General features: G+C 73.7%; 57 protein-coding genes, 3 tRNA genes and 2 pseudogenes (1 of these 62 running past the window's edge). 37 read left to right on the top strand and 25 right to left on the bottom strand.

Going from position 1 to position 55,580, the window contains the following annotated elements; genetic code table 11:
* The 7 genes from VGI02_RS22810 to VGI02_RS22780 all read left to right on the top strand — a co-directional run.
* Positions 1-234, top strand: the end of a protein-coding gene (locus VGI02_RS22810) for a metal-sulfur cluster assembly factor (protein WP_331631163.1). The gene continues 498 nt to the left of window position 1, outside the view; 234 of the gene's 732 nt are visible here — the last part of the coding sequence; its start codon lies off the left edge, out of view; the stop codon is at positions 232-234.
* 25 nt (positions 235-259) lie between these two features.
* Positions 260-853, top strand: coding sequence for a hypothetical protein (locus VGI02_RS22805; RefSeq protein ID WP_331631161.1), 594 nt, complete (start codon positions 260-262; stop codon positions 851-853).
* Positions 850-1,539, top strand: a complete 690-nt coding sequence (locus VGI02_RS22800) for a hypothetical protein (protein WP_331631159.1) — start codon at positions 850-852, stop codon at positions 1,537-1,539. The genes VGI02_RS22805 and VGI02_RS22800 overlap by 4 nt, the downstream gene beginning before the upstream one ends.
* The gene (locus VGI02_RS22795) at positions 1,536-1,811 is read left to right on the top strand and encodes a hypothetical protein (RefSeq protein WP_331631157.1); all 276 of its coding nucleotides are present in this window, start codon (positions 1,536-1,538) and stop codon (positions 1,809-1,811) included. The genes VGI02_RS22800 and VGI02_RS22795 overlap by 4 nt, the downstream gene beginning before the upstream one ends.
* A gap of 44 nt (positions 1,812-1,855) precedes the next feature.
* A complete protein-coding gene (locus tag VGI02_RS22790; protein ID WP_331631155.1) occupies positions 1,856-2,386 on the top strand; it encodes a bifunctional nuclease family protein in 531 nt (176 codons plus the stop codon).
* Positions 2,387-2,407: 21 nt separating this feature from the next.
* The gene (locus VGI02_RS22785; RefSeq protein ID WP_414638351.1) at positions 2,408-3,601 is read left to right on the top strand and encodes an Nramp family divalent metal transporter; all 1,194 of its coding nucleotides are present in this window, start codon (positions 2,408-2,410) and stop codon (positions 3,599-3,601) included.
* Between the two features lie 127 nt (positions 3,602-3,728).
* Positions 3,729-5,531, top strand: a complete 1,803-nt coding sequence (locus VGI02_RS22780) for a sigma-54-dependent Fis family transcriptional regulator (RefSeq protein ID WP_331631151.1) — start codon at positions 3,729-3,731, stop codon at positions 5,529-5,531.
* On the opposite strand, the gene VGI02_RS22775 is transcribed toward VGI02_RS22780, so the two are convergent.
* Positions 5,512-6,474 carry an IclR family transcriptional regulator gene (locus VGI02_RS22775; RefSeq protein ID WP_331631149.1) on the bottom strand — a complete coding sequence of 321 codons (963 nt, stop codon included), beginning with the start codon at positions 6,472-6,474 and terminating at the stop codon, positions 5,512-5,514. The two genes, VGI02_RS22780 and VGI02_RS22775, sit on opposite strands and share 20 nt — an antisense overlap.
* A 228-nt stretch (positions 6,475-6,702) precedes the next feature.
* Here VGI02_RS22775 and VGI02_RS22770 point away from each other — a divergent pair, with 228 nt between their 5' ends.
* Positions 6,703-6,882, top strand: a complete 180-nt coding sequence (locus tag VGI02_RS22770; RefSeq protein ID WP_331631147.1) for a PspC domain-containing protein — start codon at positions 6,703-6,705, stop codon at positions 6,880-6,882.
* A 13-nt stretch (positions 6,883-6,895) separates the two neighbouring features.
* Here VGI02_RS22770 and VGI02_RS22765 read toward each other — a convergent pair whose 3' ends face one another.
* On the bottom strand, positions 6,896-8,152 hold the full coding sequence (locus VGI02_RS22765; protein WP_331631145.1) for an RNA polymerase sigma factor: 1,257 nt from the start codon (positions 8,150-8,152) through the stop codon (positions 6,896-6,898).
* A complete protein-coding gene (locus VGI02_RS22760) occupies positions 8,149-8,511 on the bottom strand; it encodes a YciI family protein (RefSeq protein WP_331631185.1) in 363 nt (120 codons plus the stop codon). Before VGI02_RS22760 ends, VGI02_RS22765 begins: the two co-directional genes overlap by 4 nt.
* A 117-nt stretch (positions 8,512-8,628) precedes the next feature.
* On the opposite strand from VGI02_RS22760, the gene VGI02_RS22755 reads away from it, so the two are divergent.
* Together VGI02_RS22755 and VGI02_RS22750 are read left to right on the top strand one after the other, a co-directional pair.
* Positions 8,629-9,087, top strand: a complete 459-nt coding sequence (locus VGI02_RS22755) for a YybH family protein (RefSeq protein WP_331631143.1) — start codon at positions 8,629-8,631, stop codon at positions 9,085-9,087.
* Between the two features lie 96 nt (positions 9,088-9,183).
* The gene (locus VGI02_RS22750; RefSeq protein ID WP_331631141.1) at positions 9,184-9,498 is read left to right on the top strand and encodes a DUF3040 domain-containing protein; all 315 of its coding nucleotides are present in this window, start codon (positions 9,184-9,186) and stop codon (positions 9,496-9,498) included.
* Here the strand turns inward: VGI02_RS22750 and hrpA are convergent.
* On the bottom strand, positions 9,486-13,610 hold the full coding sequence (gene hrpA / locus VGI02_RS22745; protein ID WP_331631139.1) for an ATP-dependent RNA helicase HrpA: 4,125 nt from the start codon (positions 13,608-13,610) through the stop codon (positions 9,486-9,488). The two genes, VGI02_RS22750 and hrpA, sit on opposite strands and share 13 nt — an antisense overlap.
* A gap of 412 nt (positions 13,611-14,022) precedes the next feature.
* On the opposite strand from hrpA, the gene VGI02_RS22740 reads away from it, so the two are divergent.
* On the top strand, positions 14,023-14,439 hold the full coding sequence (locus tag VGI02_RS22740; protein WP_331631137.1) for a hypothetical protein: 417 nt from the start codon (positions 14,023-14,025) through the stop codon (positions 14,437-14,439).
* Between the two features lie 180 nt (positions 14,440-14,619).
* Complete coding sequence (locus VGI02_RS22735) at positions 14,620-15,783, top strand: 4Fe-4S dicluster domain-containing protein (RefSeq protein ID WP_331631135.1); 1,164 nt, start codon at positions 14,620-14,622, stop codon at positions 15,781-15,783.
* 17 nt (positions 15,784-15,800) lie between these two features.
* On the opposite strand, the gene VGI02_RS22730 is transcribed toward VGI02_RS22735, so the two are convergent.
* The 7 genes from VGI02_RS22730 to VGI02_RS22700 all read right to left on the bottom strand — a co-directional run bounded on the left by VGI02_RS22730 (position 15,801) and on the right by VGI02_RS22700 (position 25,478).
* Complete coding sequence (locus VGI02_RS22730; protein ID WP_331631133.1) at positions 15,801-16,286, bottom strand: CoA-binding protein; 486 nt, start codon at positions 16,284-16,286, stop codon at positions 15,801-15,803.
* Positions 16,286-17,611, bottom strand: coding sequence for an O-acetylhomoserine aminocarboxypropyltransferase/cysteine synthase family protein (locus VGI02_RS22725; RefSeq protein ID WP_331631131.1), 1,326 nt, complete (start codon positions 17,609-17,611; stop codon positions 16,286-16,288). The genes VGI02_RS22730 and VGI02_RS22725 overlap by 1 nt, the downstream gene beginning before the upstream one ends.
* Before the next feature lie 88 nt (positions 17,612-17,699).
* Positions 17,700-18,842 carry an acyl-CoA dehydrogenase family protein gene (locus tag VGI02_RS22720; RefSeq protein WP_331631129.1) on the bottom strand — a complete coding sequence of 381 codons (1,143 nt, stop codon included), beginning with the start codon at positions 18,840-18,842 and terminating at the stop codon, positions 17,700-17,702.
* A 191-nt stretch (positions 18,843-19,033) separates the two neighbouring features.
* Positions 19,034-20,998: an acetyl/propionyl/methylcrotonyl-CoA carboxylase subunit alpha gene (locus VGI02_RS22715; protein WP_331631127.1), complete on the bottom strand. Its 1,965-nt coding sequence runs from the start codon at positions 20,996-20,998 to the stop codon at positions 19,034-19,036.
* A 105-nt stretch (positions 20,999-21,103) separates the two neighbouring features.
* Complete coding sequence (locus VGI02_RS22710) at positions 21,104-22,720, bottom strand: acyl-CoA carboxylase subunit beta (RefSeq protein WP_414638350.1); 1,617 nt, start codon at positions 22,718-22,720, stop codon at positions 21,104-21,106.
* 14 nt (positions 22,721-22,734) lie between these two features.
* Complete coding sequence (locus tag VGI02_RS22705) at positions 22,735-23,958, bottom strand: acyl-CoA dehydrogenase family protein (RefSeq protein WP_331631125.1); 1,224 nt, start codon at positions 23,956-23,958, stop codon at positions 22,735-22,737.
* Positions 23,955-25,478 carry an acyl-CoA synthetase gene (locus tag VGI02_RS22700; protein ID WP_331631123.1) on the bottom strand — a complete coding sequence of 508 codons (1,524 nt, stop codon included), beginning with the start codon at positions 25,476-25,478 and terminating at the stop codon, positions 23,955-23,957. The genes VGI02_RS22705 and VGI02_RS22700 overlap by 4 nt, the downstream gene beginning before the upstream one ends.
* A gap of 79 nt (positions 25,479-25,557) precedes the next feature.
* Between VGI02_RS22700 and VGI02_RS22695 the strand changes: the two genes are divergently transcribed.
* On the top strand, positions 25,558-26,277 hold the full coding sequence (locus VGI02_RS22695; RefSeq protein ID WP_331631121.1) for a TetR/AcrR family transcriptional regulator: 720 nt from the start codon (positions 25,558-25,560) through the stop codon (positions 26,275-26,277).
* Here the strand turns inward: VGI02_RS22695 and VGI02_RS22690 are convergent.
* On the bottom strand, positions 26,228-27,655 hold the full coding sequence (locus VGI02_RS22690) for a purine-cytosine permease family protein (RefSeq protein ID WP_331631119.1): 1,428 nt from the start codon (positions 27,653-27,655) through the stop codon (positions 26,228-26,230). The two genes, VGI02_RS22695 and VGI02_RS22690, sit on opposite strands and share 50 nt — an antisense overlap.
* 44 nt (positions 27,656-27,699) lie before the next feature.
* Positions 27,700-28,176 carry a nucleoside deaminase gene (locus tag VGI02_RS22685; protein ID WP_331631117.1) on the bottom strand — a complete coding sequence of 159 codons (477 nt, stop codon included), beginning with the start codon at positions 28,174-28,176 and terminating at the stop codon, positions 27,700-27,702.
* Positions 28,177-28,284: 108 nt separating this feature from the next.
* Between VGI02_RS22685 and VGI02_RS22680 the strand changes: the two are divergent.
* The 3 genes and pseudogenes from VGI02_RS22680 to VGI02_RS22670 form a co-directional block, all read left to right on the top strand.
* Positions 28,285-28,494: pseudogene (locus VGI02_RS22680) on the top strand (DNA-formamidopyrimidine glycosylase family protein); the annotation flags it as partial.
* Entirely contained in the window at positions 28,464-29,102 is a 639-nt protein-coding gene (locus VGI02_RS22675) for an Fpg/Nei family DNA glycosylase (RefSeq protein ID WP_331631115.1), read from the top strand. The pseudogene VGI02_RS22680 and the gene VGI02_RS22675, both read left to right, overlap by 31 nt.
* 91 nt (positions 29,103-29,193) lie before the next feature.
* Positions 29,194-30,738: an acyl--CoA ligase family protein gene (locus tag VGI02_RS22670; protein ID WP_331631181.1), complete on the top strand. Its 1,545-nt coding sequence runs from the start codon at positions 29,194-29,196 to the stop codon at positions 30,736-30,738.
* On the opposite strand, the gene VGI02_RS22665 is transcribed toward VGI02_RS22670, so the two are convergent.
* Positions 30,727-31,143, bottom strand: coding sequence for a hypothetical protein (locus VGI02_RS22665; protein ID WP_331631113.1), 417 nt, complete (start codon positions 31,141-31,143; stop codon positions 30,727-30,729). The two genes, VGI02_RS22670 and VGI02_RS22665, sit on opposite strands and share 12 nt — an antisense overlap.
* 31 nt (positions 31,144-31,174) lie before the next feature.
* A complete protein-coding gene (locus VGI02_RS22660; RefSeq protein WP_331631111.1) occupies positions 31,175-31,477 on the bottom strand; it encodes a hypothetical protein in 303 nt (100 codons plus the stop codon).
* A 188-nt stretch (positions 31,478-31,665) separates the two neighbouring features.
* Between VGI02_RS22660 and VGI02_RS22655 the strand changes: the two genes are divergently transcribed.
* Positions 31,666-32,073 (top strand): hypothetical protein, encoded by a 408-nt coding sequence (locus VGI02_RS22655; protein WP_331631109.1) that lies wholly within the window; start codon positions 31,666-31,668, stop codon positions 32,071-32,073.
* A 3-nt stretch (positions 32,074-32,076) separates the two neighbouring features.
* Here the strand turns inward: VGI02_RS22655 and VGI02_RS22650 are convergent, their stop codons facing one another.
* Positions 32,077-32,364, bottom strand: coding sequence for a plasmid mobilization protein (locus VGI02_RS22650; RefSeq protein WP_331631107.1), 288 nt, complete (start codon positions 32,362-32,364; stop codon positions 32,077-32,079).
* Positions 32,365-32,479: 115 nt separating this feature from the next.
* On the bottom strand, positions 32,480-32,728 hold the full coding sequence (locus tag VGI02_RS22645; protein WP_331631105.1) for a hypothetical protein: 249 nt from the start codon (positions 32,726-32,728) through the stop codon (positions 32,480-32,482).
* 174 nt (positions 32,729-32,902) lie between these two features.
* Between VGI02_RS22645 and VGI02_RS22640 the strand changes: the two genes are divergently transcribed.
* Both VGI02_RS22640 and VGI02_RS22635 read left to right on the top strand, forming a co-directional pair.
* Positions 32,903-33,769 (top strand): helix-turn-helix domain-containing protein, encoded by an 867-nt coding sequence (locus tag VGI02_RS22640; protein ID WP_331631103.1) that lies wholly within the window; start codon positions 32,903-32,905, stop codon positions 33,767-33,769.
* A gap of 37 nt (positions 33,770-33,806) precedes the next feature.
* Positions 33,807-34,007 carry a DUF397 domain-containing protein gene (locus VGI02_RS22635; protein WP_331631102.1) on the top strand — a complete coding sequence of 67 codons (201 nt, stop codon included), beginning with the start codon at positions 33,807-33,809 and terminating at the stop codon, positions 34,005-34,007.
* Between the two features lie 69 nt (positions 34,008-34,076).
* On the opposite strand, the gene VGI02_RS22630 is transcribed toward VGI02_RS22635, so the two are convergent.
* On the bottom strand, positions 34,077-35,198 hold the full coding sequence (locus VGI02_RS22630) for an epoxide hydrolase family protein (RefSeq protein ID WP_331631100.1): 1,122 nt from the start codon (positions 35,196-35,198) through the stop codon (positions 34,077-34,079).
* A gap of 168 nt (positions 35,199-35,366) precedes the next feature.
* Positions 35,367-36,104, bottom strand: a complete 738-nt coding sequence (locus VGI02_RS22625) for a potassium channel family protein (protein WP_331631098.1) — start codon at positions 36,102-36,104, stop codon at positions 35,367-35,369.
* A gap of 162 nt (positions 36,105-36,266) precedes the next feature.
* On the opposite strand from VGI02_RS22625, the gene VGI02_RS22620 reads away from it, so the two are divergent.
* A complete protein-coding gene (locus tag VGI02_RS22620) occupies positions 36,267-36,530 on the top strand; it encodes a hypothetical protein (protein WP_331631096.1) in 264 nt (87 codons plus the stop codon).
* Between the two features lie 180 nt (positions 36,531-36,710).
* The gene (locus VGI02_RS22615) at positions 36,711-36,995 is read left to right on the top strand and encodes a hypothetical protein (RefSeq protein WP_331631094.1); all 285 of its coding nucleotides are present in this window, start codon (positions 36,711-36,713) and stop codon (positions 36,993-36,995) included.
* A gap of 6 nt (positions 36,996-37,001) precedes the next feature.
* On the opposite strand, the gene VGI02_RS22610 is transcribed toward VGI02_RS22615, so the two are convergent.
* Complete coding sequence (locus VGI02_RS22610; protein WP_331631093.1) at positions 37,002-37,607, bottom strand: TetR/AcrR family transcriptional regulator; 606 nt, start codon at positions 37,605-37,607, stop codon at positions 37,002-37,004.
* A 112-nt stretch (positions 37,608-37,719) separates the two neighbouring features.
* Here VGI02_RS22610 and VGI02_RS22605 point away from each other — a divergent pair, with 112 nt between their 5' ends.
* The 3 genes from VGI02_RS22605 (at position 37,720) to VGI02_RS22595 (ending at position 42,529) form a co-directional block, all read left to right on the top strand.
* Positions 37,720-39,276, top strand: a complete 1,557-nt coding sequence (locus VGI02_RS22605) for a carboxyl transferase domain-containing protein (RefSeq protein ID WP_414638349.1) — start codon at positions 37,720-37,722, stop codon at positions 39,274-39,276.
* A gap of 107 nt (positions 39,277-39,383) precedes the next feature.
* Positions 39,384-41,387 (top strand): acetyl/propionyl/methylcrotonyl-CoA carboxylase subunit alpha, encoded by a 2,004-nt coding sequence (locus tag VGI02_RS22600; protein WP_331631091.1) that lies wholly within the window; start codon positions 39,384-39,386, stop codon positions 41,385-41,387.
* Positions 41,384-42,529 (top strand): acyl-CoA dehydrogenase family protein, encoded by a 1,146-nt coding sequence (locus VGI02_RS22595; protein ID WP_331631089.1) that lies wholly within the window; start codon positions 41,384-41,386, stop codon positions 42,527-42,529. The genes VGI02_RS22600 and VGI02_RS22595 overlap by 4 nt, the downstream gene beginning before the upstream one ends.
* 60 nt (positions 42,530-42,589) lie before the next feature.
* On the opposite strand, the gene VGI02_RS22590 is transcribed toward VGI02_RS22595, so the two are convergent.
* Together VGI02_RS22590 and VGI02_RS22585 are read right to left on the bottom strand one after the other, a co-directional pair.
* Positions 42,590-43,204 carry a DUF4188 domain-containing protein gene (locus VGI02_RS22590; RefSeq protein ID WP_331631087.1) on the bottom strand — a complete coding sequence of 205 codons (615 nt, stop codon included), beginning with the start codon at positions 43,202-43,204 and terminating at the stop codon, positions 42,590-42,592.
* 11 nt (positions 43,205-43,215) lie between these two features.
* On the bottom strand, positions 43,216-44,190 hold the full coding sequence (locus VGI02_RS22585) for a hypothetical protein (protein ID WP_331631086.1): 975 nt from the start codon (positions 44,188-44,190) through the stop codon (positions 43,216-43,218).
* An 85-nt stretch (positions 44,191-44,275) separates the two neighbouring features.
* On the opposite strand from VGI02_RS22585, the gene VGI02_RS22580 reads away from it, so the two are divergent.
* On the top strand, positions 44,276-44,947 hold the full coding sequence (locus tag VGI02_RS22580) for a MerR family transcriptional regulator (RefSeq protein WP_331631084.1): 672 nt from the start codon (positions 44,276-44,278) through the stop codon (positions 44,945-44,947).
* Between the two features lie 11 nt (positions 44,948-44,958).
* Positions 44,959-45,870, top strand: a complete 912-nt coding sequence (locus tag VGI02_RS22575) for a TIGR03620 family F420-dependent LLM class oxidoreductase (protein ID WP_331631082.1) — start codon at positions 44,959-44,961, stop codon at positions 45,868-45,870.
* Between the two features lie 32 nt (positions 45,871-45,902).
* Here the strand turns inward: VGI02_RS22575 and VGI02_RS22570 are convergent, their stop codons facing one another.
* Positions 45,903-46,283: a VOC family protein gene (locus VGI02_RS22570; RefSeq protein WP_331631177.1), complete on the bottom strand. Its 381-nt coding sequence runs from the start codon at positions 46,281-46,283 to the stop codon at positions 45,903-45,905.
* 90 nt (positions 46,284-46,373) lie between these two features.
* Here VGI02_RS22570 and VGI02_RS22565 point away from each other — a divergent pair, with 90 nt between their 5' ends.
* On the top strand, positions 46,374-48,347 hold the full coding sequence (locus VGI02_RS22565) for an MFS transporter (protein WP_331631080.1): 1,974 nt from the start codon (positions 46,374-46,376) through the stop codon (positions 48,345-48,347).
* A 63-nt stretch (positions 48,348-48,410) separates the two neighbouring features.
* Positions 48,411-48,584, top strand: coding sequence for a CsbD family protein (locus tag VGI02_RS22560; protein ID WP_331631078.1), 174 nt, complete (start codon positions 48,411-48,413; stop codon positions 48,582-48,584).
* 69 nt (positions 48,585-48,653) lie between these two features.
* Here the strand turns inward: VGI02_RS22560 and VGI02_RS22555 are convergent, their stop codons facing one another.
* Entirely contained in the window at positions 48,654-49,511 is an 858-nt protein-coding gene (locus VGI02_RS22555) for a hypothetical protein (RefSeq protein WP_331631076.1), read from the bottom strand.
* Between the two features lie 207 nt (positions 49,512-49,718).
* On the opposite strand from VGI02_RS22555, the gene VGI02_RS22550 reads away from it, so the two are divergent.
* From VGI02_RS22550 to VGI02_RS22510, 9 genes and pseudogenes are all read left to right on the top strand, one after another.
* The gene (locus VGI02_RS22550; protein ID WP_331631074.1) at positions 49,719-50,537 is read left to right on the top strand and encodes a phosphatase PAP2 family protein; all 819 of its coding nucleotides are present in this window, start codon (positions 49,719-49,721) and stop codon (positions 50,535-50,537) included.
* A 112-nt stretch (positions 50,538-50,649) separates the two neighbouring features.
* Positions 50,650-51,789 (top strand): FAD-dependent monooxygenase, encoded by a 1,140-nt coding sequence (locus VGI02_RS22545; RefSeq protein ID WP_331631072.1) that lies wholly within the window; start codon positions 50,650-50,652, stop codon positions 51,787-51,789.
* A gap of 65 nt (positions 51,790-51,854) precedes the next feature.
* Positions 51,855-52,069: pseudogene (locus VGI02_RS29165) on the top strand (alpha/beta fold hydrolase); the annotation flags it as partial.
* Between the two features lie 129 nt (positions 52,070-52,198).
* Complete coding sequence (locus tag VGI02_RS22535; RefSeq protein WP_331631068.1) at positions 52,199-53,428, top strand: serine hydrolase domain-containing protein; 1,230 nt, start codon at positions 52,199-52,201, stop codon at positions 53,426-53,428.
* A gap of 179 nt (positions 53,429-53,607) precedes the next feature.
* Positions 53,608-53,898, top strand: coding sequence for a hypothetical protein (locus VGI02_RS22530; protein WP_331631066.1), 291 nt, complete (start codon positions 53,608-53,610; stop codon positions 53,896-53,898).
* 102 nt (positions 53,899-54,000) lie between these two features.
* Complete coding sequence (locus VGI02_RS22525) at positions 54,001-54,699, top strand: ScbR family autoregulator-binding transcription factor (RefSeq protein WP_331631064.1); 699 nt, start codon at positions 54,001-54,003, stop codon at positions 54,697-54,699.
* 106 nt (positions 54,700-54,805) lie between these two features.
* Positions 54,806-54,878: transfer RNA gene (locus tag VGI02_RS22520), tRNA-Glu, on the top strand.
* Between the two features lie 19 nt (positions 54,879-54,897).
* A tRNA-Asp gene (locus VGI02_RS22515) sits at positions 54,898-54,971 on the top strand.
* A 40-nt stretch (positions 54,972-55,011) separates the two neighbouring features.
* Positions 55,012-55,085: transfer RNA gene (locus VGI02_RS22510), tRNA-Phe, on the top strand.
* A 79-nt stretch (positions 55,086-55,164) separates the two neighbouring features.
* On the opposite strand, the gene VGI02_RS22505 is transcribed toward VGI02_RS22510, so the two are convergent.
* Complete coding sequence (locus tag VGI02_RS22505) at positions 55,165-55,410, bottom strand: tyrosine-type recombinase/integrase (protein WP_331631062.1); 246 nt, start codon at positions 55,408-55,410, stop codon at positions 55,165-55,167.
* Between the last annotated feature and the right edge of the window lie 170 nt (positions 55,411-55,580).

Raw genomic sequence — 55,580 nt, 5'->3', positions numbered from 1 at the left:
GCCCCGGCGTCGGCGGATCTGACCCGGTTGCGGACGCGGCGACGTGAGCTCGGGATCCCGTCCGAGGACACCGACCCGCTGGTCGTGGACCCGAGCGGGCGCAAGGTCGGTGTCGAGGCGCTGCCCCTGCACCTGCGCAAGGCACGCTCGTTCCAGGTCGGCGTCGAGGCCAACACGAGCATCTGCCGCGGCCAGCTCGCCGCCCGATACGGGCTCCAGCACGACGCGAGCTGACCGCACCCGTGAGAGGAGCGACACCATGTCGCGCGACGCGATCCGTCTCGATCGCGGCAACCATCCCGACCGCGGTGCGGGCTGCTGCCTGATGGAGTATGTCTCCGTGCTCGACGGGGGACGTTTCGGGCCGCTGCCGCACTGCACCCACCCGGCGCTCGCGGCGCTGGTCATGCAGGTCAACGACCGCACGTCCGACGCCGGGCGTGCGGACCTGGTGAGTCGTGCCGAGCGGCTGCGCCGCGCGGAGCGCGACGACCCGGGGCTGACCTGGCGTCTGGTCGAGGTGTGCGCGATGACGGTGCTCGCCCACTCACCGGGCGATCCGACGGCCCGCCGTCGGATCGCCCGCAGCCGCCGGGCCCGCGGACGACTGGCCCGGGTACTGCCCGACGGGCTCCGCGCCCGGCTCCCGCGGGCCGCGCTGGTCGCGGTCGGCCTCGGCGCGCTCGACGAGCTCGTCGGGGCCTTCCACGCGGTTCTCGCGGTCGCCGGCCCCGCCGGTGGCCCGGAGCGGGACCGCGTCCTCGCGGCCCTGCTCGACGATGCACTGGACGCGGTCGGCACCGACAGCGCCGTGGACACCCACCACCACCCACGAGAGGCGATGACGGCATGAGCCAGGCCACCGCGCCGCACACCGTGCGGCGGATCGGCTCGCCCGCTGCGGCGGCGCTCGCGGATCTCGCGGCGATGTTCGAGGAGCTGCAGACCGTGCTGCTCTGCTGTGAGCGGCTCGTCAGCGAGGTCCGGCCCGGCGTCGGCAAGCAGGTCGACGAGGTCGTCGTCGAGTCCCTCTGGACGACCGCGCTCATCTCCTACTCGCGCTGCTTCGCCGGCGGCGAGCGGGGCATGGGCCTGACCGAGGACGACATCGAGGGTCTCGAGCTGCAGGGCGAGAAGCTCGCCTGGCACCGGATGCTCCGCCGGCTGAAGAAGCACTTCGCCGACCCGGCCGCCAACCCCCGCGAGGAGTTCACCGTCGGGGTCGCGGTCGCCGAGGGCAAGCCCGCGGGCGTCGCGATCACGTCCAGCAGGCAGGTACCGGTCGACGAGCAGACGGTGCGCCAGACCGGCGCGCTCGTCTTCGCGCTGACCCAGCTCGTCGACACCCGGATCGCCGAGCACCAGGAGACGGTGCTCGCCGGGGCCGCGGCGCTGACGGAGAAGGAACTGGAGACCCTCGACGAGATCGAGGTGACCGGGGACGGGCGCCCGCCGCCCGGACCCGACGACGAGTCCGCGCCCGGCGGCCCCGCGGACGGTGCCTCCGGGGGCGGCGACGGTAAGGAGACGTCGTCGTGAGTCAGGAGCCCGGCAGCGAGGAGCGCTTCAACCCCTGGTCGGTGGTGCACCTCGTGTTCGATCATCTGTCCGCGCAGGGTCTGCACCCCGTGCTCGGCGAGGCGGGCGACCCCTCCGAGCCGGCCGGGGAGCTGCTCCGGTCGCTCGGGATCGCCCCGGGCGACCCCTCGTGGGCGCGGGGACAGGACCCCGAGCAGATCCAGGACCAGCTCGCCGAGATCCGGTCCCTGTTCACCCCGGTGGACTCGGAGACCGGACCCGAGGGACGCTGAGTCACTACGGTGACGGGGTGGGGACGGACGGGGAGGAGGTCGACGTGCAGGAGCTTCACCTGGTGACGCTCGTGGTCCACGCGATGACGCGTGAGCCGCTGGCGGTACTGGGCGACGCCGACGAGGACCGGTGCCTCGTCGTCTCCGTCCGGCCGCAGCAGGCCGAGGTCATGGCCCAGGGCCCGCACCCGGCACGCGACGACGACTCCCGCCTCACCCAGGACCTCGTCGCGGACGTGGCGGCGGCGCTCGGCCACACCCTGACCGGCGCGGAGATCACCGACCTCGTCGACGACCGCTTCCACGCGGTCCTGGTCCTCGACGACGGTTCCCGGGTCCGGGCCCGGCCGAGCGACGCGCTCGCCCTGGCGGTGCGTGACGCGCTGCCCATCGGGGTGGCCGACGAGGTGATGGAGCGCGCCGGGCAGTCGTGGAAGGAACTGCAGGGCGACGATCCGCACCCCCAGAGCAAGGAGGTCGACGAGATGCGCGACTTCCTCGACCAGATCACCGCGGACGATTTCGGGGGATCCGGTCCGGCCCCCGAACCGCCCGAGTCGGGACAGGATCGCTGACCCGTGTTCCGACGACCTCCGGTGGTTCTCGCCGGCCCGGCCTTCGTGGCGTCCGTCGCCTACGTCGACCCCGGGAACATCGCCACCAACAGCGTCGCCGGGGCGACCTCGGGATACGCGCTCGCCTGGGTGGTGGTGGCGGCCGGTCTGATGGCGATGCCGGTCCAGTTCGTGGCGGCGAAGGTCGGCATCGTCACCGGACGCAGCCTGCCGCGCACCTGTCGGCAGGTGATGGGGAAGCCCACCCGCGTGCTGATGTGGCTCCAGGCCGAGGTGGTCGCGATGGCCACCGACGTCGCGGAGTTCCTGGGCGCCGCGGTGGGGCTGCAGCTCTTGTTCGGGCTGGGGCTGCTGCCGTCGGGGCTGATCACCGCGGTGATCGCGTTCGGGGTGCTCGCGCTGCAACGGCACGGCCACCGGCCCTTCGAGGTCGGCATCGTCGCGTTCCTGGCGTTCGTCGTCGCAGGCGTCGGGTTCCAGCTCTTCTCGGTCGGGATCGACCCGGGGGGTGTGGCGGCGGGGCTCGTGCCGGGCCTCGACGACTCTGCCCAGCTGGTCCTCGCGGTCGGGATCGTCGGCGCGACCGTGATGCCGCACGCGATCTACGCCCACTCCGCGCTCGCCGCCGGGCGCTCCCGCGGGGTCGGCAGGCCCGGGCGGTCACGCCTGCTCCGGTTCCAGCGCACCGAGGTGATCGGCGCGCTGACGATCGCCGGGTTGGTGAACCTCGCGATGCTGCTCGTCGCGGCGCGGGTGTTCGGTGTCGGGCCCGCGGGGGAGGGCGTGGACGGTCTCGAGGCGGCCCACGCCGGGCTGGGGCAGTTCGCGGGCGGCGCCGTCGCGCTGGCGTTCGCGGCGACGCTCCTGGCCAGCGGGCTCTCCTCGGCCGCCGTCGGGACCTACTCCGGTCAGGTCGTCATGGAGGGCTTCGTCGACATCCGGCTCTCGCCGACGATCCGCCGCTCGGTGACGATGCTGCCCGCGCTGATCCTGCTGGCGGTGGGCACCAGCCCGACGACGGCGCTGGTGGGCAGCCAGGTGGTGCTCTCGTTCGGCATCCCCTTCGCGCTCTACGCCCTGCTCAAGGTGGCCCGCGACGAGCAGGTGCTCGGGACGGAGGCCATCGGGCGGGGGATGACGGCCGTGCTCGGGACCATCAGCGCCGTCGTCGTGTGCCTCAACGTCGTGCTCCTGGTGGACACCATCGCCGGCTGACACCGGACACGGACGGCCGGTGTCTCGGATCGAGACGTCCGGGGGTCGCGTCGTGGTGCCGATCACGCCTACCATCGCCGGTTGCGCGTCCTTCGAGGTCGAACGGGCGCAGCAGGCGAGGTGGCCCATGGACGCACGGACCGATCCCGGCCTCGACCGCGCCCGGGAACGGTTCCTGGGCGACGGCACGGTCGACGAGCGGGGAGTGGTTCGTCCGGAGATCGTGCTGTCCTGGGAACGGTCGCGCCGGGCCGGGGTCGACGCCGACCATCTCGCGCTGCCCTACGACCCGGACCTGGACTTCGAGGGCAGCCTGGTGCACTGCGCCCGGCCGGTCCTCGACGACCTCACCGAGCGGCTCTCCGGCATGGCGGTCGCCGTCGTGCTCTCCGACGGCGAGGGCAACGTCCTCGACCGGCGGGTCGGGGAGGGCGAACTGCGGCGCAGGCTCGACGCCATCTCGCTCGCCCCGGGCTTCAGCTACGCCGAGGAGTTCGCCGGGACGAACGGGGTCGGCACCGCGCTCGAGGGCTCGGCCCACGCCATGGTGATCGGCGCCGAGCACTTCACCGACCGGCTGCGCTCCTTCGCCTGCGCGGGCGCGCCGGTCTACCGGCCCGGCGGCTCGCTCGCCGGCGTCCTCGACGTGACCTGCCTCGCCGCCGAGGCCAACGACCTCATGCGCTTCCTCGCCCGGCAGACCGCCAAGGACATCGAGGAGGTGCTGCGCGAACGGGGGAGCGCGGGGGCCCGTGCCGTCATGGCCGCCTTCCGGTCCGCCTGCGTGCGCGCCCGGGGGCCGGTCCTCGCCCTCGCCGAGGACTTCGTCATCGCCAACCGCGCCGCGCACGAGACCCTCGACCCGGAGGACCGTGACGTCGTCGCCCGCCACGCCGCCGAGCACCGCCGCGGCGGCCCCGGCGAGGAACGGGTCCTGCTGGCCGACGGCCCGGTCCGGCTGCTGTTCACGCCGTCCCCCGCGCACCGCCCGTCGGGCGTCGTCGTCGAGGTCGTCCGCAGCACGAGCACGCTGCGCCTCGCCGGGAGCGGCGGCGGGACGGGCGGCATCCCCTCGCGCGGCCCCGCCGCGGCCCCGCCCGCACGTCCCCTCGTCGGGCTCGCCGGGACCTCCCGCTCGTGGCGCAGCACCTCGGCGGCCCTGCGGGCCGCCGCGGGCGCGGTGCGCAGCACCCTCGTGCTCGGGGAGACCGGCGTCGGCAAGGCGGCCGCGGTGCGCGCCGCGCACCGCGAGGTCCGCCCCGCCGCGCGTCACGTGGTCGTCGACGGTGAGGTGGCCACCGCGGCGGAGGAGCTCGCCACGCTGCCCGTCGAGCTCGGGACCGACCCGGCGACGGTGGTCGTACGCCGGGTCGAGGCGCTCGACGGGCGCGGTGCGGCGGCCCTCGCGCAGCTGCTGGACGCCGCGGCGCCCGACATGTGGGTGGCCGCCCTGGTCACGGGCGACGAGCTCGGGGAGGGCCGCGCGGTGCACGAGGTGCTCGGCCGGTTCGCCGGGTCGCTCGCCATCGAGCCGTTGCGCCGCCGTCCCGAGGACGTCGGCCCGCTGGTCGAGGCCCTGCTCGCGCGCCTCGCGCCCGGACGTCGGGTGCGGTGTACCCCCGAGGCGATGGCCCTGCTCGGGGGCGCCCGGTGGCCCGGCAACGTCGCCCAGGTCGAGGACGTGCTGCGTCGCGCACTGGTCGCGCGGCCCGCGGGGGACATCGGGGCGGGGGACCTGCCGGCCGAGGTCGCCGTGCACGGCACCCGCAGGCGCCTGACGCCGCTCGAGGCCGCCGAGCGCGACCTCATCGTCGGCGCCCTGATCGAGGCGCGGGGCAACCGGGTGAAGGCGGCCTCCGCGCTGGGGATGGGCCGCGCGACCCTCTACCGGCGCCTGCGGGCGTTCGGCCTCACCGACGTCGGACGCTGACCGTCCGACCCGGCCGGCGCCGGAGGGTGCCCGTGCGCTGGAGCGGTCGGAGGTCGGCCGTCGGGCGGTGATCGGTGCCGGAGCTCTCGGCGTGCTCGGCCGGGCCGAGCCCGCAGTCGTCGTCGCACCCGTCCGTGCGCCACTGCCCGCGCGCCACGGCGGCGACCTCGACCACCGCGGCCACCAGCTCGTCGCGCTGCGCGGCGAGCCTGCGCGTCGAGCAGGACACCCCGATGGCCACCGTGGACGTCCCCGACGGGGCCACCACCGGCGCGGCGACCGTCGCGAAGCCGGACGCGAACTCGCCGTCGTCGAGCGCCCAGCCGCGCTCCGCGATGTCGTCGAGCTCGTGTCCGAACCGCACCGGGCAGGTGACGGTCTGCGGGGTGAGCGCGGCGAGCGGCTCGCTGCACACCGCCTCGCGGTAGACCGGCGACGCGGCGAGGAGCACCTTCGTCAGGCCCAGCGCGTGCGCCCGCTCCGGCGGGATGTGGGTCTCGAGCCCCGGGAGGCGGGCGAGCCCCTGGTGGCCGCGGACGTCGGAGATGCTCGCGACGACGGACCCGGTGCGCCGGACCAGGTAGGCCCGCTGCCGGGTGCGGCGGTACAGCTCGGTGACGGCCTCCGCGAGGATCGCGCCGGGCGCGGGGTCCCCAGGGCTCAGGTCGGGGATGGGAGCGGGCTCGGCGCCCGCCCCGGTCGGTATCCAGGCACCCCAGGGCGGCGCCGCCCCCAGTCGGCATCGCCCGGAGGCGTCGCGGCGGGCGAACCCCGCCTCCACGAGGGTGTTGACCATGTAGCGCGCGGTGGCCGGGCTCTTTCCCAGGTGAGCGCCGATGTCGGCGGGCGACAGACCTTCCGGATGGTCCCCGAGCAGCCGCAGCGCTCGCAGGACCATCGCCGCCGTCTTCAGTGACCGCGCGCCCGACGTGTCCTCGCTCACACCATGAACAGTAGGAGTGCCGGGGCCCGGGTGCCTGTCTCGATGTGGGACAGGTGGAGGCCCTGAGACGGGCGGTTCGGGGCCTCACACCGGCCCCACCCTCGGGGGCGACCCCGAGAGGAACCGGGGTCGGGCACGGAGGGCCGTGGCCGGACGTTGGACCAGTGTCGGGAGTGACCGATTCCGACGCGGCGTCCGCCGCGTCACGAGCCTGGAGGAGGACCTGTCATGGCCGTGCTGACCCGGAACCGCGAGGACGCCTGGTTCGGGGGGGTGTGTGCAGGACTGGGGGAGTACTTCGGCGTGTCCGCCAACGTGGTGCGCCTGATCTTCGTGCTGTCCTGCCTGCTCCCCGGACCGCAGTTCATCATCTACATCGCGCTCTGGGTGATCATGCCCCGCCGCTGACGTCGCCCGGGCCTCACCCCAGCCGGGAGGCCCGGTCGAGCAGGTAGGCCCGCTCCGGGGCGGACCGGGTGAGCCGGGCCGCCTCCCGGTAGGCGGCCACGGCGGGCTCCCGCCGCCCGGCGGCCTCCTCGAGGTGCGCGCGGACCGCGGCGACCCGGTGGTGTCCGCGGAGGGCGGGATCGTCGGCGAGGGCCCCGAGCTCGACGAGCGCGGCGTCCGGTCCGCGCACCTCGCCGAGGGCGACCAGCCGGCCCAACCGCGACATCGAGTCCGGCCACAGCCCCACGAGCGTGTCGTAGAGCGCCAGGATCTGGGCCCAGTCGGTGTCCGTGGTGTCGGCGGCCTCGTCGTGGATCGCGGCGATCGCGGCCTGCACCGTGTATGGCCCCGGCACGCCGTCGCGCAGCACCGAGGTCACCAGGGTCGTCCCCTCGGCGATCATCGTGGCGTCCCACCGCGCGCGGTCCTGGTCCGCGAGCGGCACCAGGGTGCCCTCGGCGGACACGCGGGCGGCCCGGCGCGCGTCGGTGAGCAGCATCAGAGCCAGTAGGCCCTCGACCTCTCCGATCTCGCCCGCGTCGGGCGGGAGCGCGGCGAGCAGCGCCCGGGTGAGGCGGATCGCCTCCGTGGTGAGGTCGGTCCGGTGGAGCTGCTCGCCCGCGGTGGCGGTGTGGCCCTCGGTGAAGACCAGCGACAGCACCGCGAGCACGACGGGCACGCGCTCCCGGCGCTGCGCCTCGCTCGGCGGGGCGAACACCTCGCGGGGGTGGGTGAGCCCGTCGGCCAGGCGGGCCTTCGCGCGGCTGATGCGCTGGGCCACGGTCGGCTCGGGCAGCAGGAGCCCGTGGGCGATCTCCGCGGTCGTCAGGCCCCCGACCGCCCGGAGGGTCAGCGCGACCTGGCTCGGCGGCCGCAGCGCGGGATGGCAGCACAGCAGCAGCAGGGCGAGGGTGTCGTCGACGTCGGGCGCGGCCTCGTCCCGGCCCGGCGGGACCTCCCGGCGCGCGTCGTTCTCCTCGCGCCGCCGCCGCGCCGAGTCCCGCCGCCAGACCTCCACCATCCGCCGGGACGCCGCCGTGACCAGCCAGCCCGTCGGGTTGGCCGGGATCCCGTCGGCGACCCAGGCCGTGGACGCCGCGAAGAGCGCCTCCTGGAGGGCGTCCTCGCACGCGTCGAAGTCGTGGTGACGGCGCACCAGCACGCCGAGGACCGACGGGGTGACCTCCCGGAGGACGGCGACGACCGCCGCGGGCGGCGGCGCGCCGCTCACACGTCCCAGCCGGTCATGTCCAGGATCGGCCGCACCTCCACGAGCCCCCACACCGCGTCCGGCACGCGCGCCCCGATCTCCTCGGCGCGCTCCGCGGACTCCACGTCGATCAGGTAGAAGCCGGCCAGGTGCTCCTTGAGCTCGGCGAACGGGCCGTCGGCCACCACCGGGCTGCCGTCGGCGGTGGACACCCACCGCGCCAGGGACGGGTCCGCGAGCCCCTCCGAGGCGATCAGCTCCCCGGACCCGGTGAGCTCGCGGGTCAGCGCGATGTGGTCCACCCCGAACCGTGCCCGCTGGTCCGGGGTCAGGGCCTCCCAGCGCTCCGCGAACCAGGGGTTCGAGTGCAACAAGATCATGAACTTCACGGTGGGCCTCCTCGATCCGGAAGAAATCCTCGCCGGGGTGTCGAGACCCCGGACGCGGTCTCGACACCCCGCCGCGAGACACCGACACCGCATTCCCGGGAGGACGCCATGAGCACCCTGTCCGACACGACCGCCACCCTGTCCGAGACCGAGGCGATCCTCGCCGTGCTCGACGAGATGCACGCCGGGATCGGGGCGGGCGACGCGGCACGGGCGCTGGCCACCTGCGCACCCGGCACCGTCGTCTTCAACCTCGCGCCCCCGCTCGTGGCGGGTGCGGGCTCGCTCGAGGAGGCGGTCGCCGCGCTGGGCGGCTGGATCGCGACGTTCGACTCGCCGCCCGTGCTCGCGCACCGCGAGCCGACGGTGCACGTCGGCGGCGACGTCGCCTTCGTGCACACGCTGACCTCGATGACGGGGACCAAAGGCGGCGAGTTCACGCTGTGGTTCCGGTCCACCTACGGGCTGCGCCACGTCGACGGGCGCTGGCTGATCGTCCACCAGCACGAGTCGGTGCCGTTCCACATGGACGGCTCGTTCCTCGCCGCGACCGGACTGGAGCCCTAGATCGCATCGATTCACCCGGGCGCGGGGGTGGGACGGAACGCGTGCGCGGGGCATCCTTGCGGGCGGAGGACAACGACGTCGTTCCGGAGCACCGCCATGAACCCCGCCACCCCGCCCGACCCCGCGCCCCTGACGGGCCACGAGCAGTCCGTTCTCGCCGCGATCGCGTCCCACGAGCACCGCTGGGACGCGGCGTTCGCCGACGCCCTCTCGGTCGGTGACGTGCGGTCTCCCGGGCACCGCTGGCGCACGCTGCTGCTGGTGCTCGCCGTCGTCGTGCCGGTGGCCGTCGGGCCGATGGTGCTCTCGTCGGCGTGGGTGCTCGCGATCGCCGCGGTGGTCCTGCTCGTGGTCATCCCGACCACGCTGGTGGTGTGGGCGCTGCGCCAGGGTCGGGTCTACCCGAGCTGAGCCAGCGCCTTCTGGATCCGCTGCGGTGAGATCGATCCTGCGGTGCCGACGTCCTGGGCGAACCGGCTGACCCGCAACTCCTGGAGCATGGCGGCGACGGCGTCCCAGGCGTCACGGTCGAAGGTGCGCGGCTCGGCCTGCGCCGCGGCCCGCCGCGTGCGGTAGCCGGCCTCGACGTCGTGCACCTCGTCGGTCAGCTCCGCGTCCCGGCGCGGACCCGTGGGCAGTTTCTCGAGCCGCTTCCCCGCCGCGCGCAGCCAGCGCACGACGTCGGGCAGGCGCGTCACCCCGTGCCGGGAGACGAACCGGCCCCCGACCAGCGCGGACAGCTGCGCCCGAACGTCGTCGAGCGCCGCGTCGAGCATCCCGCTGCCCGGGCGCGCGGCGATCTCGTCGAGGGCCAACCGGACCGCGGTGGCCTCACCCAGCACCGCCTCGGCGCGCGTGAGGACCTCCGCCGCGCCACCGGCCAGGCGGGCGGCGACGTCGGCCCGCAGCGTCTCGAAGGCTGCCGGGGTCCACGCCGGGCCGCCGCGGGCGGTGACGAGCCCGTCGATCGCGGCCACGACGCAGTCGTCCGCGAGGTCGGCGACGTCCGCGTAGCCCGACTCCGCCATGGCCCCGCGCAGCCGCAGCACCGCCCGGTTGTCCAGCGAGCGGGCCAGCGCCTTCGCGGGGGACGTCGTCGCGCGCAGCAGCAGCCGCCGGGTGCCGGCCCGCATCGCGTCGCGGGCCTCGAGCGCGGAGTCGAACACTCCGATCCCGACGGTGCCTGCCGGGTCGGCGCGGGTTCCCTCGTCGACCAGCGCCAGGTGCGCGGTGACGGTGCCGCCCGCGCGGGACTGCTCGCGGGTGCGCGGCAGCTCGCCGACCTCGGCGAACGACGTGAGCCCCCGCCGCTCCAGCCCGTCGGCGACCTTCGCGACGGCGGCCTTCGTCTCCCGCGCGTAGCGCCGGCGCAGCGCGGTCAGGTCGGTGCCGTCCGCGATCGCGGCACCCTCGTCGTCGGTCACCCGGAACGTCAGGCGCAGGTGCGACGGGAGCCCGGCGACGTTCCACGCGTCGGTCGGCACGTCCACGCCTGCGAGGCGCTTCACGGCGTCCGAGACCACCCCGAGCAGGGGCTCCCCGTCGGCGGGCCTGCGGTCGGCCGCCAGGCGCGCGAGCAGCGCCCGGGCGGTGTCCGGGGCAGGGACGAGCGAGCGGCGCAGCGGCTTGGGCAGCGAACGGACGAGCGACGTCAGCATCTCCTCGCGCAGCCCCGGCACCTGCCAGGCGAGGTCCTCGGCCCGGACCTGCCCGAGCACCGCGAGCGGGACCGTCACGGTGACGCCGTCGTGCTCGGCGCCCGGCTCGAAGGCGTAGGACAGCGGCAGCGTCAGGCCGCCGGCCCGCCACTCGTCGGGATAGGACTCGGCGTCGGGCGCCTCGTGGGCGAGCAGCGCCCGCGGGTCGAGGTCGAGCAGGTGCGGATCACGGCGGGACTCCTTCTGCCACCAGCGGTCGAAGTGCCGCGCCGAGACCACCGACGCCGGGACCCGCTCGTCGTAGAACCGGAAGATCGTGTCCTCGTCGACGAGCAGCTCACGGCGGGCGCGGCGCTCCATCTCCGCCACCCGCTCCAGCTCGTCGGCGTTGCGGCGCACGAACGCGTGCCGGGCGGTCCAGTCGCCCTCCACCAGAGCGTGCCGGAGGAACAGCTCGCGGGAGAGCTCCGGGTCGATGCGCCCGTAGTCGACCGACCGGTCCATCGCCAGCGGCACCCCGAACAGCGTCACGCGCTCGGTGGCCACCGCGCTGCCCCGCCGCTTCGACCACCGCGGCTCGGAGTAGGTGCGGGTGACGAGGTCCCCGGCGGCCGCCTCCGCCCACGCCGGGTCGATGCCCGCCACGGTGCGGCCCCAGAGTCGGGAGGTCTCGACGAGCTCGGCGGCCATCACGAACGTCGGGGGCCGCTTGGCCAGCGACGAGCCCGGCCAGATCGCGAACCGGGCGCCCCGGCTGCCCTCGTACTCGGTGATCGGGCGCCGCTTCGGCTTCGGTTGGCCCTGCTTCGGCTTCGGGGGCTCGTGGGCCAGCCCGAGCTGGGAGAGCAGCCCGGGGAGCAGCGCCTGGTGGACGCGGTCGGCGACGTTCTTCGTGACCTCCTGACCCGGCTCGTTGCGCGAGAGCCCCAGCTCGTCGGTGAGCTGACGCAGCTGCGCGGCGAGGTCCTGCCATTCCCGGATGCGCAGGAAGTTCAGGTACTCGGCGGCGCACTGCTTGCGGAACCGGTTGCCGGAGAGCTCACGCCGCGACGTCCGGACGTGCTCCCAGAGGTGCAGCCACGACAGGAAATCCGACCGCGCGTCGGTGAACCGCGCGTGCGCCGCGTCGGCCTCGGCCGTCTTCTCGGTCGGGCGTTCCCGCGGGTCCTGGGCGGAGAGGCCCGCGGCGATCACGGTCACCTCGTGCAGGCAGCCCAGCGCGTCGGCGGCGAGGATCATCCGGGCGATCCGCGGGTCGACGGGCAGGCGTGCGAGGTTGCGGCCGATGTCGGTGAGCCGGGTGGCGTCGCCGTCGAGCTGATTCCCCGTCGCTCCGCTCGCCCGTTCGATCGCCCCGAGCTCGGTGAGCAGCCGCACGCCGTCGCGGACCGCGCGCGTCTCCGGCGGGTCGACGAAGGGGAACTCCTCGATCGGCCCGAGTTTCGCCCCCGCCATCTGCAGGATCACCGAGGCGAGGTTCGTACGCTGGATCTCGGGGTCGGTGAACTCCTGGCGGGCGTCGAAGTCGTCCTCGGTGTAGAGGCGTACGCAGATGCCGTCGGCGACGCGGCCGCAACGGCCGGCCCGCTGGGTGGCGCTGGCCTGGGAGATCTTCTCGATGGGCAGCCGCTGGACCTTGGTCCGCTGGCTGTACCGCGAGATCCGGGCGAGGCCGGGGTCGATGACGTAGCGGATGCCCGGCACCGTCAGCGACGTCTCCGCGACGTTGGTGGCGAGCACGATGCGCCGTCGGTTGGCGGGGCCCGGCTCGAACACCCGGTGCTGTTCGGCGGCGGAGAGGCGCGCGTAGAGCGGCAGGACGTCGAGCGGGTCGGTCGGGCGCTCGGGCAGCGCGTTGAGCGCGTCGGCGGTGTCCCGGATCTCGCGCTCGCCGGCGAGGAAGACGAGCACGTCGCCTCCCGGACCTTCGCGGCGCAGCTCCTCGACGGCGTCGAGGATCCCGTCGAGCTGGTCGCGGGCTTCGGCTGTCACATTCCCCGTCGCTCCGCTCGCCCCGGCCACACCCCCCGTCGCTCCGCTCGCCCCGGCATCGTCGGGGTCGACGAGCGGGCGGTACCGGACCTCCACGGGGTAGGTCCGCCCGGACACCTCGATGATCGGGGCGGGCGCACCGGCGAAGTCCGCGAAGTGCGCGGCGAACCGCTCCGGGTCGATCGTCGCCGAGGTGATGACCACCTTGAGGTCGGGACGGCGCGGGAGCAGCTGCGCGAGGTACCCGAGCAGGAAGTCGATGTTGAGGCTGCGCTCGTGGGCCTCGTCGATGATCAGGGTGTCGTAGCGGCGCAGCAGCGGATCCTGCTGGATCTCGGCGAGCAGGATGCCGTCGGTCATGAGCTTGACCAGCGTGTTCTCGCTCGCGTGGCTGGTGAAGCGGACCTGGTAGCCGATGACGTCGGACTCGGTGGTCCCCAGCTCCTCGGCCACCCGCTCGGCGACCGTGCGCGCCGCGATCCGCCGCGGCTGGGTGTGCCCGATGGTCCCGAGCACGCCGCGGCCCAGCGCCAGGGCGATCTTGGGCAGCTGCGTCGTCTTGCCCGAGCCGGTCTCTCCTGCGACCACGACGACCTGGTGCTCCGCGAGCGCCGCCGCGATGTCGTCCACCCGCTCGGAGATCGGGAGCTGCTCGGGGTAGGAGACCGCGGGCACCGACGCGCGTCGGCGCTCGAGCCGCTGCTCGGCCTTCTCGACGTCGGCCGCGATCCGCTCCAGCGTCCCGGCCCGCTTCGCCTCGTCGGCGATCTTCCGGGTGCCGTCGAGCCGACGGGCCAGCCGGTGCGCGTCGGCCCCGCCGAGGGCGCGGACACGGGTGGTCAGCTCGCGCTGATCGATGGTGGGTGTGGTCACTCCGGTCCCGGGGTCGAGAGGTGGTCCTCGTGGGTCAGCGCGAGCGCACGGCCCGACATTCCATTGTCCCCTGACGCGCGACCCGGTTCCGCGGGGCAGGTGCGGCTCGCGGGGGAGCGCGCTCCGGACTCCTCGAAGATCACCGGGCACATACGGGTCTCGCGGCCTGCCCGCCGACCCGGTAGGTACCCGATGATCATGCGTAGTCGTCAGACGGCCGGTCCGTTGATCATGCCGCGGTCGTCGGATCGAGGACCCGCTTGCGACGGGGGCCTCGTCGACCACGGCGCGCCGGATGGACAGGTGATCCCCAGCGCTCCCACAGGTGGCGGGACGGACGACGTCATATTGTCCTTTCAACTGTGGGATGCACCGGGTATCCGATGATCCACCACCACCGAGAGGACCCCGAATGGCTCACTCGACCGGCGCCCTGCCCGTCGTCCGTACGTCCGACCCGATCCTGACGACGCTGCGCGTGCTGGCGGTTCTGACCGTCCTGAACCTGCTGGTCCAGTTCCTGACGGCAGGCGAGCTGGTCACCCGGGGCGGCAGCGAGGCGGTGGAGCCGATCCATTCCGCCGGGGCCATCGTCCTGCACGTGCTGTCCGGGCTCGCCGCGATCGCGGCCCTCGCGTACTGGCGGCTGCGTGGCGCGCCGGTGTGGCCGGGGATCCTCGCCGCGGTGGTCTTCGTCCTGTCGTTCGTGCAGGCGTACTTCGGCAGTGGGCGAACCCTCTACATCCACGTCCCGGGCGCGATGATCCTGACGATCGGCGCGGTGGTCGTCGCCGTCTGGGCCTTCCTGCCCGGCGCCCGGGGCCGGTGACGGTTAGCGATCATTAGCTCGGGGCAACAATCTGGTGTGACCGGGGAAACAGTGCGCCCACGGGGCCTCGTGCGTCGGATCTCCCTCCGGGCCTCGCACGAGGTGCTCCGCCTCGCCGAGCCGCTCATGGGACGCCTCGTGCATCCGGATCGGTTGCCGTGGCTCGGCCGGCTCCCCGCGGTGCCGGCGTCGGCAGTCCCCCGGCTGCGCTCCCCGGCGCGGCCGTGGACGGCGGTCGTCCCGGCGCCCCCGGAGGAGCTGCGGACCCAACCGGGGATCGGCCGGGTCCCGGCGAGCGAGGACGAGGCGGCCCGCGACCGCCCGTTGCACTCCTTCTTCGCGCTGCACGCCGACGCCGTCGCCGCGGTGGTCGGGCACCTGTGGCCGGCGCTCGTCTCCGTCTCGCCGCGCCTGGTGCGGTCGACGAGGCAGCTCGTCGCGTCCCGGGCCGAACCGAGCGGGCCGACGACCGCCGAGGACCCGGCGGCGCTGGTCGGGTCTCTGCGTGAGGAGGCGGCCGCGCTGGGGGTCTCGGCGCTCGGCGTCACGACCTACGACCCGCGCTACCAGTTCGCCGAGTACACCGACGGGTCCGGCACCGATCCCGCGGGCGACCGCGTCATCGTCTGCATCCTCGAGCAGAACTACGACGCGACACAGCGCATCCCGGCCGAGCGCTCCGAGCAGGCCGCACTCTCGACCTACGCGCAGCTGCAGGACCGGCTCGTCGAGCTCACCCGCTGGCTGCACGCCCGGGGTTTCTCGGCCCGCCCGGAGACCTACATCGGCGAGTCGATGTTCATCCACTACGCCGTGGCGGCGGGCCTCGGGCAGCTCGGGCTCAACGGCCAGCTGCTCACTCCGCACGCCGGCTCGCGGTGCCGGATCAACGTCATCCACACCGACGCGCCGCTGCCGCTCGACGCGCCCGTCGACTTCGGCCTCGAGGGGGTGTGCGACCGCTGCCAGGCGTGCGTGCGGCGCTGCCCCGTGGGCGCGATCCCGGCGGTGCGGCGCGAGCACCGCGGCGTCGTCAAGGCGAAGCTCAACACCAAGCGCTGCCTGCCGATCGTCACGCAGGCCGCGGGGTGCTCGGTGTGCATGAAGGTCTGCCCGGTGCAGGCGTACGGGCTGCCCGCCGTCCTGGAGGAGTACAGCCGGTCGGGCGAGATCCTCGGGACGCACACCGACGCGCTCGAGGGCTACGACTGGCCCCTCGACGGCCGCCACTACCCGCCGGGCGAGACCCCGCGGGTGCCCGACGAGGTGGTGCGTCCCGAGGGGTACGCGTTCGACCCGGACCGACGGACGCCGCCCGGGGGGTCGTACCCGGTGCTCGGGTAGGTGGGGTGCCCACCTACCTACCGGCGTCGGGAGCTGATCACCCCGGTGTTGAAGCCCGCGAGGTGCAGCCCGCCGTGGAAGCGCGCGTGCTCGACCTTGAGGCAGCGGTCCATGACGACGGTCAGCCCGGCGGCTTCGCCGCGGCGGGCCAGGTCCTCGTCGTAGAGCCCGAACTGCAGCCAGAACGTCGTCGCCCCGACGGCGATGGTGTCGTCGAGGACCTGGGGCAGGTCCTCGGGGCGGCGGAACACGTCGACGAGGTCCGGCGTGACCGGGAGGTCGGCGAGCGAGGGCCAGACCGGCTTGCCGAGGATCTCGTCGGCGTTCGGGTTGACGAAGTAGACGTCGAAGTCGGTCGAGGACAGCAGGTAGGTCGCGACGAAGTTCGACGCCCGTGCGGGGTTCGCCGAGGCACCGACCATCGCGACCGTCCTCGTCCGCCGCAGGATGTCCTGCCGCTCGAGGGCGCTCGGGCCGGTCCACGTCGTGGTGGTGGTCGTCATCACGCGTCCTTCGTCGCTGCGGTGAGGGCCTGGTCGAGGTCCCAGAGGATGTCGTCGACGTCCTCGATCCCCACGCTGATCCGGATGAGGTCGGGGCGCACGCCGCCCTCGCGCAGCTGGTCCTCGGAGAGCTGCTGGTGGGTGGTCGACGCCGGGTGCAGCACGAGGGTGCGGGCGTCGCCGATGTTGGCGAGGTGGCTGCACAGCTGCACCGATTCGATGAACCGCCGGCCCGCGTCGCGGCCGCCCTCGGCGGAGCCGTCCGGGCTGCGGACGCCGAACGCGAACACCGAGCCGGGGCCCTCCGGCAGGTAGTGCCGCGCCCGCTCGTGGTGCGGGTGGTTCGGGAGGCCGGAGTAGCGGACCCAGTCGACGCGGTCGTCGGCGTCGAGCCACTCCGCGACCCGCTGGGCGTTCGCGACGTGCGCGCGCATCCGCTGCGGCAGCGTCTCGACCCCCTGGAGCAGCAGGAACGCCGAGTGCGGCGACAGCGTGGCGCCGATGTCGCGCAGCTGCTCGGAGCGCAGCTTGGTGAGGAACCCGTACTCCTGGAAGTTCCCCCACCAGGTGAGATTGCCGTAGGACGGGATCGGCTCGGTCATCTGCGGGAAGTTGCCGTTCCCCCAGTCGAACCGGCCCGACTCGCAGATCACGCCGCCGAGCGTCGTGCCGTGGCCGCCGAGGAACTTCGTCGCCGAGTGGATGACGATGTCGGCGCCGTGCTCCATCGGCCGGCACAGGTACGGCGTGGCCGTGGTGGCGTCGATGATCAGCGGGATGCCCGCCGCGTGCGCCACCTCGGCCAGGGCGGCGACGTCGGTGACCTCGCCGGAGGGGTTCGTGACCAGCTCCGCGAACACGAACCGGGTGGTGTCGGTGATCGCGGCGCGGAAGGCCTCGGCGTCGTCACCGGCGACGAAGGTGGTGTCGACGCCGAACCGGCGCAGGGTCACGTCGAGCTGGGTGACGGTGCCGCCGTAGAGGCTGGCGGCACTGACCACGTGGTCGCCCGCGCCGGCGAGGCAGGCGAAGGTGAGGAACTCGGCGGCCTGGCCCGAGCTGGTCGCCACCGCACCGAGCGCGCCCTCGAGGCTCGCGACCCGCTCCTCGAACGCGGCGACCGTCGGGTTCGCGATCCGGCTGTAGATGTTGCCGTACTTCTGCAGCGCGAACAGGTTCGCGGCGTCCGCAGTGTCCTCGAAGACGAAGCTCGTGGACTGGTAGATCGGCACCGCCCGCGCGCCGGTGGCGCTGTCGGGCACGGCGCCCGCGTGCACGGCGCGGGTCGCGAAACCCCAGGGACGGTCCTGCTGGCCGGAATCCACGCCGCCGTTCTACCCGACCGGTGCGCTGCGCGCTCGTGAGCACTTTCTGTCGCTATCACGACCGAAAGTGCTCACGAGCCGGAGGCACCTACATCCCGTGCATCTTGGCCACGACCTGCAGCATCACCTCGTCGGCGCCGCCGCCGATCGAGGTGATCCGCATGTCGCGGAGGAACCGCGCGGTCCAGGTCTCCTCCATGTAGCCGATCCCACCGTGGTACTGCAGGCAGGTCCGGGCGACGTCCTCGCAGAGCCGGCCGATCGCGAGCTTGGCGATCGTCGCGAAGCGCGAGGTGTCCTCGCCGCGCTCGTAGGCCTCGGCGCACGCGTAGTTGTAGTGGCGGCACATGTCGACACGGGCGTAGAGCTCGGCGAGCTGGTAGCTCAGGTACTGGTTGTCGAGCAGGGGGCCGCCGAACGCAGTGCGACTCTTCAGGTAGTCGCGGGTGCGGTCCAGGGCCTGCTCGCAGGCGCCGACGCGGCCGTAGCAGGCCACCATCCGCTCGTTCTGGAACTGCGACATCTGCTGCTGGAAGCCGCGCCCGACCGTCCCGATGGTGTTCGCGACCGGCACGCGGGCGCCGTCGAACGCGAGCTCCGCGGTGTCCGAGCAGCGGTTGCCGAGCTTGTCGAGCTTGCGGGAGACGCTGACCCCGGACGTCGAGGTGGGGACGACGATCTGGCTCATCCCCCGCGCCCCGCCCTCGTCGGAGGTGCGCGCGAGCAGGCAGAGCCAGTCGGCCTGGACACCGTTGGTGATGTAGAGCTTCGAGCCGTCGATCACCCAGTCGTCGCCGTCCTGACGGGCCCGGGTGCGCAGCCCGGCGACGTCGGAGCCGGCGTCGGGCTCGGTGACGGCGATCGCGGCGACCATCTCGCCGCGGATCGCCGGCGCGAGGTAGCGCGCCTTGAGCTCCTCGGACCCGAAGCGGTGCAACGACGGCGTCGCCATGTCGGTCTGGACGGCGATCGCCATCCCGACCCCGGCCGCGTCGCACCGCCCGATCTCCTCGGCGAGCACCACGGAGAACAGGTGGTCCGCGCCGCCGCCGCCGTGGGCCTCGTCGTACTCCAGGCCCAGGTAGCCCAGGGCGCCCATCTTCGCGAACAGCTCGTGGGTGGGCATCGCGCCGTCGCGCTCCCACGCGTCGACGTGCGGGTCGATCTCGCGCTCGACGAACTCGCGCACCGACTTGCGGAACGCCTGGTGCTCCTCGGTGAACGCCACCATCACTGGTCTCCCGTCGTGTCCTGCAGGTACCGGCGGGCCGGTTCCCAGCGGTCCAGGTCGGCCCCGCTCGGGGCGTAGAAGGGGATGCGGGCCGCGACGCCGGCGAAGCGCCGCGCCAGGGCGGGCCCGACTCGCGGGCGGCGGCGAGGCGGTCGCCGTAGAAGCCGGAGCAGTTCGCGACGTGGATCGGGTCAGCCATCCGCTGATCCCAGCGTGACCAGCGTGGCGTGCGCCTCGACGAACTGGCCGACCTCGACGTGGACGCTCTCGACCACGCCGTCGGCGGCCGCGACCGCGGGGTGCTCCATCTTCATCGCCTCGAGCACGACGAGGCGCTGACCGGCGGTGACGGTGTCGCCGGGGGCCACGAGGACCTCGACGACGGTTCCGGGGACCTCCGAGACGGGGCCGCCGGCGACGAGGGCGGCGGCGGTGTCGGGCAGCCGGGGCCGGGTGCGCCAGGCCGTGCTGCACTCGCCGTCGTCGACGAAGGTCTCCGCGCCGTACCGGGCCACGCGGCAGGCGCGCTCGACGCCGTCGTCGATGACGCGCACGGCGTCGGGCCCCAGGTCGCGCAGGGTGATCGTCGTGCCGTCGAGGTCGAGCGTGGTGTCCCCCCGGGCCGCGGACAGCCGGTAGGTGACGACGCGGTCGCCGTCGGACCCCTCCAGCTCGACGCGGGCGGGTGGGGTGCCCCGCAGGAGGCGGAAGCCGGGCGGTGCGTGGGGATCGTCGGCCCGGCGGGCGGCGGCCACGGTGGCGACGACGGCGGCGACGTGGGCGCGCGGCGGTCGCTCGGGGTGGCGCAGGCCGGGGTGGCGCTCGAGGAAGTCGGTACGGGTGGCGCCGGCGAGGAAGTCGTCGTCCCGGAGGACCCGCACGAGCAGGTCGCGGTTGGTGGTGACGCCGTGGATCTCGGCGCGGGCGAGGCCGGCGGCGAGGCGTCGGGCGGCGGCGGCGCGGGTGGCCGCGTGGGCGACGACCTTGGCGATCATCGGGTCGGAGAAGGCGGACACGGTGCCGGAGGCGCCGACGGCGTCCTCCCAGCGCAGGTCCGTGCCGTGCGCGTAGCGGTGGAGCGGGCCGGGGGAGGGGCGGTCGTCGTGGGCGGGGTCCTCGGCGTACAGCCGGACCTCGATCGCGTGGCCGCGGGGGCGCAGGTCGTCCTGGACGAACGGGAGCTCGGCGCCCTCGGCGATGCTCAGCTGCAGCGCGACGAGGTCGACGCCCCAGACCTCCTCGGTGACCGGGTGCTCGACCTGCAGACGGGTGTTCATCTCGAGGAAGAAGAACCGGCCCTCGTCCCTACCGGCGTGCTCCCCTTCCTCCAAGAGGAACTCCACGGTGCCCGCGCCGACGTAGCCGAGCTTCTCGCTGAGGGCGACGGCCGTGGCACCCATGCGCGCCCGGAGGTCGTCGTCGACGACCGGCGACGGCGCCTCCTCGACGACCTTCTGCTGGCGCCGTTGGATCGAGCACTCCCGCTCGCCGAGGTGCACGACGTGGCCGTGGGCGTCGGCGAGCACCTGGATCTCGACGTGGCGCGGCGCCGTCAGGAGGCGCTCGAGGAACACGGTGTCGTCGCCGAAGGAGCGCTGCGCCTCGGCGCGGGCCGATCGGACCGCCTCGTCGAGGTCCCCGGCGCGCTCGACGCGGCGCATCCCCGTCCCGCCCCCGCCTGCGCTCGCCTTGACCAGCAGCGGGAAGCCGATGGTGTCTCCGGCGACTGCGAGGTCGGTGGACGGGGTGACGAGGGCGTCGGGCAGCGTCGGGACGCCGGCGGCGCGGGCGAGGTCCTTCGCGGTGTGCTTGACGCCCATGGCCTCGATGGCCTCGGGTGGCGGCCCGACCCAGGTGAGGCCTGCTCCGGTCACCGCCCGGGCGAAGGTGGCGTTCTCGGAGAGGAAGCCGTAGCCGGGGTGGACCGCGTCGGCGCCGGCGGCGCGGGCGGCGGCGAGGACCTGCTCGGCGTCGAGGTAGGTCTCGGCGGAGGTCGAGCCGCGCAGGGCGACGGCGCGGTCGGCGTCGGTGACGTGCGGGTCGTGGGCGTCGGGCTCGGAGTACACCGCGACCGTGCGGATGCCCTGGGCCCGGGCGGCCCGCATCACCCGGCGGGCGATCTCGCCGCGGTTGGCCACGAGCAGCGTGCTGATCACGGGCTGGCCTCCTCGACCCGATGCGTGAGCGGCCCTATCGGCGTGCTGTTCTTGGATCTGGCGTCCGATGCCAGGAAGGTGCCGTTGCTTGCACTCACCTGGCGCTCACATCCGGAACGGCGCGAAGTGCGTCGCGCCCTCGATCGGCGCGGAGTGCACCGCGCGCAGGGCCAGCGACAGCACCGTGCGCGTGTCCGCCGGGTCGATGACGCCGTCGTCCCAGACCCGCCCGGACGCGTACACCGCGTTCGACTGCGCCTGCACGGCGTCCTCGACCGCCTTCCGCGTGGCCGCGTCCGTGGCCTCGTCGTACTCCCGCCCGGCGCGCTGGGCCGAGCGGCGCTGCACCAGCGACATGACGCCCGCGAGCTGCTGGCCGCCCATCACGGCGATCCGGTGGTTGGGCCAGGTGAAGACGAAGCGCGGGTCGTAGGCGCGGCCGCTCATCCCGTAGTTCCCGGCGCCGTAGGACGCGCCGACCATGAGCGTCAGGTGAGGCACCGTCGAGTTCGACACCGCGTTGATCAGCTTCGCGCCGTCCTTGATGATCCCGCCGCGCTCGTAGGCCGAGCCGACCATGAACCCGGTGATGTTCTGGACGAACAGCAGCGGAACGGACCGCGCGTTCGCGAGCTGGATGAAGTGCGCGCCCTTCTGCGACTCCTCGGAGAACAGGATCCCGTTGTTCGCGAGCACCCCGACCGGGAAGCCGCCCAGCGAGCCGAACCCGCACACCAGCGTCGTCCCGTAGAGCGGCTTGAACTCGTCGAACCGGGACCCGTCGAGCACCCGGGCCAGCACGTCGCGGACCTCGACGGAGCGCTTGTGGTCGCTCGCCGCGCAGCCCCGCAGCTCGTGCGCGGGGTACGCCGGCTCCTCGACGACGGCCGGGGTCGGCGCCGCCGGCAGGCCCAGCGACGCCACGATCCGCCGCCCGATCCGCAGCGCGTCGTACTCGTCGGCGGCGAGGTGGTCGGCGAGCCCGGACTCGCGGGCGTGCATCTCCGCGCCGCCGAGGGTCTCGTCGTCGACGTCCTCGTTGATCGCCATCTTCACCAGCGGCGGCCCGCCCAGGTAGACCGTGGCCTGCCCGCGGACGAACACCGTGTACTCGCTCATCCCCGGCATGTACGCGCCGCCCGCGGTGGACGAACCGAACACGAGCGAGATCGTCGGGATGCCCGCCGCGGACAGCCGCGTCATCTCCCGGAACGTCCGCCCGCCGGGCACGAACAGGTCGGCCTGGCGCGGCAGGTCGGCGCCGCCGGACTCGACGAGCGCGACGACGGGCAGGCGGTTCCGGTCGGCGATCTCCAGCGCGCGCAGCTGCTTGGTGACCCCGATCGGCGTGATCGAGCCGCCCTTCACCGTCGGCTCGTTCGCGACGACCATGCAGTCGACCCCGCTCACGGGCCCGATCCCGCAGATCAGGCCCGCCCCCGGCGTCGTCAGGTCCGGCTCGTGGGCGCCCGCCAGGGCGGCGATCTCGAGGAACGGGGCGTCGGGGTCGAGCAGCAGGTCGACCCGCTCGCGGGCGGTCAGCTTGCCGCGCTCGTGGTGCCGGTCGACGTACTTCGCGCCGCCGGCGGCGAGCACGGTGTCGACCACGGCGTCGACGTCGGCCAGCGCGGCGACCATCGCGTCGCGGTCGGCGGTGAAGGTCCCCGAACGCGTGTCGAGATGTGAGCGGATGTGGTCGCCCAGGCGACCACATTCGTTCACTTGGGCGGAGCCCCTCATCCGTCGAGCCCGAGCCGGCTCGCCACGACCTCGTCCATGATCTCGTTCGTCCCTCCGCCGATTCCGAGGATGCGGGCGTCGCGGTAGTGGCGCTCCACCTCGACGCCGTGCAGGTAGCCCGCCCCGCCGTGCAGTTGGACGGCCTGGTCGACGACCCAGTCGCAGGCCTCGACCGCGGTGTTCTTCGCCATCGCCAGTTCGGGGACCAGGTCCCCGGAGTCGGCGCCCGCCTCGTAGCGGGCCAGCACGTCCCGCACGTACGTCCGCGCCACCACGGCCCGCCGCGCCATCTGGGCGATCCGGTGCCGGACGACCTGTCGCGACGACAGCGGCGCGCCGAACGTCTCGCGCTGCCGGGCCAGTCGATGGTGAGGTCGACGCAGCGCTGTGCGGTCGCGTACGCCTGCACCGCGAGCGAGAGCCGCTCGGTCGCGAACCGCTCCATGATCTGCCGGAACCCCGCTGCCCTCGGCGCCCACCAGGTTCGTCGCGGGCACCCGGACGTCGTCGTAGGAGATCGTCGCGGTGTCCGAGCAGTGCCAGCCCATCTTGCGCAGCCGGGTGCGCGCGACGCCGGGCCGGTCGGTCTCGACGACGAGCAGGGAGATCCCCCGGTGTCCGGGCCCACCCGTCCGCACCGCCGTCGTCACGTAGTCCGCGCGGATCCCCGAGGTGATGAAGGTCTTGGCCCCGGTGACGACGTAGTCCCCATCGGCGTGCCCAGTTGCATTGCCGTCGCGGACCGCCCGTGTGGTGATCGCCGCGACGTCGGAGCCGGTGCCGGGCTCGGTGATCCCGAGCGACCCGATGAGCTCGCCGCGCAGGGTGGGCCGCACGAACCGGTCCACCAGCTCGGCGGACCCGTGCAGCGCGATGTGCGGCGCCGCGATCCCGTGGGTGAACAGTCCCGCGCACACCCCGCTCGACCCGCCCGCGAGGATCAGCTCCTCGGCGACCAGCGCGGTGTCGAGGTGCTCGCCGTCGCCGCCCGCCGCCTTCGGGAACCCCAGCGCCAGCAGCCCCAGCTCGCCCGCACGACGGTGCAGCGCCCGCGGCAGCCCGCCCGCGTCCTCCCACTCCTCGAGCTGGGGCACGATCTCCCGTTCGGTGAACCGCCGCACCAGCGCGCGCAGCTCCCGGCGCTCGGGCGTCGCCCACGCGTCGTTCGCGCTCACCGGGGCGGCCGACGAGACGGACCCGGCCGCGTCGAGGGCGGTCACCGCGACACCGTGGCGGCCGACCCGGCGAACTGTTCGCGCAGCGTCCGCTTGAGGAGCTTGCCGGTGGCGTTGCGTGGCAGCTCCCCGACGACCTCGACCCGCCGCGGGGCCTTGAAGTGCGCGATGTGCTCGCGGGCGAAGGCGATGACGTCGTCCGCAGCGGGGGGCGCGTCGGGGTCGGCCGGGACGACGACGGCGAGCACCGACTCGCCCCACTGCGGGTCCCCGACGCCGACGACGGCGACGTCGGCGACCCCCGGGTGGCGGTGCAGCACCTGCTCGACCTCGATCGGGTAGACGTTCTCCCCACCGGTGATGATCATGTCTTTCCGGCGGTCGACGAGGGTGACGAAGCCCTGTGCGTCGCGCACCCCGAGGTCGCCGGTGTGGAACCAGCCCCCGCGCATCGCCTCGGCGGTCGCCTCGGGGCGGTTCCAGTACCCGGCGAACACCGACGGGCCCCGCAGCACCAGCTCGCCGACCTCCCCGACTTCGACGTCCTCGCCCGCCTCGTCCACCAGGCGGGCGTCGAGGTGCATGAAGGGGCGGCCGACCGAACCGGCGTGGCTCACGACGTCGGCGGCGTCGAGGAAGAGCGCCGAGGGGGAGAGCTCGGTCATCCCGAAGCCTTCGGTGAACGTCCAGCCCAGGCCGAGGAACCGTTCGATGACGGTCAGCGGGCACGGCGCACCGCCCGCGATCGCCCACCGCAGCGCGGGGAACGAGCGCTCGTCGAGGTCGGGCACCCGGGTGAGCGCCGCCCACATCGCGGGGACGAGGAACTGGGTGGTCACGCGCTCGGCCGCCATGAGGTCGAGGAAGCCGGCCGGGTCGAACGACGGCACGACCACGACGGTGCCGCCCGCGTAGAGGATCGGCAGTGCCGAGATCCCGAGCGCGCCGATGTGGAAGAGCGGGGCGGCGGCGATCGTGACGTCGGTGGAGGCCATGCCCGGGCCCGCGGAGAGCATGTTCACCGCGTTCCACAACATGTTGTCGTGGGTGAGCACCGCGCCCTTGGGTGCGCCGGTGGTGCCCGAGGTGTACATGATCACGCATGGCTCGGCGCCGCGACCCGTCGTCGGCTCGGGCTCGCGAAGGGCCGGGCCGTCGGGCTCGTCGGCCAGCTCCACGAGGACCGGGGCCGGGTCGAGCCCGGCGCACGCGGCGTCGGCGAGCGGGGCGAACGCCGTCGACCGCACGAGTGCGCGGGCCCCGGAGTCGGTGAGCACGTAGGCAACCTCCGACGCCGAGAGCCGGAAGTTGACCGGCACCGTGATCGCCCCGAGCCGGGCCGCGGCGAAGAGCCACTCGAGGTAGGCGGGCGAGTTCTCGCCGAGCAGCGCGACCCGGTCGCCGTGGCCGACACCGAGCTCGGCGAGCCGGCCGGCCCGGGCGCCCACGCGCTCGTCGAGCTCGGCGTAGGACGTCCGCGCCCCGGTCGGGCCGTCGACGAGGGCGACCGCGTCGGGGGAGCGCTCCGCACGCCGGGCCGGCCACGCCCCGATGCCCTCGTCCATGACCTGCCTCCTCGCCCGCCATCGTGACCTGGGCTACTCTGCCCGTACGTGCGGTCAGTGAGCAAGAGGGGGGTTCCGGGTGGCGGGGTACGCGCGGGGCGGTCGCCGGCCGGAGATCCTCGAGACGTTCACGCGGCACGTCGCCGAGCGCGGCTACGACCGGGCGAACTTCGGCGACGTCGCAGGAGAGCTGGGCCTCTCGAAGGGCACGATCGTCCACCACTTCGGCACCAAGGACCGGATGCTCGCCGAGGTCCAGGAGCGCTACATGCGCGCGCGGCTCGCCGAGGCCCACGAGCTGTTCGCCCGGCTGCCCGGCGCCGACGCGCGGATCGCCGCCCTCGTCCACGCCGGGGTGCGCTACTCCGCCCGCGAGCCCGACACCACCGTCGCGTTCCAGCGCGAGGTGGTGCGCCTGGTCGACCAGCCCGGCATGGAGTCCGCGCGGGCGCTGCGCGACGAGTACCGCGATCTCGTCGTCGGGGTGCTGCAGGACGGCGAGGCGACGGGCACCTTCGTGCCGGGAGACGCCCGGCTGCGGAGCCTGCAGATGTTCGGCTCGCTGCACTGGATGTGGACGTGGTTCGACCCGGCCGGGCGTCTCGAGGCCGGGGCGGTCGCGGCCGAGTTCGCCCTCACCCTGCTGCGGGGGCTCGGCGTCGACGAGGCCGCGGCCCGGGCGGCCGCGGACCCCTCCGGCACGGTGGCGGGCACGGTCGACGAGGTCGTCGGAGCCGTGCCCGCCGTGCTCAGCGCGTCGCGGTCGGGGTCGGGCGTGTCGCAGCCGACCTCCGCATGAGCCAGTAGATCACCGCCGAGACGACGAACCCGACCTCGAAGCCGATGTCGCCGATCTGCGGCACCGCCTGCGCGACGAACCCGGTGAACGCCGTCTGGTTCGAGAACAGCAGGATCGACACGACGATGCCGGCGAGCATTGCGACCGGGCCGGCGATGTTGCGGTGCGAGGTGTCGAACAGCAGGGCCTCGGTGGCCCGCTCGTCCTCCCCGCGCCGCAGGTACCAGTCGACGAACACCACCGCGAGCCACGGCGCGATCCAGTAGGCGATGATCAGCAGGAAGCCCTCGTAGGCCTGCCCGGCGTCGGCGAGACCGGTCAGCGCCACGATGAAGCCCAGCACCCCGAACACCCCGACGGCGAGCGCACGGCGCAGGGTCAGCGGGAGCCGGATGCCGAGGGCGACGAACGACATCGCGCCCGAGTAGATGTTGATGGCGTTCGCGGCGACGGCGCCGACCGCGATGCACAGCAGCGTCAGGGCGGCGAGCACCCCGGGCAGGTGCTCGGTGAACGCGGCGGTGGGCGAGGCGTTCGGGTCGGTCGCGAGGGTGGCCGACGCCGCGCCGACGGTCTCGAGGATCACGCACGGCACGAACACGCCGAGCCCGGCCGCCCAGCCGACGGCCTTCGGGCTCGCGTCGGGCGGCAGGTAGCGGGTGTAGTCGGTGGCGTAGGGGTTCCAGCCGACCGCGTAGCCGAACGTCGCGCCGACGGTCAGCAGGAAGCCGGCGACGGAGCCCGCGGGCTGGCCGTCGGTGGGCACGAACGACGGGTCGGTCTGGACCAGGATGACGATCGAGGTGATCGCGAAGACCACCGCGAGCACCGGGAGCACGACCTTCTCGAAGCCGTGGATGAGGTTGTGCCCGAGCAGCGCCACCACGATCTGCACGAGCGCGACGATCAGCAGCCCCAGCCACGCCGGCATCCCGGTGAGCGTGGAGAGGGCGAGCGCCCCAGACACGCTGTTGACCGCGAACCACCCGATGCCGCCGACGATGGCGTTCAGCCCGGCCGGCAGGGCGTTGCCGACGAAGCCGAAGCCCAGTCGCGAGAGCACCATCATCGGCACGCCGGCGCGGGGGCCCCGCGCCGAGAGCAGGCCGTGGGTCAGCGAGCCGAGCGCGGTGCCCACCACGACCCCGGCGACCGCGGCCCAGAAACCGAGGCTGAAGGCGCTGACCGCGAGGACCCCGACGAAGATCGTCGCGAACTCGAGGTTGGGCGAGCACCACGTCCAGAAGAGCTGACGGGGCTTGCCGTGCCGTTCGGCGAGCGGGATGAACTCCGCGCCCCCGGGTTCGACGGCCGCGACGCGGTCGCCGTAGACGCCGTCACGCAGGACGACGTCGGAGGGCTCGTCGACGATGGACACTCGGTTCTCCGTTTCCGGGGGATCGTTCCGTGGGGGGATGGTGCTCACTCCGGCCCGCCGATGTCCTCGAGCCAGGTGTCCGGGTGCTCCTTCGCGAACCGGCCCATGAGCTCGGCGCACTCCGGGTCGTCGAGCACCGTGACCTCGACGCCGTGCTCGGCGAGCCACGCGTGCTGCCCGCCGAACGTGGCGGCCTCCCCGACGATGAGGCGCGGAATGCGGAACTGGCGGACCAGCCCCGCGCAGAAGAAGCAGGGCGAGAGCGTGGTGACCATCGTGGTGCCGGCGTAGTCCGGACGGCGGCCCGCGGCGCGGAAGGCGGCGGTCTCCCCGTGGGTGGCGGGATCGCCGTCCTGCACCCGCCGGTTGTGGCCTGCCCCGAGCAGGGAGCCGTCGGCGGCGAAGAGCGCGGCCCCGACCGGCACACCCCCCGCGTCTGCGCCCGCGCGCGCCTGCGCCAGCGCGACGGCGAGCATCTCGTGCGGGCCCGGGATCACGGGCGTCACTGTCACCCCTGGCATGTTCCCGGAGGTGACGGCGCGGTTAAACACGAGCCGGTGACGAGTGAGCCGTCTCGCCGTGACGACGCGGGCCCGCGTGGACGCGCCGCCGCGGGGTAACACGGTGGGGTGCCCGAGCTTCCCGAGGTCGAGAACGCCCGCCAGGTGCTCGAGAAGGCCCTCGACCGCACGATCACCGACGTCGACGACTCCGACGAGTACGTCTGCCGGCCGCACCAGCCCGGGGAGATCGCGAAGGCCCTCGTCGGGGGGAAGCTCACCGCCGCGCACCGCAAGGGCAAGACGATGTGGTGCGACACCGTCACCGCCGACGGCGCCGAGGGGCCCCACCTCGGCGTGCACCTCGGGATGGGCGGGCGCCTCCGCGTCACCGGCCCGCGCGGCTCGCGGGAGGGCACCTCGCGGGCGGCCTGCCGAAGAAGGCCAACGAGCAGGCCCAGAAGCCGGAGTGGGACCGGGTCACCATCAGCTTCGACGACGGCGGGTCGCTGCGGCTCTTCGACAAGCGCCGCCTGGGCCGGGTGCGCCTCGAGCCCGACCTCGACGCGCTCGGCCCCGACGCCGCCGAGATCGGCCGCGACGAGTTCCGCACCAGGGTCGGCCGGGGCACCAGCCCGATCAAGGCGCGGCTGCTCGACCAGGCCGTGCTCTCCGGCGTCGGGAACCTGCTGGCCGACGAGACGCTGTGGCAGGCGAAGGTCGACCCGCACCGCCCGGCGGGGGAGTTCACCGTCGACGAGCTCGACGAGCTGCGCCGGGTCCTGCGTCGCGCCACACGACGGGCGATCGAGAAGGGCGGGGTGCACACCGGCGAGGTGATCCCCCACCGGCAGCGCGACGACGTGTGCCCGCGCTGCGGCGCCCCGATGGAGCGCGGCACCGTCGGGAGCCGCACGACGTGGTGGTGCAGCTCCGAACAGGCATGATCCGGGTGGTCGGCCCTACGCTCGGGGCCCGGCCCCGTCGCCCCAGCGGGAGGACATCGTGACCACCGGCCCGTTCGTCTCGACCACCCCGATGCCGGCCCCGTTCACGTTCGCCGAGCTGACGCCGACGGCGTTCCTCGACCGCTCCGAGCACGCCTTCGCCGAGCGGACCGCCATCGTGGACGGCGAGCGCCGGTTCACCTACCAGCAGTTCGCGGAGCGCTCCCGACGGCTCGCCGGGCTGCTCGGGGCGCTCGGCGCACGGCCGGGCGACCGGGTCGCGGTGCTCGCCTCCAACAGCCACGTCATGCTCGAGGCGCACCACGGCGTGCCCTTCGCGGGCGCGGTGCTGGTGCCGCTGAACACCCGGCTCTCGGCCGACGAGCTGGTGCACATCGTCGAGCACTCGGGCGCGCGGATCCTCCTCGCGACGACCGAGCTCGCCGAGCTCGCGAACACGGTCGCCGCGCGGACCGGGGCCACGCTGCTGGTGGAGGGCGCGGAGTACGAGGACCGGCTCGCCACCGCGGCGCCGAGCGTCGTCCCGGTGGTCGACGAGCGCGGCCTGCTCGCGATCAACTACACGAGCGGGACCACCGGGCGCCCGAAGGGGGTGATGTACCACCACCGCGGCGCGTACCTCCAGGCGCTGGCCATGGCCTTCCACGTGCGGCTCGCCCCGGACTCCCGCTACCTGTGGACGCTGCCGATGTTCCATTGCGACGGCTGGTGCTTCCCGTGGGCCGTGACGGCGGCCGGCGGCACGCATGTGTGCCTGCGGGCGATCGACGCGGAGGAGATCTGGCGGCTCCTGCGCACCGAGGGTGTCACCCACTTCTGCGCCGCGCCCACCGTGCTGACGATGATCGCCGGCTCGCCCGCGGGTGCGGGCGACGAGCTCGAGCGCCGCGTCACCGTGGCCACCGGGGGCGCGCCGCCGTCACCGACGCTGCTCGCGCGGATGCGCTCCCTCGGCATGGACGTCACCCATCTCTACGGGCTCACCGAGACCTACGGACCCGCCGTCGTCAACGACTGGCACCCCGAGTGGGACGACCTCTCCGACGAGGAGCGGGCCGGGCTGCAGGCCCGTCAGGGTGTCGGCAACGTCGTCGCCGCGCGGCTGCGGGTGATCGACGAGGTGAAGGGCCACGACGTCCCCGCCGACGGCGAGACGATGGGCGAGCTGGTGCTGCGCGGCAACGACGTCATGCTCGGCTACTACCGCGACCCCGCGGCGACGGCGGAGGTCGACGCCGCCGGCTGGTTCCGCACCGGGGACCTGGGTGTCGTGCACCCCGACGGCTACGTCGAGATCCGCGACCGCAGCAAGGACGTGATCATCTCCGGCGGCGAGAACATCGCCTCCGTCGAGGTCGAACGGGTCCTCGACAGCCACCCGGCCGTGATCGAGTCGGCCGTCGTGGGCGCGCCCGACGAGCGGTGGGGCGAGATCCCGGTGGCCTACGTCAGCGTGCGCGAGGAGGTGGACCCGGACACGCTCGTCGAGCACGTCCGGGTCCACCTCGCCCGCTACAAGGCCCCGAAGCGCGTGGTCTTCGGGGAGCTCCCGAAGACCTCGACCGGCAAGATCCAGAAGAACGTGCTGCGGGACCAGGAACGCTCAGGCGGGTGACTCCCGGGGCGCCGGGAGCTCCGAGGGCGCCGGGAGCTCCGAGCGCCACGGCGGCGCCGCGTCGGCCGCGGGTCGGGGCGTCGGGGCCGCGGCCGCAGCGGGGCCCGGCACCGGCACCGACACCTGCCGCAGGCGGCGCTGCGCCCGGGCGATCCGCGCCGCCAGCGCCGTCGCCTCGGCCTGCTGCCTGCGGACGGTCCGCCGCTCGCGCCACCCGACGTGCAGCGGCGATCCGACCGGCTCGATCACGGGAGCGGGCGCCGCGGACGGTGTCGGGCCGCGCATCGTCGTGACGAGCGCCGGACGGCGCAGCGACGCGGTGGTCTCGTCGGGTCGGTGGTGGCGTCCCAGGGTGAGGTCCCCCCTCGTTCCTGGCGTGCAGGTGCCAGAAGGGTTGCCGGTCACGCTGGGATCACACATGGATCACGCAACGGGGTCAGCCGGTCTGCGCCCTCTGCGGGTTCGGGAGCGGGGTCGGTGCGGGACCCGGGGTGGGCGTCCGGGAGATCCCGGGCGGTGGCGGGGGAGACACCGCGAGGTCCGGGGTCATGACGACGCCGAGGCCGATGACGACGAGGGCCACGAGTGCGACGAGCAGGAGCCGCAGCAGCACGCGCCAGAGGGCGACGACGGCCGAGGCGACCACGACGCCAAGCGCGATGAGTCCACTGTGATCCGACGTCGCAGCGACAGGCGCCGCGTCCGCGGTGGCGAGGTCGAGTGCGAGCGGGGTCGGCATGACAGCCTCCACGGGTCTTGTAATACGTAGTCAGCTTACGCATACTCGGAACCGCGTCAAGGTCCTCGGACGTGCCACGGTTGCGCGGCCGGGTCACTCAGCCGTGTGTCGGATAGGTTGAATCGCTCCGCCGCGTGACGGAGCGGGGCCGTTTCCGGCGGTGGACGGCGCGCGAGGGGGTAGCGCAGATGTGCCTGGAGAAGCCGGCCGAGCTGGTCGCGCTCTACGACGAGACGCCGCCGATGTTCACGGCGATCCGCGAGCTGTTCGGCGTTCCGGACACGCCTTCGCTGGATGTCTCCTCGGTAGACCGGCGGACGGACACAGGTGAGGATCTCGGTGTCACCGCCGTTCTCGCCTTGCACTACATCCAGTCACTCCGCTACCTCGCGAAGCCAGGCGTGCGGGCCCGCATCCTGACCATCGTGAACACCAGCGCCTGTCTGCACTCGGTCCTGTCGACCCTGGCCGACGGATGCGGGCACCGGGCAGAGGCAAACCGGATCTGGCAGGCACGGGACAGGATCGCCGTCGCCGCGAGTGCCATCGCCGCCGCGGACCTGTCCCACGGCGGGGGCAACACCTACATGCGGTGAGGGTCAGCGGCGCCGGCTCGACGACTCGTCCGAGGACGTGACGTCTTCGAGCAACGCGCGCCGGTGCTCGGCGATCCTCGTCGATGCCTTCGCCCGCTCGTCGAGGTACGCGCGATCGCGCTCGAGGACCTTCTCGATGCCCTCGCGGGCGATGTAACCGCGGGCAGCCGCGAGGGCCGCGTCCCGCACGTACGCCGACAACGTCCGTCCCGAGGCGTGGGCGACCGCCTCGAGCAGGGCACGCTCCTCGGCAGACAGACGAAAGGTCGTCGGCGCCGGAGAATCGGGCATGAAGCAGCTCCTCGGTCGCCGGCAAGCGCTCGGTTGGCCGACAAGCGTAATACGCACCACGCATACGCACCAGCCTCACTCCGAGGCGCGCGCACGTTCGTCACATGGGCCGGCGTCAGGCGGCGGTTAGCCGCCGATAGTCGTACGGAAAGCTGTGGAGCAGCTGCCACGTCATGACCAGCTGCGCGGCGCGGTGGGCGTCGTAGTGCCCTGCGCCGGCGTCCTGGCAGAGCGAGATCACCTGGGTGTGCAGGGCTGCCGTGCAGTAGCCGAACAGCCAGGCGTAGTACATCTGGCCGACGTAGCCCTCCACGTCGGCGTAGTCGTTCGCAGTGCAGAGTGCAGGTTCATCGCCGGCGGTCATCCCGACGACCCCCTCTCGGCGTCGTGGCGCGCCCTCGTGAGGCGCGACACGTCACATGCTAGGTTCCGCCTTTGCAACGTGGGTGTCTGTATCGAGCGAGGCTGTGCACAAGGGCACCTTGCTGCATGCACGTGAAGATCGAGAAATTTGCATCGCGACGCGAGGGGCTGCGAGGTGACCGGTTCGTCTGGCGCCGTCGGCCCCGTCGTCGTGCGCCGGAGGCTCGGAGCCGCGCTGAGGCGCCTGCGTGAGGACGCGAACATGCGCCTCGAGCAGGTGGCTGCCGAGCTCGAGGTCTCGCCTGCCAAGATCAGCCGGCTCGAGACGGGGCACTCCGTCGCCAAGACGTGGGACGTCCGCAACCTGCTGACGGTGTACGGCGTCGTCGATGTGGAGCGGCGTACCCAGATTCTGGGCTGGGTCGAGGAGAGCAAGGCCTTCGGGTGGTGGCACCCCCACTCCGATGTGCTCCCGGCCAACCTCGATTACTACATCTCGCTGGAAGCCGAAGCGGCTTCGGTGTCGCTCTACGCACCTTTTGTCCCAGCTCTGCTCCAGACCCGCGCGTACGCGCATGCCGTGATCGGTGACCTCTTCGCTGACGTCGACAGGATCAGTGCCTCCGACCTGGACCGGCTCGTGGACATCCGGATCGCGCGACAAGAAGCGCTCCGACGGGCGGAGAACCCCCTGGCCGCGACCGTCGTTCTCGACGAAGCGGCACTGCTGCGTCAGGTGGGAGGCGCTGACGTCATGAGAGAGCAACTCGTCGCGCTCCTCGCGGTCGATGAAGCCGTGGACTTCCGGGTCAGACCGTTGACCGCTCCGGTGCGTCGCTTTGCCTTGAGCTCCTTCTCGATATTCAATCCACGTTTGACCACGGTCGATCACACCGTGGTGAACGTGGAGGCCGCGGGCACGGACTACTACGTGGAGGAGGCTGCCGAGGTCCTGGACTTCCAAAATGCCTTTCGAACGCTCTGGAGCGAATCCCTCGGACGGGAGGACTCCTTGAATCTGATCCGTAATCTGATCCGCTGACCTGTCCCCGAACGGCTGGTGGGAGAAAGGACGCCCTGTGAGTGTCCAGATCGTGCCGAGTTATCGCAGATCGTCCTTCTGCGGGGCCGGCTCTTGTGTCGAGGTCGCCGTGCTCCCCAACGGCGACGTCGATCTGCGCGACTCCAAGAAGCCAGTGCTCCCGCCGCACCGGTTCACTGCTCAGGAGTGGTCGGACTTCGTCCTCGGAGTCAAAGCCGGAGAGTTCGACTTCGGGTGACGAGAGCGAGCGGGGTCGTGTCGCCTGGTGCCCGCGACCCCGCTCGACGTCGAGCGCCCTGGTCCGCCGCTACTCCAGACGCAGGCTCACCTCCTCGCACGCCTCGACGAGATCGCTGACCAGCAGATCCGGCGCCTGCAACGAGGCGAAGTGACCGCCGCGGTCGTGGGTCGTCCAGCGCACGACGTGGTGGGCGCGCTCGGCGATCCCCCGGATCGTGTGGTCGCCGGGGAAGCAGGCGACGGCGGTCGGGACGCCCGAGGACGGCAGCGCGCCGCCGAACGCCTCCCCGGCCTCCTTGTACGTCCGCGCCGACGAGCCCGCGGTGCCGGTCAGCCAGGTGATCGTGACGTCGGTGAGGATGGCCATCGGGTCGATCGGGGTCTGCACCGTGGCGGCCGGGTCGTAGTCGACGAACCACTCGAGGTCCCAGGCGAGCAGGCCCACCGGTGAGTCGGCCAGGGCGTGGGCCAGCGTCTGCGGGCGGGTGCTCTGGATCGCCGCGTAGCCCTGGCGCTCCCGCCACAGCGCGCCGAGCGCGAACACCTGCGCCGCGTCCTGCGCCGACAGCCCCGCCGTCGGGTCCCCCGACGTCCAGTCCACGGGGGTGAGCAGCGCGTTGACGTGCACCAACGCCACCCGCTGCGGGGCCCGGCGCGCGACGTGCGGCCCGATCAGGGCGCCCCAGTCACCGCCCTGGACGACGAACCGCTCGTACCCGGCGCGCGTCATCAGGTCCAGCAGCGTGTCGGCGTGACGGTCGAGGTCCCACCCGGTCTCGCGGGTCGGCCCGGAGAACCCGAAGCCGGGCAGCGACGGGACGACGACGTGGAACCGCTCGGTGACCGCCGGGAGGATCCCCAGGAAGTCCGCCAGCGTCGAGGGCCAGCCGTGCAGGAGCAGCAGCGGCGTGGCGTCGGGATGCGGGGACCGGGCGTGGATCGCGTGCACCGGCTGGCCGCCGATCGTCGTCGTCACCTGCGGCCACGCGTTGAGCCGCTCCTGCACCGCGGACCAGTCGAAGTCCCCGCGCCAGAGCCCGACGAGCTCGTCGAGGTACCTGCGGGTGACCCCGTACTCCCACCCCGCGCCCGCCGGCTGGTCGGGCGGGCGGACCGCGTCGAGCCGGCGTCGCAGGTCGTCGAGGTCGCTCCGGGGGACGTCGACGGTGAAGGGCCGCAGCTCGCTCATGGCGGCAGCGTCACCGATGAGGCGGACGGTTCCCGTCCTCCTCCCGCGGCGGCCCGTCCGGCCGGAGGACCTGCCGCGACCGGGACCACCGGCCGTGGCGGCGGCGGGCCCGCGCCCCGAGCCTGACCTCCCCGACCGGGAAGGACCGCCATGACCCAGCGCTCGCCCTCACGCTCGTCCGCCGGCTCGTCGGCCGGACGCACCCGCCTGATCGTGGGAGGGGTCCTCGCGGTCCTCGCGGTCGTGTTCGTCGTCGAGAACACCGCTCCGACGGCGATCCGGGTCCTCATCCCCGTCGTGACGATGCCGCTGTGGTCGGCGCTCGCCCTCATGCTCGTCGTCGGGTTCGTGGTCGGTCTGCTCGTCGCGCGCGGCCGCTGAGCCCTGCGCGCGGGCGGTGCGTTCGCGGCCGCGACGGACCGCGTCCAGCATGGCGCGCACCACGAGGCCGACGAGCACGAGGTCGAGCACCATCTGACCGACCACGAGCAGGCGGGCCGCCGTGGTCACCGCGACGATGTCGCCGAAGCCGACCGTGGCGAGCACGGTCATCGTGAAGTACAGCGCCGCCACGCGGTCGAGGGGCTGGTTGAACGAGCCCGGCCAGGAGCCGTCCACCACGACGTAGGCGGCCGAGAACAGCACGACGAACAGCGGCACGGTCATCGCGAACGCCTCGATGGCGCGCAGCGCGGGCCAGGGCGACCGGGTGATCCCGCGGATCTGCCACGCCGCGGTCACCCCCAGGGCCAGCAGGCCGAGCACGAGCTCGACGAGGGTGACGAGGTCGGGCCGGGTCCGCAGCGGGAAGACGGTGTAGAGCCAGCCGAGCAGGACGACGGTGATCGTCGAGCGGAGCACGGTGGCGATCACCCGCCCCGCCGCCCCGCCGCGCACATGGGCCATCGCCGCCTCCCTCGCCTCACCGGAGACGCTGTCGCACCACGGCATGCCGCGGCAGGGCCACAGGTCCCGCGGCGGGTGACCTCCGGGGTGCCGGCCGACCCTGCCCCGTCGCCACCGACGCGCGCCATCCTGCGCGCCCGACCAGCCGTCGCAGGAGGAGCAGTGGAGACCACCTCGATCGACGAGTCCGCGGTGCGGGTGAGCACCGACTCCCACATCGGCGCCGAGGAGGCCGCGAGGGTCCGGGCCGCCGTCGTCCGGCTCGCCCGGCTGCCCCCCCGCCCCGTCCTGTCCGCCCGGGTCCGGCTGACCCGGCACGGCGACCCGGCCGTCGTGCGCCCGGTCGTCGCCCTGGCGCGCCGAGCGCCCGGGGCGCGCGTGGGAGGCCGTCCCCGCACGACCTCGCCCCGTTCCGGCTCCCCGTGACCGTCTCGCAGGCGCTCGCGCCCGTCCTGATCCGCGCGCGAGGCGATCGAGCGGATGGACGCGCTCGGCCTGACGTCCCTCGGCAGGCTGACGATCCGTCCGGATCGTCCGTCGGGGGCTTTTCTCCGGCTGTGACACTTGGCACAGTAGGGATCTGCGAGAACGGAAGGACGGTGCGCCATGACGACGCCGAACGCGCCGGACCGGATCATCGGGTCCCAGGACGAGGCCGCCCGCGCCCGTCGCGAACAGGCGGAGGGATCGCTGCGGCGCATCTCGGGGCAGGTCACCGTGCTCGAGAACTTCGAGCAACGGCTCAACCGCCAGATCCACGACGCCCAGGCGGCGGGCCGCGACGACTACGTCCGCGAGCTCCTCCAGCGCCGCATCTCGGTGCGCTCCCAGCTCGAGGAGATGCACCGACGGCAGCAGCACGCCCGCGACGAGGTCGGCCGCCTCGGCTGACCGCCGTCAACCGACCAGCGCCGCCAGGGCCATCGCGGTGAGCACCGGCGCCGCCGTCTCCGCCGAGGTGTGCGCGGCGCTGCGCGGCGTGGAGTTCATCAGGCCGAAGGCGGCGTGGGCGGCGATGCGCACCTCGTCGGCGGTGCGCTGCGGCCCGGAGCGGCTGATCACGTCCTCCCAGACCTCCACGTACGCCCGCTGCAGCGCGCGCACGCGACGGCGGGCGTCGTCGGGCAGGCTCGCGAGGTCGCGGTCCTGCACCGAGATCAGCTCGGGGCGGTGCAGCGCGAAGTCCACGTGGAACTCCACCAGTGCCCCCAGCCGCTCGGCGGGGGCCGGATGGTTCGCCGCGAGGCGGCGTCCGCCGTCGAGCAGGTACTCGCTGATGCCCACGAGCATCTCGGTGAGCAGCGACTCCTTCGAGGGGAAGTGCCGGTAGATGGCGGGCCCGCTGACGCCCGCGGCTGCGCCGATCCCGTCGATCGACGTGCCGTGGAAGCCCTGGTCGGCGAACAGCCGCGACGCCTCCACGAGGATCTGTTCCCGACGACGGGTGGGTGCGGAGCCCGGCCCCGACCAGGTGTCGATGGTCGTCACGGTCCCCTGCTCCACGCCCGCAGCCTACGGGCCTTGCCGTCCCGTGTGAACGCCGACTAACGTGAGGTGTTAGTCATCGTTCACGTCGCGGAAGACTGAACTCGACCATCGAGACGGGGAGGTCGCGGTGACCCTGGCGGAGGCGGCGCCGGCCCGTACGGCTGGACCGGGCGGTAACGCGGCAGCGCACCAGGAGCTGGTCGACGACCTGCGCTCCACGCTCGCCCGGGTGCGCCTCGGCGGCCCGGAGCGCTCGCGCAGCCGGCACGTCGAGCGCGGCAAGCTGCTCCCGCGGGACCGGGTGGACGCCCTGCTCGACCCGTCGTCGCCGTTCCTGGAGCTCTCGCCGCTGGCGGCGTACGGGATGTACGACGACGCCGCGCCGGGCGCGGGCATCATCACCGGGGTCGGGCGGATCGCGGGCCGGACCTGCGTCGTCGTCGCCAACGACGCCACCGTCAAGGGCGGGACCTACTACCCGATGACGGTGAAGAAGCACCTGCGCGCGCAGGAGGTGGCGCTGCAGAACCGGCTGCCCTGCGTCTACCTCGTCGACTCCGGCGGGGCCTTCCTGCCCCAGCAGGACCAGGTGTTCCCCGACCGCGAGCACTTCGGTCGGATCTTCTACAACCAGGCGACGCTGTCCGCGGCCGGCATCCCGCAGATCGCCGCCGTCCTGGGCTCGTGCACCGCGGGCGGGGCGTACGTCCCGGCGATGAGCGACGAGGCGGTCATCGTCCGGAACCAGGGCACGATCTTCCTCGGCGGCCCGCCGCTGGTGAAGGCCGCGACGGGCGAGGAGGTCACGGCCGAGGAGCTCGGCGGGGGCGACCTGCACGCCCGCACCTCGGGCGTCGTCGACCACCTCGCCGACGACGACGCGCATGCCCTCTCGACGGTGCGCGACATCGTCGACACCCTGCCGCCCGATCCCGCGCCGCCGTGGGAGCGCCGGGCGGCCGAGCCTCCGGCGCAGGACCCGGCCGGGATCTACGACGTGGTGCCGGTCGACGGGCGCAGCGCCTACGACGTGCGCGAGGTGATCTCGCGCCTCGTGGACGGGTCGCGGTTCACCGAGTTCAAGCCCGAGTACGGGACGACGCTGGTCACCGGCTTCGCGCGGCTGCACGGGCACCCGGTCGGCATCGTCGCGAACAACGGCGTGCTCTTCCGCGAGTCGGCGCTCAAGGGGGCGCACTTCGTGGAGCTGTGCGACCAGCGCGGCATCCCCCTGGTGTTCCTGCAGAACATCACCGGGTTCATGGTCGGGCGCGAGTACGAGGCGGGCGGCATCGCCAAGGACGGCGCCAAGATGGTCACCGCCGTGGCGACCACCCGGGTGCCGAAGCTGACGGTGGTGATCGGCGGGTCCTACGGCGCCGGGAACTACGCGATGGCGGGCCGGGCGTACTCCCCGCGGTTCCTGTGGATGTGGCCCAACGCGCGGATCAGCGTGATGGGCGCCGAGCAGGCGGCGACGGTGCTCGGCACGGTCGGCTCGTCCGAGGCGGACACCGTGCGCGAGCAGTACGAGCACCAGGGCCACCCGTACTACTCCACGGCGCGGCTCTGGGACGACGGCGTCATCGACCCGCTCGACACCCGCACCGTGCTGGGCCTGGCCCTCTCGGCCTGCGCCCACGCCCCCCTCGACGACCCGCGCTTCGGCGTCTTCCGGATGTAGCCCGACCCCCCGTGCCGGCGTCCTGCTGAGCACGCCGATAGGGGCACTTTCCTGGCGTCCGACGCCAGGACGGCGCCGCTCACCCATCGAGGCCAGAGAGGATCTCCGTGTTCGCCAGCGTGCTGATCGCCAACCGGGGCGAGATCGCGGTCCGTATCGCGAGGACGCTGCGCGCCCGGGGCCTGCGCAGCGTGGCCGTCTACACCGACCCCGACGCCGGGTCCCCTCACGTCGGCGCGGCCGACGTCGCGGTGCACGTCGACGACTACCTCGACGGCGCCGCCATCGTCGAGGCCGGGCTGCGGGCCGGCGCGCAGGCCGTGCACCCGGGGTACGGGTTCCTCGCCGAGAACGCCGCGTTCGCCCGCGCCGTCACCGAGGCCGGCCTGACGTGGATCGGACCGCCGGCGTCGGCGATCGAGACGATGGGCGACAAGATCTCCGCGAAGGCCGCGGTCGCCCCCGCCGGGGTGCCGCTGGTGCCCGGCAGCAGCGAGAAGGGCCTCACTGACGCCGAGCTGGCCGACGCCGCCCGCGAGGTCGGCTTCCCGGTGCTGCTCAAGCCGAGCGCGGGCGGCGGCGGCAAGGGCATGCACGTCGTGCCGGACGGAGCGGCCGACTCCGAACTGATGGACGCGATCGCCGCCGCCCGCCGCGAGGCCCGCGGCTCGTTCGGCGACGACACGCTGCTGCTCGAGCGCTACGTCACCGACCCCCGCCACGTCGAGATCCAGGTGCTGGCTGACGCCCACGGCGCCGTCGTGCACCTCGGCGAGCGGGAGTGCTCGCTGCAGCGCCGTCACCAGAAGGTCGTCGAGGAGGCGCCCTCGGCGGTGCTCGACGAGAAGCAGCGCGACGCGATGGGCCGGGCCGCGGTCGACGCCGCGCAGGCCTGCGGCTACGTCGGGGCGGGCACCGTCGAGTTCGTCACGAACGCCGACGCGAGCGAGTTCTACTTCCTCGAGATGAACACCCGGCTGCAGGTCGAGCACCCGGTCACCGAGGAGGTCGTTCGCGTGCACGGCCACCGGATCGACCTCGTCGCCGAGCAGCTGCGGATCGCCGCGGGCGAGCCGCTGGGCTACGACCAGGACGACGTGACGCTCGAGGGCCACGCCGTCGAGGTCCGGCTCTACGCCGAGGACCCGGCACGCGGCTTCCTCCCGACCGGTGGCCGGATCCTGGCGCTCGAGTGGCCGGCCAACGCCAGGGTCGACGCCGGCGTCGTCGCGGGCTCCGAGGTCGGCAGCTCGTACGACCCGATGCTCGCCAAGATCATCGCCTCCGGACCCGACCGGCTCGGCGCGCTCGACCGTCTCGACGCCGCCCTCGCCGCCACCACGGTGCTGGGGGTCGCGACCAACCTCGCCTGGCTGCGCGGTCTGATCGCCGACGACGACGTCCGCGCCGGGCGCCTCGACACCGGGCTCATCGGCCGGCGCCCGGCCCCCGACCCGACCGCGCCCGCCGACGTCGTCGTCGCCGCCGCGCTCGACGGCCTGCTGCGCCTGCCCGACGGCGGGGAGGCCGGCGACCCGTTCGACCGGCTCGGCGGCTGGCGCCTCGGCGGCGAGCCCGCCCCGGCCCGCTGGACCCTCGTCCCGGTCGGGGTGGAGCGCCCGGAGCCGATCGACGTCGCGGTCCGGGGCCGCCCGGAGGACGCGACGGTCGCCATCGCGGACGGGGACCGGCGGCCGGCGTCGGCGCACCGCGACGCCGACGGCCTCGTCGTCACCCTCGACGGCCTGACGCGGCGCTACCGCACCGCCACCGGCGACGACGGCGTCTCCTGGCTCGGCCACGACGGCGCGGCCTGGGCGCTGCGGGAGCGGGAGCGGCTCGCCGCGGCGCGCACCGCGACCGGCGCGGGCGACGGCGCCGTCACCAGCCCGATGCCCGGCACGGTCACCGTCGTCGAGGTCGAGGCGGGCCAGCACGTCGAGGTCGGGCAGCGCCTCGTCGTCGTCGAGGCCATGAAGATGGAGCACGTGCTCACCGCACCCGTCGCGGGTGTGGTCACCGAACTGCCCGCCCGGGCCGGCGCCACCGTCGCGCTCGACGCGCCACTGGTCACCGTCACACCGCAGTCCGACACCGAAGCCGGGGAATGATCATGCAGCTGTCCGAGGAGCACGAGGCCCTGCGCGCCACCGTCGAGGACTTCGCGCAGAAGGAGGTCGCGCCGGTCATCGCGGGCTACTACATCCGCGAGGAGTTCCCCTACGATCTCGTCGCGACGATGGGCGAGATGGGACTGTTCGGCCTGCCGGTGCCCGAGCAGTACGGCGGGATGGGCGGCGACTACGTCGCGTTGTGCGTCGCGCTCGAGGAGCTCGGCCGGGTCGACCAGTCCGTCGCGATCACGCTCGAGGCCGGGGTGTCGCTGGGGATCATGCCGATCCAGCGGTTCGGCTCGGCCGAGCAGAAAGAGCGCTGGCTGCCGGACCTCGCCACGGGCAAGGCACTCGGCGGGTTCGGGCTGACCGAGGCCGGCGGCGGCTCAGACGCCGGCGCGACCCGCACCACCGCGCAGGTCGACGACGGTGACTGGGTGATCAACGGGTCGAAGGCGTTCATCACCAACTCCGGCACCCGGATCACCTCCCACATCACCGTCACCGCCGTGACCGACCGCACCGGGGACAAGCGCGAGATCAGCGCGATCCTCGTGCCCTCCGGCACGCCGGGCTTCACCGTGGCGCCGAGCTACTCCAAGGTCGGCTGGAACGCCTCGGACACCCACGAGCTGGCGTTCACCGACTGCCGCGTCCCCGAGGAGAACCTCGTCGGCGGGCGCGGCCGCGGCTACGCCCAGTTCCTGTCGATCCTCGACGAGGGCCGCGTCGCGATCGCGGCGCTCTCGACGGGGGCCGCCCAGGGCTGCGTCGACGAGTCGGTGCGCTACGCCCAGGAGCGTCGGGCGTTCGGGGCGGCGATCGGGAGCTACCAGGCGATCCAGTTCAAGATCGCCGAGATGGAGTCGCGGACCGTCGCCGCCCGGCTCGCGTGGCAGCACGCCGCCGAGAAGATGGCGGCCGGGGTGTCCTTCACCAAGGAGGCCGCCATCGCGAAGCTGCTGTCGAGCAACGCCGCGATGGACAACGCCCGCGACGCCACCCAGATCTTCGGCGGCTACGGGTTCATGAACGAGTACCCGGTGGCCCGCCACTACCGCGACTCGAAGATCCTCGAGATCGGCGAGGGCACCAGCGAGGTGCAGAAGATGCTCATCGCGCGCCGCCTCGGCCTCTGACCGATCGAGCGGCACTCTCGTGCACAAAGAAGCAGCGAGAGTGCCGCTCGCTCCCGGGCGCTAGGGCGTCGGCGCCGCCACCGGCGCGGTGTCCGACTCCTCGGTGCGCGTGCCCATCCGCGAGGCCGACGTGCTCCGCCGGCGCAGGTCCCGGCCGGAGCTGGCCCCGAGCAGCCCGATCTCGGGCATCGCGCCGTAGATCGTCTCCCACTGGCCCTCGGACACCCGGTAGGCCTCGTGGTAGATCCCGACCGAGTCCGGGTAGCGGCGGGTGGCCCGGTTGAACGCGCGCCAGGCCGGCAGGTGCTCGGCCTCGGCGCTGCGCGAGTAGGCGATGAGCGCTTCGTACGAGCGCCAGTACTGGATGTAGGTCGGCCCGCCGAACATCCAGCCGCCGTAGGCCTTGAGCAGCCCGAGCTCGGGGTGCGCCTCCAGCTCGCGGACCATCCTCGGCATCGCCCGGAACACGGGGAGCCAGGCGCGGACGTCGCGCCAGCGGTTGACGCGGGTGCCGATGAGCAGCACGACGAAGTCGCCCTCGATCTCGGCGCTGCGGCGGACGTAGGCGGGCGCGGTCATGACGGGCCTCCGGTGGTGGACGCGGGACGAAGGACGGGACAGGGTGCCGAGGAGGCCGATCACCGAGAGCAGGGCGTAGACGGGGACGAGTCGCACGGGCGGGCTCGTCAGGCGGGGAGGGACAGGACGGCCGGGGCGGGCCGCTCGGCGGGTGGGACGGAGCGGGCACCGCGAACGAGGACGACGGCGGCCGCAGCCACGGTCAGCACGACGAGGGTCGCGGCGGCCGCGAGCGTCGCCGCGTCCGGCGCGAGGAGCGGCTGGCCCCGCAGCGCCTGCCAGGTCAGCAGGAGGGTGAGGCCGGCCCAGGCCCCGCCGCCGACGGCGACCAGCTGCGCGCGGACCCGCTCGGAGCGCAGGACCGCGACCCGGCCCGCGAGCAGCCCGAGCCCGAGCGCGAGGAGCGGGAGCGCCTGCAGCGCGTGCAGCCCGACGAAGTGGCCGATCCGCAGGTCGCCACCGGTGGTCGACCACCCGAGCAGCGGCAGGCCCGGCCCGCCGTCGGGGACCCCGACGGCGTGCGCCCCGACCGTCGGCATGCTGCCCTCGGCCCGCGCGGCGGCGATCTGGGCGCCGGTGGGGCCGGTCATCAGGAAGGCGAGCGCCATGCCCAGCAGCGCGACCCCGAGCCCGAGGCGCACCGCCCACGCGGACGCGGTCGACATCGTGCGCTCCCGCAGGAGCACCACGCCCACCACCGCGGTGGCGACCCACAGGGTCATGATCGAGACGGCCATGACCGACCACACCGCGGCGTCGAACGGCGTGCCGACGTCGAAGTGGCTGGTCCGGCCGCGGAGGACCTGCCCGACGATGGCGACCATCTCGACGGCGGCCGTCACCGCGACGACGGTGCCCGCGACGTTCGCGAGGCGCCGCGCCCGAGGGCCCGTGACCAGCGAGATCATCCACGCGAGGGTGGGTCCGTAGAGCGCCAGCGAGATCGAGAACTTGAGCGGTTTGGCCCAGATCGGCTGGCCGAGCAGCGTGCGGGGGTCGACCAGCAGGCCGACGACGCACACCAGCGTCAGGAGGATCATCGCGCCGGTGAGCGCGAGCAGGGATCGGTTCCAGGTCCGCACGATCGTGCCCCCAAGTAGATAGTGCTGCTGTCCGATAAGCGGACAGTACTACTATCTGAGCGGGGGTGTCGAGAGGAGGAGCCCGATGAGGGTCGGCGAGCTGAGCCGGCGCAGCGGCGTGAGCGTGGCGTCGATCAAGTACTACCTACGGGAGGGCCTGCTCCCGCCGGGCGAGCGCAGCAGCCCCAACCAGGCCTCCTACGACGAGGGGCACGTCCACCGGCTGCGGATGGTGCGGGCGCTCATCGACGTCGGCGGGCTCTCGGTGGCCGCGACCCGGGCGGTGCTCGCCGCGGTCGACGACCCGCAGGTGCCGCTGCACGAGGCGCTCGGGCGGGCCTCGGCCACGACGCCCCCGCCGTGGGGCGCCTCCGGCGACGCCGACGACGAGGCCCGCGCGGGCGCGCAGCGCGCCCTCGCCGACCTGGTCCGCGAGCGCGGCTGGCACGTCTCGCCGAAGAACCCGGCGTGGGACACGGCCGTCGAGGTCCTCGCGACCTACACCCGGCTCGGCGACGAGGACCTCGCCCGCCAGCTCGAGCTGTACGCCGAGGTCATGGAGGACGTCGCGCGGCGCGAGGTCGCGGTGGTCGTGGACCGCGGCGATCGGGCGCGCACCGTCGAGGGCGCGGTCGTGGGGACCGTCCTGGGCGACACCCTGTTGGCTGCCCTGCGCCGCCTCGCCCAGGAGCACTGCTCGGCCCAGCTGCTCGAGGGAGCGGGCCTCGAGCGCGCGGAGGACCGGGCCCGCGGCTAGCGTCGCCGATCATGACGAGCAACGAGGGTCGGCCGGCCATCGACTTCCCCAGCCGCATCGGCGTCTGGTGGACCAGCGACGCCTGGACGATCGGCGCAGCCTGCGAGGTCGCCCGGGACCTCGAGCGCATGGGCTACGGGTCGCTCTTCTACGGCGAGGCCTACGGCAAGGAGACGCTCACGCAGGCCGGGGCGTTCCTCAATGCGACCGAGCGGCTCGTCGTCGGGACCGGGATCGCCAACATCCACGCGCGCGACCCGATCGCCGCCGAGTCCGGCGCCCGTACCCTGACCGCGCTGCACCCCGGCCGGTTCGTGCTCGGGCTCGGCATCAGCCACGGACCCCTCGTCGAGCGGGGCCGCGGCGGCACCTACACCAAGCCGTTGGCGACGACGCGCGACTACCTGCAGCGCATGGACGCCGTCCCCGAGCAGGTCGAGCCGGGGGTCCGCCCGGTCCGGCTGCTCGCCGCGCTCGGGCCGAAGATGATCGAGCTCTCCGGATCGGCCGCCGACGGCGCGCACCCCTACCTCGTCCTGCCGGCACAGACTGCGGTCACCCGCGAGGCGCTCGGCCCGGACAAGTGGGTCGTCTCGGAGCAGGCCGTCGCGCTCACCGGGGTGAACGGGTCGACCGAGGAGGACGCGCTGCGCCGCGCCCACGCCCACCTGGAGATCTACTCGGGGCTGCCGAACTACCGGAACTCCTGGCTGCGCCAGGGCTTCGACGAGTCCGACCTGGTCCGTGGCGGATCCGACCGACTGGCGCGGGCCGTCGTCGGGATCGGGGACGCGAAGACCGCCGCCGAGAGCCTGCGGGCCCACCTCGAGGCCGGGGCCGACCACGTCCTCGTGCAGGCGCTCGGGGACTCGCCGCTCGACGACCCGCGCCCGGCCCTGGAGGCCCTGGCCGCCGCCATGTGAACGATTGTGGTCGCCGGAGCGGCCAATTCCGTTCACGTGGACCGGAGGTCCTTGCGGATCGGGTGGTCCGGCGGGACCTCGACGAGCACGATCGCCCGGCCGTCCGGATCGGCGATCCAGCACTCGCGCAGCCCCCAGGGCTCGGTGCGGCTCTCGCGGATGACCGTCACCCCGGCCCCGCGGAGCTCGTGCTCGGCCGCGGCGACGTCACGGACCTGCACCCAGAGCGCGTCGGTCCCGACCGGGCCCTCGGCCGAACGTCCGGAGACCTCCAGGTAGCCGGTCCCGAGGAAGTAGACGACGCCGCCGGGGAACTCGCGGGAGATCGCGAGGCCCAGGGTGCCGCCGTAGAACGCCCACGCGGTCTCGGGGTCGCGGGGGCGGATGAGGATCCTGCTGCTGAGCACCTCCACGCCGGGGTGCACCTCCTCGGACATGATCGGGCGGGGTCCGCCGGGCGACGGGCATGCTTGGAGACCGGCGGCGGGGGCATCCTGGCGTCCGTGACCGCCGCCGACCACACCGAGAGTCCCGCGCGTCCGCCCGACGAGCCCGACCCGAACCGCTGGCGCGCGCTCGTCGTCTGCCTCGTCGCGGGGTTCATGACGCTGCTCGACGTCAGCATCGTCAACGTCGCGCTGCCGTCGATGCAGCGCGGGCTCGGCGCGTCGTCGGTGGAGCTGTCCTGGGTGGTCTCGGGCTACGCGCTCACCTTCGGTCTGGTCCTAGTGTCCTCCGGCCGCCTCGGCGACGACCGCGGCCGCAAGAAGATGTTCCTCATCGCGCTCGCGCTGTTCACGCTGACCAGCGCGGTCGCCGGCCTGTCGGTGGACCCGACGATGCTCGTGGTCGCCCGCCTCCTGCAGGGCGCGGCCGGCGGCATGATGAACCCGCAGATCATCGGGGTCATCCAGCAGCTCTTCTCCGGCCGCGAGCGCGGGCGCGCCTTCGGGCTCTTCGGCGCGGCCATCGGGATCTCGACGGCCGTCGGCCCGCTCACCGGCGGCCTGCTGCTGCAGTGGGGCGGGGACCTCGAGGGCTGGCGCTACGTCTTCTACGTCAACGTGCCCATCGGCATCGTCGCGCTGCTGCTGGGGGTGCGCCTGCTCCCGCGGGACACCGCCGTGTCGAAGGGCGATCGCCGGCCGCTGGACCTCGTCGGCGCCGTCCTGCTCGGCGCCGCCGTCGTCGCGTTGATGCTGCCGCTGGTGCTCTCCGAGCAGAACCCGTCCGGGGCGCCCTGGTGGCTGGTGGGTGTCGCGGTGCTGCTCCTGCTGCTCTTCGTGGCCTGGGAGCGGCGGGCACGGCGCGCCCACGGGCACCCCCTGGTGAACTTCGGCCTCCTGCGCACCCGCAGCTACGCGCTGGGGACGACGCTCGGGCTGGTCTACTTCGCGGGCTTCACCTCGATCTTCTTCGTGCTCACCCTGTTCCTGCAGCAGGGCCGCGGGTTCACCCCGCTCGAGGCCGGGCTCGCCCTGACGCCGTTCGCGCTCGGCTCCGCGGTGTCCTCGGCGCTCGGCGGCCGGTGGGTCTCCCGGTTCGGCAAGCCCCAGGTGGTGCTCGGGCTGCTGGCGGTCGTCATCGGGCTCGTGGCCACCGACATCGTGCTGCGGCTGGACCCGGGCAGCGTCGGCTGGGCGATCGCCGGGCCGCTGCTCGTCGCGGGGATCGGCAGCGGCTTCGTCATCGCGCCCAACCAGACACTGGCCCTCGAGGAGGTCCCCGCCCGGGAGGGCGGTACCGCGGCCGGGGTGCTGCAGACCGGGCAGCGCGTCGGCTCCGCGGTCGGCATCTCCGCCGTCGGCGCGGTGTTCTTCGGGTCGCTGACGTCGAGCCACGGCGACTGGTCGTCGTCGATCAGCTCCGGCCTCGTCGTGACGGTCGGCCTCGTCGTGCTCGCCCTCGTGGTGGGCGCCGCCGACCTGGTCGCCGACCGGATCGCCCGCCGGCGGCGCGCGACGGCGGGTCCCGACGACGCGGCTCCCGACGGCGCTGCTCCCGACGGCGCTGCTCCCGCCGGCGCTGCTCCCGCCGGCGCGGCTCCCGACGGCGCTGCTCCCGACGACGGGGCAGCAGGCGAGGCCACTCCCGACGACGCGGCTCTCGACGACGGGGGTGCCGACCGGCCGCGCGTCGACGGCGACGGCCAGCGCGGCAACGGCCACGACGGCCGGGCCCCCGTCGGGGTCCCCGAGGTCACCGGGCGGGTGGTGCGGGCCGAGGACGGGGCGATCGTCGCGGGCGCCGTGCTCACGCTCGTCGACGAGTCGGGCCACCAGGCCGCACGCACCGACGCCGCGGCCGACGGCACCTTCCGCATCGAGGCCGCCGCCCCCGGCTCCTACCAGCTCGTCGCCCGCGCCCCGGGCCGCCGTCCGGAAGTGGGACGGGTGACGCTGCGTCGCCGACCCAGCGTGTGCGACATCGTCCTGAAGGCGGGCACTACCGAGCGCCTGCTCCCGGCTGTCGATTGAGTCACACGCCTCCGGGGTACCACCGACGAGGACCAACCGTGACAAGCCACGAGGAGCCGCCGCGTGTCCGCTGACGACAAGTTCGACAACAAGGCCCAGGAGCTCAAGGGCAAGGTCAAGGAAGCCCTGGGCGACGCGACGGACAACCACGAGTGGAAGGCCGAGGGCAAAAAGGACCAGACCGTCGGCAACCTCAAGAACGCGGGCGAGAAGATCAAGGACGCTTTCAAGCCCTGACCTCGTCGCCCGGGCGACCGTCCGGGCCGTGCCCACGGGGTGCGGCCCGGACGTGTGTCCCTCGGCGGCTCACACCCGCTTGAGCGGTGGGCGCGCCACACCGTCGTCACCGGCCAATGAAGCCTGCGCGGGCGAGCGCGCTAGCACCACGACCCCGCCCAGGGCGAGCACCAGCCCCGCCACGAACGCGAACACCCACCCGCTGCGGATGCCGTCGCCGAGCAGGACGAGCCCCAGCAGTCCCGGCGCGAGCGTCTCGGTGACCGCGAGCACGGCCACCACGGGCCCGACCGCGCCGCGGGACAGCGCGACCGTGTAGAGCCCCAGCCCGAGCCCCGCGTAGCCGAGCAGGGCCCACGCCACCGGGTCGCTGATCACCGTGTGCGCGACCTCGCCGACCGGCCCGTCGAGGTCGACCAGTCGGACCGCGACCGCCGTGCCGCCGAAGCTCAGCCCCGCCAGGAACGCGATGGGCACCGCCCGCCGGCTGCGCAGCGCGGTGACCGTCCCGACGACCGCGAGGACCACGAGCACGCTCAGCAGGGCGATCGTCGCGCCCACCCCGGCGTGCGGGAGCTCCTCGGTCCGGGCGCTGCCCACCAGCAGGCCCAGCCCGACGATGTTCGCCCCGGCCGCCAGCAGGTCGACCCGCCGCAGCTCGGTGTCGAACACCCAGTGCGACGCGATCACCGTGATCGCGACCTGCCCGGAGACGATCGCCTGCACCGCCACGATCGGCATGTAGCGCAGCGCGAGCACCGTCAGGACCCAGCCGGCGATGTCCAGGAGCAGCCCGCCGAGGTAGAGCGGGCTGGTGATCACCCCGGCGGCGCGGGTGGCCCGGCGGGTGGCCATCGCCTCGAGCATGGCCGCGCCGGCGTTGGCCGCCGCGGCGACGAGGGCCGCGACGAGGCCGAGGAACAGCACTGCCCCTCCTGGTCCGCGTCGCCGAGCCGCGGCGCCGCATCCGGGTCCCTGCCCGGCGACCTCGGGGCCGCCCGGGCAGAGTGTGCCCAGACATCCCGTCCGCCGCCCGTCGTCGGGGGTCGACGACACGCCGACGGGATACCCGCCCGCCGTATCCCGCAGGGCTCCGCGGACCGGGGCCGAGGGTCCGGACGGATGAGGGGAAGGGTGGAGGTGGCCGTGACGGCCGGGTGGTGGGTCGTGACCGCGACGGCCGTGGTGGCGCTGCTGCTGCTCCTCGGCGCCCTGGCGTGCCTGACCCGACGCGGGTCGATGCCGGGTCGGTCGGCGACGACGCTGCCGGCGGCGCTCGGCGTCGCGGGAATGCTGGTGGCGCTCGCGGCCGGGGTGTTCGCCCTCGTCGCCGACGACGAGGCCCTCGACCGCACCGACCAGCCCGTCCTGGGGTGGCTGGTCGCGCACCGCACCCCGGGATGGACCGGCGTCGCGGAGGCCGCGTCGCTCTACGGCGGCACCGTCGGCACGGGGGGCCTGGCGGTGGTGTCCGCGCTCGTGCTGTGGCTGCGTGGGCGTCGGGGCCGGGCCGTCGTGTGGATCGGCGCGGTGCTCGTGGGATCACTCACCATCCGCGGCCTCAAGGGCCTGGTCGAGCGCCCCCGGCCCCCGCTCGTCACCCGCCTGACTGTGGAGACCTCGACGTCACTGCCCTCCGGTCACTCCCTGATGGCCGTCCTGGGGCTCGGGCTGACCGTGATCGCGGTCCTCGCCCTCGTCCCCGGTGACGGTGCGCACCGTCACCGGCGGGCGGCCGTGCGGGCCGCGACGGTGCTGGGCGGGGCCGTCCTCGCCCTCGGGATCGGGCTCTCCCGGGCCTACCTGGGCGTGCACTGGACGACGGACGTCCTGGCCGGGTGGTTGCTGGGTGGGGCGCTGCTGGCGCTCGCCGTCGGAACGGCCGCCGTCGTGGAGGGCCGGACGCCGGAGATCCATTCCTCGGAAGGAGTACCTGCCTCGCCGCTACGCTGACGCACTGCCGAGGATCTCGCTTCCCGAGCGGCCATAGCGTCACTCGAATGCGCTGTCTAGGGTTTTCGGTGCAGCGTCGTCTGCTGCCGCTCGAGGGGAAACGGGGGTCCACGTGGAGCACGTTCCGCTCCTGGTCCTCGGTGTGGGGATCGACGGTCTCGCCGCGGCGCTGTGCCTCGCCCACCAGGGTTTCCCCGTCCAGCTGCTGGAGCGCGGGCCGGATCCGGAGTCGCTCGACGACGCCGGGTCGTCGGGCTCGATGGTCGTACGGCCCTCCGCCGCGCGGGTCCTGCAGGGGCTCGGGCTGCTCGATGCGCTGCGGCCGCAGGCGCTGGAGGTGCAGCGCTACTGCCACCTCGATGCCGCGAGCGGCCAGCCGCTGCGCAAGGTCGAGCTCGGCGACGTCGCCCGGGCCCGCTTCGGCTACCCGTGCCTCATCGTGGCCCGCCGCGACGTGCGTCGGGCCCTCGCCCGCGCCTGCGCCGCCGACGAGATGATCGGGGTGCATTACGAGCGCCGCCCCACCGCCGTCGAGGACATCGGCGACGCCGCCCTGGTGACCGTCGAGGACGGCGAGCAGTGGCGCGCGGAGGCCCTCGTCGGGGCCGACGGGGCCTCCAGCCGGGTCCGGGGGCTGTTGGAGGCCGGGGCCGGGGCGCTCTCGCCGACCTTCGTCGTGCGCCGGACCATGGTGGCCTCCAGCGCGGGGGAGCCCGCGAGCCCGGAGCTGCGGGTGTGGTCGGGCCCGCAGCTGCAGGCGATGCGCCTGCCGGCGCCCCACGGCGGCGCCGAGGTCGTCCTCGTCATGCGCGCCGACCTGCCGCCCGCCGAACGGGAGTGGGTGGTCTCCCGGCTGGAGCCGGAGTTGCGGCGCAGCGTGAGCGCGGTCGTCGGGCGGGAGCCCGAGCAGGTCATCGCCCACCAGCGCCCGCTGTCGCGCTGGACCCGCAACCGGCTCACCGTCCTCGGGGCCGCCGCGCAGCCCCTCCTGCCGCACGCCGGCGACGAGGAGAACCAGTCCCTGCTCGACGCCCACGCCCTCGGGGCCGCCTTCGATCGCTCCGACGGCCGGATCCTTCCGGGGCTCGAGGGCTACGAGACGCTGCGCGCCCCGGCGCGGGCCGCCTGCGCGGCGCGGGTCGCCGAGTTCGCGGCGCTCTCGCACGCCGAGGGCCTCACCCGCCGCCTCCGGGACCGGTTGTGGGCCCGGGAGGCCGTGGACGAGGTCGCCGAGGTGCTGGGCGAGGTGTAGGTGCGCGCCACACTCCGGACGTGACCACCCCGGCCTGGACACCCGCCACGACGTCGGTCAACGGCATCCGGCTCCACCACCGGGTCGCCGGGGCGGCCCGCCGGTCGTGCTGCTGCACGGCTGGCCGCAGACCGGCTGGTGCTGGCGGCGGGTGGTCGACGACCTGGCGCGCGACCACACCGTCGTCGTCCCCGACCTGCACGGCTACGGCGCGTCCGACAAGGCCCGCACCGGCATGGACAAGCGCACCATGGCCGCCGACGTCGCCGCCCTCTGCGACGACCAGGACCAGGTCCGTGGGCGGGCGATCGAGGGCTGTGGGCACTTCGTCCCCGAGGAGGCCGCCGGGGAGCTGACCGGCGAGCTGCGGACGTTCCTCTCCGGGGCCTGATCGGGTGAGGATGCGGTCATGACCACCTCCCCGCTCGCCGTCGAGAAGGATCCCGCCGCCCTGGGGTTCGACCCGGCACGCCTGCAGCGCATCGATGATCACTTCCAGTGCTACGTCGACGACGGCCGGCTCGCGGGCTGGCAGGTGGTCGTCACGCGGCGCGGGCACGTGGTCCACGCGAGCGAGGCCGGGCAGCGCGACGAGGAGGCGGGCCTGCCCGTCGAGCCGGACACCCGGTGGCGGATCTTCTCGATGACGAAGCCGATCACCTCCGTCGCCGCGCTGATCCTCTGGGAGCGGGGCCTGATCGAGCTCACCGACCCGATCAGTCGCTGGCTCCCGGCGTTCGCCGAGCCACGCGTCTACGTGCGCGGGTCGGCCGCCGCGCCGCTGACGATGCCGAGCCCGGAGCCGATCCGGGTCTGGCACCTGCTCAGCCACACCGCGGGCCTGACCTACGGGTTCCACCACGCCAACCCGATCGACGAGATGTACCGCGCGGCGGGCTTCGAGTGGGGTGTGCCGCCGGGGCTCGACCTCGCCGGCTGCGTGGAGGCCTGGGCGCGGATGCCGCTCGTGCACACGCCCGGCACCGAGTGGAACTACAGCCACGCGACCGACGTGCTCGGGCGCCTCGTCGAGGTCGTGTCCGGGCGCCGCCTCGACGATTTCCTCGACGAGGAGATCCTCACGCCGCTCGGCATGACGGCGACCGCGTTCGCCGCCGACGACCCGTCCCGCACCGCGGCGCTCTACGCCCGCGTCGCCGACGGGTCCCGGGTGCGGGCGCCTGCCGGGGAGGCGTTCCTGGAGCCCCCGACGTGGCTCTCGGGTGGCGGCGGGCTGGTGTCCACCGCCGGCGACTACCACCGCTTCACCCAGATGCTCCTGCGCGGCGGCGAGCTCGACGGGGTGCGGATCCTGGGCTCCCGCACCGTCGCCTACATGGGCCGCAACCACCTGCCCGGCGGCGCCGACCTCATGGAGGTCGGACGGCCGCTGTTCGCGGAGATGCCGTTCGACGGGGTCGGGTTCGGCCTCGGGGTGTCGGTGGTCCTCGACCCGACGCGCTACCGGACGCTCTGCAGCGCAGGCGAGATGGCCTGGGGCGGGGCGGCCAGCACGGCCTTCTGGGTGGACCCCCAGGAGGAGCTCACGGCGCTGTTCTTCACCCAGCTGATGCCCTCGAGCGCCTACCCGATCCGTAGCGCACTGCGCGGGCTGGTCTACCAGGCGTTGGTCGACTAGGCGTTCCGCCATGTGAGCGGATTCGGGCGTTCGCGCGTCCGGATCCGCTCACTTGGCGCAGCCCTGCACAAACTGAGGAGATCCCGGCTCACCCTGAGAGAGGGCTGCACAGGCCATCGTCGCTCTGTAGCGTCTGCGGCTGCCATCGGGCAGCCGAGGGGCTGGGGCAAGGGAGACGGATGAGCGCGATGCCGGGGCCACGACGACGACCTGCCGGGCTGCACCCGGAACGCGGCGCCACGGACACGGCCGGGGTGCCCGAGCCGAGGTCCGGGCACGAGGGCGGGCTCGTCACGGGCGTCCCCGCCCAGCGCACCGCGGCCGACGTGTACCGGGTCAGCGAGGAGCAGGTGCACCGCGCCCGGATGGCGGTGGCCCGCAACGCGCTGGATTCGGACGACTGCCGCGAGCTGCTCGACATGCTCGGGCTGATCGGGGAGCCGGGCGAAGCACCGCCGGTGCGGCGCTGACCCCGGCGGGACACACGCCCCTCACTGCACCACGTCGTAGGGTCCGTGCCCGTCATGGTCCAGGTACCCCCGAAGCCCGCGTCCCCGGTCGGCGGTGACCGCGTGACACCCGACGTCCGGACCCGCACCGGACCGCGACAGGCGCGGGCGCTCGCGACCCGCGAGGCGATCCTCGAAGCGGCGGCCCACGAGTTCGCCGCCGAGGGCTACCACGCCGCCTCGCTGTCGAAGATCGTCGAGCGCAGCGGGGTGACGAAGGGCGCCCAGTACTTCCACTTCAGCTCCAAGGAAGCGATGGCCCTCGCCGTCGTCGAGGCCATGGAGCGCCGGTTCCCGGACTTCCTCGACGCATTCCTGGACCGCGGGGCGGACGTCCTGACGACCGCGGTCCACCTGGCGGTCGGCATCGCGGACCTGTTGGGCGACGAGGTCTGCTGCCGCGCCGGGATGCGCGTGGTCAGCGAGGGCGCCCTCGGGCCGGAGCGCACGCCCTGGCCCTACCGGTACTGGGAGGACGTCTTCGTCGACCTCCTCGGCCGGGCACGGGACGAGGGCCTGCTGCGCGCCGACGTGGACTCCCGGGAGCTCGCCCGGACCGTCGTCGCGCTCGGCCACGGGCACCGTGTCGTCTCGACGGCGACCGCGGGACTCGCCGACCTGCGGGAACGCGCCGTCGCGTCCTGGGAGCTGATCCTGGGCTGCGTCGCCGCGCCCGCCTGGCTCGAGGCGTGGCACGGGGCCGGCGGGATGGCCACCGTCCCCGTCGGGATCACCGTCCCGGCGCGTGACGGGGGTGGCTGACGAGCCCCTGGACCCCGTCCCGTAGGCTTGCCTCTGCACCCAACGGGGCGGACGGTCCGTGGGCGTTGAAGGGGGTAAGGTCCTCGCGAGATCAGAGGAGCTTCGAGCCCCCATCGTTCAGCGGCCTAGGACTCCGCCCTTTCAAGGCGGCAACGCGGGTTCGAATCCCGTTGGGGGTACGCAGTAACTGAAGAGCAAGGCCCAGTGGCGCAGTTGGTTAGCGCGTCGCCCTGTCACGGCGAAGGTCGCGGGTTCGAGTCCCGTCTGGGTCGCACGGTCGTGCACGCGCCGATGCGGCGTGATGGCCGACAAGGCCAGGTAGCTCAGTCGGTACGAGCGATCGCCTGAAAAGCGATAGGTCGGCGGTTCGACCCCGCCCCTGGCCACCCCTTGTGACCAGCGGAGACGTTGGTTTCTGCATGTGGCTGGTTGTGGCTCCTTCAGCAACGACTTCAGCAACCGCCCTCACAGGTCCTCCCACTCGATGGCGTCGAGCGCTTGGCGCATGGCGTCGAGGTTGGTGTGGGCGTAGATCGCCATGGTGATGTCGACATGCGCGTGGCGGGCGATGGCCTGGACGACGTGCGGCGGCGTCCCGAGGTCGAGCAGCAGGCTGACCACGGTGTGACGCAGGTCGTGGAGTCGGACGTCGGGCAGGCCGGCCGTGACCCGCAGCCCCTCGAAGTGCCGGTTGAGGGTCCGCGGCTCCATCGGGGTGCCGATGGTCAAGCCCAGGCGCGCGGCCCTCGGCTGACGCCGGGGCAGCGGCCGGGTCGGACGCGGCCGGCTCCCGCCGGCCGCTCCTGTCTTCGACCCGGGCCGGCGGGCCGGCCACGCCTCCCCCGGCCGCCACCGACGAAGCAGAGGGAACGGGCGCAGGC

The organism is Actinomycetospora sp., from assembly GCF_036497245.1.
Taxonomy (GTDB): domain Bacteria; phylum Actinomycetota; class Actinomycetes; order Mycobacteriales; family Pseudonocardiaceae; genus Actinomycetospora.
This window is presented reverse-complemented; position numbering and strand designations above follow the sequence as displayed.

Bases quoted from the DNA above. Each gene is read 5' to 3' on its own strand.
- VGI02_RS22805 (WP_331631161.1), top strand. From the start codon at position 260: ATGTCGCGCGACGCGATCCGTCTCGATCGCGGCAACCATCCCGACCGC.
- VGI02_RS22800 (WP_331631159.1), top strand. From the start codon at position 850: ATGAGCCAGGCCACCGCGCCGCACACCGTGCGGCGGATCGGCTCGCCC.
- VGI02_RS22780 (WP_331631151.1), top strand. From the start codon at position 3,729: ATGGACGCACGGACCGATCCCGGCCTCGACCGCGCCCGGGAACGGTTC.
- VGI02_RS22770 (WP_331631147.1), top strand. From the start codon at position 6,703: ATGGCCGTGCTGACCCGGAACCGCGAGGACGCCTGGTTCGGGGGGGTG.
- VGI02_RS22760 (WP_331631185.1), bottom strand. From the start codon at position 8,511: ATGATCTTGTTGCACTCGAACCCCTGGTTCGCGGAGCGCTGGGAGGCC.
- VGI02_RS22755 (WP_331631143.1), top strand. From the start codon at position 8,629: ATGAGCACCCTGTCCGACACGACCGCCACCCTGTCCGAGACCGAGGCG.
- VGI02_RS22750 (WP_331631141.1), top strand. From the start codon at position 9,184: ATGAACCCCGCCACCCCGCCCGACCCCGCGCCCCTGACGGGCCACGAG.
- VGI02_RS22740 (WP_331631137.1), top strand. From the start codon at position 14,023: ATGGCTCACTCGACCGGCGCCCTGCCCGTCGTCCGTACGTCCGACCCG.
- VGI02_RS22730 (WP_331631133.1), bottom strand. From the start codon at position 16,286: ATGACGACCACCACCACGACGTGGACCGGCCCGAGCGCCCTCGAGCGG.
- VGI02_RS22720 (WP_331631129.1), bottom strand. From the start codon at position 18,842: ATGGTGGCGTTCACCGAGGAGCACCAGGCGTTCCGCAAGTCGGTGCGC.
- VGI02_RS22700 (WP_331631123.1), bottom strand. From the start codon at position 25,478: ATGGACGAGGGCATCGGGGCGTGGCCGGCCCGGCGTGCGGAGCGCTCC.
- VGI02_RS22685 (WP_331631117.1), bottom strand. From the start codon at position 28,176: ATGCCAGGGGTGACAGTGACGCCCGTGATCCCGGGCCCGCACGAGATG.
- VGI02_RS22670 (WP_331631181.1), top strand. From the start codon at position 29,194: ATGCCGGCCCCGTTCACGTTCGCCGAGCTGACGCCGACGGCGTTCCTC.
- VGI02_RS22660 (WP_331631111.1), bottom strand. From the start codon at position 31,477: ATGCCGACCCCGCTCGCACTCGACCTCGCCACCGCGGACGCGGCGCCT.
- VGI02_RS22655 (WP_331631109.1), top strand. From the start codon at position 31,666: ATGTGCCTGGAGAAGCCGGCCGAGCTGGTCGCGCTCTACGACGAGACG.
- VGI02_RS22650 (WP_331631107.1), bottom strand. From the start codon at position 32,364: ATGCCCGATTCTCCGGCGCCGACGACCTTTCGTCTGTCTGCCGAGGAG.
- VGI02_RS22645 (WP_331631105.1), bottom strand. From the start codon at position 32,728: ATGACCGCCGGCGATGAACCTGCACTCTGCACTGCGAACGACTACGCC.
- VGI02_RS22630 (WP_331631100.1), bottom strand. From the start codon at position 35,198: ATGAGCGAGCTGCGGCCCTTCACCGTCGACGTCCCCCGGAGCGACCTC.
- VGI02_RS22625 (WP_331631098.1), bottom strand. From the start codon at position 36,104: ATGGCCCATGTGCGCGGCGGGGCGGCGGGGCGGGTGATCGCCACCGTG.
- VGI02_RS22615 (WP_331631094.1), top strand. From the start codon at position 36,711: ATGACGACGCCGAACGCGCCGGACCGGATCATCGGGTCCCAGGACGAG.
- VGI02_RS22595 (WP_331631089.1), top strand. From the start codon at position 41,384: ATGATCATGCAGCTGTCCGAGGAGCACGAGGCCCTGCGCGCCACCGTC.
- VGI02_RS22580 (WP_331631084.1), top strand. From the start codon at position 44,276: ATGAGGGTCGGCGAGCTGAGCCGGCGCAGCGGCGTGAGCGTGGCGTCG.
- VGI02_RS22575 (WP_331631082.1), top strand. From the start codon at position 44,959: ATGACGAGCAACGAGGGTCGGCCGGCCATCGACTTCCCCAGCCGCATC.
- VGI02_RS22535 (WP_331631068.1), top strand. From the start codon at position 52,199: ATGACCACCTCCCCGCTCGCCGTCGAGAAGGATCCCGCCGCCCTGGGG.
- VGI02_RS22530 (WP_331631066.1), top strand. From the start codon at position 53,608: ATGAGCGCGATGCCGGGGCCACGACGACGACCTGCCGGGCTGCACCCG.
- VGI02_RS22505 (WP_331631062.1), bottom strand. From the start codon at position 55,410: ATGGAGCCGCGGACCCTCAACCGGCACTTCGAGGGGCTGCGGGTCACG.